Raw genomic sequence first — 57,671 nt, 5'->3', positions numbered from 1 at the left:
CAATATTCCGTATGTAGTATATAGCAAAACGTATTATGGTGGTAAAGCAAGAGTTGAAAAATTCAACGGAACCAGCTGGGAAATAGTAGGAAATCACGGATTTACCGATGCATCAGGTGCTATCTTCAGAGGCTTTTTTACGCTTGACGGCAACAATGTCCCTTATTATGCCTACACGGAAACAACAATCAGTAATAAAGCAACGGTGAAAAAATTCAACGGAACCAATTGGGTAACCGTTGGCGCTCCAGAGTTTTCAAACGGAGCAGCAGATTATCTGACCATACGAACAGATAATAATAATGTTCCTTATGTAGCCTATCGTGACAATCCTTTAAGCTATAGAATTACTGTGAAAAAATTCAACGGATCGAGTTGGGTAACTGTCGGGACACAAGGATTTTCTACAGGATTTGCAAATAACATCTCTTTGACTTTCGATACTAATAATGTACCATATGTGGGCTATACTGATGACGCTTACGGAGGGAAAATTATCGTTAAAAAATTCAACGGAACCAGTTGGCAACTCGTGGGAATACAAGGGTTTTCCAGCGGACTTTCTTCCTATATAACATTAGCTATTAACAGCACAAACACTCCCTATGTGTGTTATAAGGATAACAGTGTTGGTGATAAAGTCATAGTGCAAAAATTTAACGGAACCGCTTGGGAAATTGTTGGAAGCAACGGCATTTCGGCGGGTACGAATTATTATCCATCGTTGGCTTTTAACAGTACCAATGTACCTTATATTGCCTATAGTGATGGAACTCTCAGTTATAAAACAACTGTACAAAAATTTAATGGTACCGCTTGGGAACTCGTTGGTACGCCAGGTTTTTCTTCAGGATATAGTGAATTTATAACCCTTCTTTTAGACCATAGTGACATCCCCCATATTTCGTATGCCGATTTAAATAACGGGAACCATGTTTATGTGCAAAAATTTAACGGCGCCGCATGGGAAGTGGTTGGCTCCAGCGTTTCATCAGGACACTCGAGAGCTGTTTCAATGGCGTTTAATAGTAACAATATTCCTTATGTAGCCTACGAATCAACAGGAGCTTATGTAAAATATTACGGTCCGCAAGGATTGTTGAGTACGAATGAAGCAACTTTGACTCAAAATTCAATTTCAATTCACCCCAACCCCGTAAAAAACAGTTTCACCATTTCCGGAAATGAAACCGTCGAAGAAATTGAAATTTTTGATTTGCTTGGAAAAACTGTTTTACACACAAAAAATGCTAGCGGTCAAATTAATGTCGAAATACTGCCAAAAGGTTTGTATGTCGCAAAAATTAAAAACGAAAAAGGCATCTCTTCCGTTAAGCTAGTTAAGGAATAAATTATCATAGATTTTATAAATACAAAACCCACTATTAAGTGGGTTTTTTTATTATTGTTTTTAATGATGTATTATTGAAAATCAATCAATATTTATTATCAAAATAGGCTTTCATAAATTTATTGTAATCGACTTTTAAAAAACCGAAAGGTATTTCCACAAAACAATGCCGTTTAACCTCGCAAAAACGCTTTAAATCGATTTTGTATTAAAAAGCAGGAAGAATTAACTGCCATTTAACAGAAAACGGATTTGGAATGCTTAAATTTATAAGACTAACTAAAAAACGAAAGATCATGTCAGACAACACAGGAAAAACAGTATTGGCTCTTTTAGCCGGAGCTGCTATTGGAGCAGGATTGGGAATTTTGTTTGCACCTGATAAAGGTTCAAATACCCGAAGAAAAATTAGAGATGGTTTTGAAGAAGGTAAAGAAAATCTGAAACACCGATTTGATGAAGTTACGGAAAATCTCAAATCGAAATTTTCAAAAGCTAAATTAGACCTGGAAGGCCAATTCGATCATTTGCTTGCCGACAGTCATCATAAAAAAGAAGAGTTGATTGAAACCATGGAACGAAAACTGGCCGAATTGAAAAAACAGGCCGCAACCGCTAAAAATTAACTATGCCTTTTGAACATCTGAAAGAAAACGCAGAAGAAATTCAGGACAACCTTAAAAATGTAATGGACAGTAATATTGCCTATTACAAACTTTGGTTGTTTAAAGTCCTGACAAAATCAACCACCTTAGTGCTCAAAGTAGTATTATTGTTGTTGCTTTTTGTGTTGTTCCTGTTTTTTTCTTCAATTGCATTAGCATTCTATTTGAGTGAAATTTTGAACAGTAACGTTTTAGGTTTTCTCTCAGTGGGAGGTATTTACATCATTTTATTGCTGATTGTCTATTTCATAAAAGACAATATCGTGGAAGGCAGTATTTTGGAGAAATTCTCAAATGTATTTTTTAACGAATAAATATAGGTATGGCAACCAAAGTGTATTCTTCCTATGAAGAAATTGACAGGGATTTGGAAATTCTGAAACTCCAGAAAGAAATCGACACTCAAAAGCTGTCGCTGGCAGTGGAGAAAACCATTGATGGGGTCACACCAAGCGGATTGGTTCAAAACCTTTTGGGTAATGCCGGTTCATTTCTAACCAAATCCGGACTGCTGAAAAACGTGGTGCTTCCCTACATAATCAACAAATTCATAAAATAAAAAAGAGGTCCTTAGACCTCTTTTTCTATTCTTTTTGTTTCCTTTTTATTCAGGATCTGACGGATTATAATCCAAAGACGTGTGATCGTCTTTCTTCTTAGTGCGCTTCGGTTGGTTTTTCATGGTTTCGCCAATCTGGTTACTTGCCGTGAAAGAAGCCACCATGTTGTTTAACATGTCGCTTCCCGCTTGCGGTGAATTTGGCAATAAAATCAAATTCGAATTCGTATCGGCCCCAATGGCTTGTAAGGTATCATAATGTTGCGTCACCACAATCAATGCGGAAGCTTCCTGTGAATTGATGCCCACATTGTTCAATACTTCCACACTTTCCACCAATCCGCGGGCAATTTCTCTACGTTGATCGGCAATACCCTGACCCTGCAAACGCTTGCTTTCCGCTTCCGCTTTCGCTTTCGCTACAATTCGGATACGTTGTGCTTCGGCTTCGTATTCAGCAGCTGTTTTTTCACGATCGGCCGCATTGATACGGTTCATCGCGTTCTTCACCTGAATGTCCGGATCGATATCGGTCACCAACGTGTTGATGATTTCATACCCGTAAGTCGTCATCGCTTCGTTCAATTCGCGTTTTACGGCAATCGCGATATCGTCTTTTCTTTCGAAAACATCATCCAAAATCAATTTCGGCACTTCGGCACGCACCACGTCAAATACATACGAAGTAATCTGATCGTGCGGATATTCCAATTTATAAAAAGCATCATATACTTTCTCCTGAAGTACTTTGAACTGCACCGATACTTTCATTTTCACGAATACGTTATCTTTCGTTTTGGTTTCAATGATAACGTCCAATTGTTGGATTCGCAAATTGACACGACCCGCAATACGGTCAAATACCGGAATTTTAATCTGCAAACCCGATTGTCTAATGCTGTTGAATTTTCCGAAACGCTCGACAATTACCGCCGATTGTTGTTTTACGGTGAAAAAGGACGCTAACAGCAGGAAGAATCCAATAACCAAGATAATAATTAGTGTCATAATTAAATGTTTAGTGATTTTATAAGATTATACGGATATCTATAACAAATGTTACACTAATAGCATAAATAAGTTTACATTTGCCCAAATTTTTTAATTTTCATCCAATGAAAAAATTACTGCTTGCAGCACTTTTGATGGTTTCCTTTACGGTTTTGGGACAACAGGGTTACAGAGACGGAAACCGAATCGGTATTTATGGTGGTGTAAATCACACTTCGTTAATGACTTCCGATTTTAATACCAAACCGGAATTGGGTTGGGCTGCCGGAATGCAGGTACGCGGTAATTACTATAATAATTTCAGTATGATTTTCGGAATGCAGTTTTTTGAAAGTAATTTTTCGGTGGAAACGGTTTCGCCTTTATTACAGAAACAAGAAGTGCAAAACAAACTTATGGGGGCACAAATCCGTTTGTTGTTCAGTTATAATGTGGTAAAAGATCACGTTTCCATCGATTTTGGTCCAGTACTTCAGGTTAACGACAAACTCAAAATAAGCAAAGAGTTTGAAAATAATATGGTTTCGGGAACAGCGCTCACGGCTAAAGAGATAACAGACATCACTAAAATTAACGGAAACATGTATGCGGGACTTTCCGCCGGTAACCGAAGAGTACGTTTCATCCTCAATTACCAATTCGGCGTGAACAACATCCTAAACAATCTGAACAAAAAAGACGAACTGAAAGCTAAAAACAATAACAATGCTTTTAGCGGCCATACCGGAACCTTAAGCGGACAGGTATTATTTAATTTATAAAAAAAGCCCCGAAGATTCGAGGCTTTTTGTTTATTATAATGTTGCGATGGCTTGTTGTAATCGCTTGATCGTTTCTTCATTACCGATCATCTCCACGATGTCAAACAGGTGAGGGCCTTTCAAGGCACCAACCAGACTCAAACGGAACGGCTGCATCACTTTCCCCATCCCGATTTCGTTTTTCGTCATCCAGTCTTTTACAATCGTTTCAATATTTACCGAAGTGAAATCGCCGATGTTTTCCAATACCGAAATCAATTCCTGCATCAGATGCGGTGTTTCCTCTTTCCAGTTTTTCGCTGCTTTTTCATCGTAAGCGGTAGGTGCCACAAAGAAGAAATCACTCAATTCGTATAAATCGGATACAAAGGTTGCACGTTCTTTTACCGAAGCGACCACTTTGGTTACGAAATCCAAATCCGTAGTGATGCCTTTTTCGGCTAAAATCGGCATAAATGCTTCCGCTAAAGAAGCATCCGACTGCAATTTCAGATAATGCTGATTAAACCATTTGTTTTTCTCCGGGTCGAACTTGGCTCCGGCTTTATGTACGCGATTCAAATCAAATTTGGTTACCAATTCCTCCAAAGAGAACAATTCCTGATCGGTACCGTCGTTCCAGCCTAACAAAGCTAAGAAATTCACCACCGCTTCCGGGAAGAATCCTTTTTCCCGGTACCCGGATGATTTTTCTCCCGAAATCGGGTCGTTCCAATCCAACGGGAAAACCGGGAATCCTAATTTGTCGCCATCCCTTTTTGATAATTTTCCATTTCCTACCGGTTTTAATATCAAAGGCAAATGGGCAAACTGAGGCGCTTCCCAACCAAACGCTTTGTATAACAATTCGTGTAACGGCATCGAAGGCAACCATTCTTCCCCACGAATCACATGCGAGGTTTCCATTAAATGGTCGTCTACAATATTCGCCAGGTGATAGGTTGGCATCCCGTCACTTTTAAACAGTACTTTATCGTCTAATAAATTCGTATCAAACTTGATGTCCCCACGAATGATGTCTTTTAAATGTAAGGTTTCATTCACCGGCGTTTTGAATCGGATCACATAGTCTTCACCTGCGGCAAGACGTTCCGCCACTTTATCAGCCGAAACAGTTAAGGAATTATCCAAATGTTCGCGAACGGTATGGTTATAGATAAAGGTGTTTCCGGCTTCTTCGGCATTTTTCCGCAACTGATCCAAATCGGCAGCCGAATCAAACGCATAATAGGCCCATCCGTTGCTGATTAACTGATCTGCGTATTGTTTGTACAACGGTTTGCGCTCACTTTGACGGTAGGGTCCGAATTTTTCGTTTTTACCCACGGTTTCATCGGGTGCGATGCCCAACCATTCCAGCGCTTCCATGATGTATTGTTCCGCTCCGGGAACGAATCGGTTCTGGTCCGTATCTTCCACACGCAGGTAGAACGTTCCGCCATTTTTTTTGGCAAATAAATAATTGAATAAAGCAGTTCGAACACCGCCTATATGTAAAGGTCCCGTTGGACTTGGTGCAAAACGCACTCTAACCGGTTTTGACATTTCAGTAGAATTTTACGCAAAGATACTATTTCAATACGGCAATTGGAAAAATAGCCGATTTGAAAATGAATTTTAAAATGTAGCATTGTTGTTTTACGGTATTTTATAAGTAAATTTCATTATCCTTAACAGTAGAGTAACCTTTGGATTAGCTACTGTTACCATAACAGCTTAATAACACGATAATTACATAATACTTAGCTTTTTATCAGCTGCATAATATTTAAGTAAACCGTTGATTTATAGCGGATTTAATAACCAATTAACACCATAATTTTACTTTGTTAATTAAAAAAGCGTTATCGTTGAATAACAGGCTTTTACCGATTAACAACATTTGTTGATAACTTAGGATAGAATTTTACAACTGTTTTTTGTTTCTATCAGAATTTTTTCTAATCAAAAACAGGAATGAAAAAACCTAAGGAAGTTTTTATTTTTTACATTTTACTTATCAATAATAAAAGAGGAGTTATTAACAGAAATCCACAGTGTGAATTATTAAGATTATCGGTAAAAAAACACATTTCAACGATTGTTAATAACCATTCCATTACAATTGATTTACACTGTTTTAACACAAAAAGTCATTGTTAATAACCCGGTATAAAAAAGGATAACCCTAAAACAATACCTTTAAAAATAAAGTTATGCCAACTATTAACAAGCTATAATAACCATCAATTAATTTAAATTTTTAAAAATTTTTTGTTGTTGTTTTTAATGATTGTTGACAACTTCTGAGTTTTTAAATTCAATTTCGAAAAAGGAGTTGTTTTTTCCTTCTTTGGTTTAACGTATTATTTAAATTTCGTTTGGATTAAAATTGTAAATTTATCGGTTATAAAGAAACGTTTGAATTTGGAAAACAAGAAGCTGATATTTCAAAAACTGGAAGCCTTCATTAAGAAGTTTTATACCAATGAGTTACTCAAAGGTACCTTACTTTTTATTGGATTGGGTTTGCTGTATTTTATGTTTACGTTGTTGGTGGAACATTTCCTTTGGTTGTCGCCAACTGGAAGAACGATTCTTTTCTGGTTGTTCATCACCGTGGAAGTTTTTCTTTTGCTTCGGTTTATATTGTTTCCGGTGTTCAAATTGTTCAAACTGCAAAAAGGGATTGATTACACGGAAGCTTCCATAATCATCGGAAATCATTTTTCGGAAGTCAGCGATAAATTAACCAATTTCATTCAGCTTCATAACCAATCGAATCCATCAGAATTGTTATTGGCTTCTATCGATCAGAAAGCGAATGCCTTACAACCAATTCCTTTCGGTAATGCCATCAATTTTAAGAAGAATTTAAAATTTCTTCCGTATGCGATAGTTCCGTTGTTGGTATTATTGTTGTTTTTCATCAGTGGCAATTCGGGTATGATTACGCAAAGTCTGGATAGGGTAGTCCATTTCCAGAAACAATATACGCCGCCGGCTCCTTTTGAATTTCAGATTCTGAATAGCAATCTGCTTTCGGAACAAGGCAAAGATTTTCTGCTTCAGGTGAAAACCAATGGTAAAGTCGTTCCTGAAAATGCGATGATTCTCATTGGAGAAGAAAGTTATTATCTGGAAACGGTAAAGCCCGGAGTGTTCCAATACAAATTTGAAAAACCGGTTTCGAATGTTGAATTTCAATTGACTGCCAATGCCGTAAATTCTAAAGTTTACGAATTGGATGTGGTTGCGGTTCCAACGATAGCGAATTTTGAAATGCAGATTGATTTTCCATCGTATCTCGGAAGAAAAGCGGAAGTGATACAAGGCACCGGAAATGCCGTCGTACCCGAAGGTTCAAAAATCACATGGAAAGTAAACGCCTTAGCTACTAATGAAGTGCAATGGATCAGTAACGGTCAGCGTCTTTCTTTTAACCGGGATAAAACGCAGTTCAGTTTGGTAAAAAATATTACGCAAACTATAGAATATCAGATTTTTACATCTAATTCCAATGTAAAAAATCATGAAAAATTACAGTATCAGATTTCAACCATTAAAGACCAGTATCCGACCATCAATGTACAACAGGCGCCAGATAGCCTCAAGCTTAAAAACACTATGATTTTAGGACAGGTTTCCGATGATTACGGATTAACGAAACTTCAGGTAGTCTTTTATCCGAAGGACAAACCCAATACTATTCGTCGCGGTAATCTTTCAGTAAGTAAAAATACGTTTGATCAGTTTGTCTATCATTTTCCGGCCGGATTGAATGTAGAGCAAGGAGTGGATTACGATTATTATTTCGAAATTTTCGATAACGATGCCCTTCATAATTTTAAGAGTACAAAGTCAGCTGTCTTCAGTCATCGTGAATTGACGGAAACCGAGAAACAGGAGGAAATGTTGCAGGAGCAGAATTCGAACATTAACAGTTTAGAAAAGTCAATTAAAAATCAGGACAAGCAATTATCGGAACTGGACAAGCTGCAAAAACTCGGTAAAGAGAAAACCAATCTTGATTTCAAAGACCAGAAAAAAATGAAGGATTTCATCAACCGTCAGCAACAACAGGATGAGATGATGAAAGAATTTTCCAAGAAATTGGAAGAAAATCTGGAGCAGTTCAACCCGGAAAAGAAAGATGATTTCAAAGAAGAGTTGTTGAAACGTTTGGAGAAAAACGAAAAGGAAATCGAAAAGAACGAAAAGCTTTTAAAAGAATTGGAAGAGTTAACCAATAAATTAAAAGAAGAAGAACTTTTTGAAAAAGTGGATAAGTTAAAACAGAATACGAAAGACCAAACCAAAAGTCTGGAACAATTGGTCGAGCTTACCAAACGTTTTTATGTAGAGAAAAAAGCGGAACAGATTGCCAGTAAATTGGACGAACTTTCTAAAAAAGAAGACAAGTTAGCCGACAGTAAAGACAATGATTCAAAAGAGCAGGACGCTATCAATAAAGAGTTTGATAAGATTCAGGAAGAGCTGAACGAACTGGAGAAAGAAAACAAAGAGTTAAAAGCGCCCATGGATATTCCTAATGATAAAAAGGAACAGGAAAGTATTGAGGAAGATTTAAAGAAAGCATCGGAAGAATTACAGAAAAACAATCCGTCCAAAGCGAAACCCAAACAGAAATCGGCTTCAAAAAAAATGCAGCAAATGAGTCAGAAAATGCAGCAGTCGATGGATATGGGCGATATGGAACAAATGGAAGAAGACGTCAAAATGTTACGTCAGATTTTGGACAACCTTTTGGCTTTTTCCTTTTCTCAAGAAGCGTTAATGCGGGATTTTAAATCGACTTCCACCAGAACTATCGGTTACAATAAGTTACTGAAAAAGCAACAGGATTTAAAAAATCAGTTTAAACATGTGGATGACAGTTTGTTTGCTATGTCGTTACGCAATCCTAAAATTTCCGATATGATTACCAAGGAAGTGGGGAATGTACAATACAACGTGGACAAATCGATTGATAATTTAGCCGATAATAACATTGGTAAAGGCGTTTCGCATCAACAATATACTGTAAGTGCCGCCAATAAGTTAGCTGATTTTCTTAGTGATGCCATGAATCAGATGCAAATGGAGATGCAGATGGAAATGCAAGGACAAGGTCAGGGTAAAGGAAAACCGAAACCAGGACAGGGTCAAGGGGGAATGCAATTGAAAGACATCATTCAAAAACAGGAAGGTTTGGCTGAAAAGATCCAAAAAGGCATCAAGAAAGGGGATAAACCCGGAGAAGGACAACCGGATAAGAATGGTAAGAAAGGCGGTAAAGAAGGGGAAGGCGGACAGGATGGTGAAGGAAATGCCGGGGAAGTTTTAGAAATTTACAAAGAACAGCAACAACTTCGGGAAGCCTTGCAAAAAGCAATGCAGAAAGAAGGAATGGGTGGCATGGGGCAGAATGCGGCCAAACAAATGCAGGATATTGAAAAGCAACTACTGAACATGGGTTTCAAAAACGTGACCATGCAAAAGATGCTGAACCTGAAAAACGAGTTGCTAAAATTAGACAAAGCGATCCAACAACAGGGTGAAGAAAATAAACGACAATCGCAAACCAATGCCAAAGCGTTTAACAATCAGGCGGCTCCGCTTCCTGCTGCTTTGAAAGAATATTTAAACAGTGTTGAAATTTTAAATAGACAAAGCTTACCTTTGCGCCCTAATTTTAATCAAAAGGTGCAAACCTATTTCAAGAACTATGATTAGTTTTAATTACGAAACCGATTTTCAATTGGAGAACGAAGAACAGTTCGAAAATTGGATATCCCGCGTTATAGCGTCTGAGGACAAAGAAGAAGGAGAGATAAGTTATATCTTTTGTGATGACGAATACCTGCATAAAATCAACGTAGAGTACCTCAATCACGATGATTTAACGGATATCATCAGTTTTGATTATTCTGAGGGAAATGTCTTACATGGAGATATATTTATTTCTATTGAACGCGTACGTGATAATGCGAATGATTATAGTGTTCCTTTTGAAGAAGAATTAAAAAGAGTTATCATCCACGGTGTATTACACTACTGTGGTTACAAAGATAAATCCGAGAAAGACGAAGCGGTTATGCGCTCCAAAGAAAATGAAAAAGTTTTATTGTTCCACGTGGAACAATAAGTATATTATAAAATTAATACGAAGCAGTAAAATGTTTCACGTGGAACAATGAGTTTATTTCAAGATGTATATGATGTAATTGTTGTGGGTGCCGGTCATGCCGGATCCGAAGCGGCAGCTGCGGCTGCAAACATGGGTTCCAAAACCCTGTTGGTTACTATGAGTTTGCAGAACATTGCTCAAATGTCTTGCAATCCTGCCATGGGTGGAATTGCAAAAGGACAAATCGTTCGCGAGATTGATGCCTTGGGTGGGTATTCCGGTATTGTATCCGACAAGACCGCTATCCAATTTAAAATGTTGAACAAATCCAAAGGACCTGCCATGTGGTCACCACGTGTGCAGTCGGATCGTATGCGTTTTGCGGAAGAATGGCGTCTGATGTTGGAACAGACTCCGAATCTTGATTTTTATCAGGAAATGGTAGGAGGAATTTTAACAGAGAACGGTAAGGTAACCGGCATACGTACGTCGCTTGGAATTGAAATTAAAGCCAAATCCGTGGTGTTGACTAATGGAACGTTCCTAAACGGATTGATTCATATTGGTGACAAACAGTTCGGAGGAGGAAGAGCCGGCGAAAGTGCTGCTTACGGAATTACCGAAGATTTGGTAAAATTAGGTTTTGAAGCCGGAAGAATGAAAACCGGAACACCACCACGTGTAGATGGTCGTTCCTTGGATTATTCTAAAATGATCCCACAACCCGGAGATGTAAACCCAGATAAGTTTTCCTATTTGGAAAGAATAAAACCCTTAACCGTTCAGAAGGATTGTCACATGACATATACTTCTGAACTCGTGCATGATTTGTTACGCGAAGGTTTCGATCGTTCACCAATGTTTAACGGACGTATTAAGAGTTTAGGTCCGCGCTATTGTCCCTCGATAGAAGATAAAATCAATAGATTTGCCGATAAAGACCGTCACCAGTTATTTGTAGAACCGGAAGGTTGGAATACGGTCGAAGTGTATGTAAATGGATTCTCCACATCGCTTCCCGAAGAGGTACAGTTTAAAGCGTTGCGTTCGGTAGCCGGATTTGAGAAGGTTAAATTCTTCCGCGCCGGTTATGCCATCGAATACGATTATTTTCCACCGACCCAATTGAAACATACCTTAGAAACCAAATTAGTCGAAGGTTTGTATTTCGCGGGACAGATTAACGGAACCACCGGCTACGAAGAAGCGGCGTCCCAAGGTTTAATGGCCGGAATCAATGCCGCCTTAAAAGTTCAGGAACGGGAACCGTTTATCCTGAAACGCAATGAAGCTTATATTGGTGTATTGATTGACGACTTGATTACGAAAGGAACGGAAGAGCCGTACCGAATGTTTACTTCGCGTGCCGAATACAGAACCTTGCTCCGTCAGGATAATGCTGATGATCGTTTAACGCCGATGTCGCATGCAATAGGTTTGGCGAGTGAAGAGCGTTTGCGACGTATGGAAAAGAAACGCGAACAATCCGAAGCGTTTGTTTCGTTCTTCAAAGAGACGAGTTTGAAACCGGAAGAGGCAAATCCGATTTTGGAAGCAAAAGGTTCCGCGCCGATGAGCCAACCCGATAAGATGTTCAAGGTGTTTTCCCGTCCGCAATTGGAGTTGGAGGATTTTGTAAAATTCGACAAAGTCCAAAATTACATTCAGGAGCACAACCTGGATAGGGAAGTGGTGGAGCAGGCTGAAATTTTAGTGAAATATTCGGGATACATCGAAAAGGAAAAAAATAACGCCGACAAATTAAACCGACTGGAAGATTTAAAAATTCACGCGGATTTCGATTTCGATAAAGTAAAATCGATTTCACACGAAGCCCGTGAGAAACTGAAAAAAATCCGACCGGCAACCATTTCTCAGGCGTCACGAATTAGCGGGGTTTCTCCGGCGGATATTTCCATCCTGTTAATTCACATGGGAAGATAACATTTAGGTTGCAGACTTCAGACAGCAGATTGCAAAAATCTGAATTCTGTTATCTGTCATCTGATTTTGTTCCACGTGAAACTACGGCGGTAACCCCCATAAACAAAGAGAATCTTTAAAAAAATATTTTTTAGAAATGAATTTTTCCAACGAGAACGTTTTTATTACTGTACAAGACCATTCGGTTTCCGGCGAACATTTCGATTTGCTTTTGGACACCGACTTGCAACTTTTAAAAACCCATCCGCAACCGTCTATGGAACATCTTCCGAAGTATTATGAAAGTGACGATTATATTTCACATACCGATGGCCAACGTTCGTTGTTTGAAAAAGTGTATCATTTCATAAAAAGGAAAGCGATTCGCGATAAAGTAAGTTTGATTACAAAACTGCAACCGCATAAAGGAAGTCTTTTGGACATCGGGGCGGGAACAGGTGATTTCCTTCAGGAAGCTAAAAGTCAACATTGGAACTGTACCGGAATCGAGCCCAGTGATAAAGCAAAAAAAATTGCGATTCAAAAAGGCGTTTCTTTTTCGGAAAGTTTGGAAGCTTTAGAAAACCATTCATTTGATGTCATCACCATGTGGCATGTTTTGGAACACGTTCCTGACTTGGAAAAACAAATCCAGGAATTAAAACGCCTGCTGAAGCCAACCGGTACGATTTTAATTGCCGTTCCGAATTACAAATCGTTCGATGCACAACATTACGGAAAATTTTGGGCGGCCTATGATGTGCCGAGACACCTTTGGCATTTTTCAAAAACAGCCATTGAAAAATTATTCGCAAAAGAAAACTTGAAACTCATAAAAGTCCTTCCAATGGTTTTTGACAGTTTTTATGTGTCGCTTTTATCCGAAAAATACAAAAACGGAAAAATGAATTTTCTGAACGGTTTTTTAATCGGATTACAGTCCAATTGGAAAGCAAAACGCAATTTTGAGTATTCTTCACACATTTATGTGCTAAAAAACGATTAAAAATTAAAATAAAGCGCAATTTTCAATGTTCAGAGGCTTTAATGTCTGAATTATTTCAGTTTTTTTGAACGTCCCGCAAATCGCTTTATATGAAGTGGGTTTTAATAAAGTAGAATTATATCTTATTTTATTCCCATAAATAAAACTTATAGTATAAAATTTTACCGAAAATCACTTTTTTTGATTCCGAAATTTGTCATCTTTGGTACTTTGAAACGAATGCTTACTTTTACACAAAATTAAATCCATTATAAAATGAAAAAACTGATTTTACTGTCAATTGCCGCTATGGCAATTATTTCTTGCAATAAAGAAACCCCATCTGTAGAAAAAATGAAAACCGCTTATGTTGATACTTCAAAATTATTGGAGGAAAACACTGAAGCAAAAGATATTGAAGATAAATACAAAGTAAAATCAGAAGAAATGGGTCGCGAATTGCGTGGCGAGGCAAGCCGTTTCCAAAGTGAAGCAGCTTCTTTCCAACAAAATGCCCAGTTAAAAGGTCAGGCTTGGGCTCAGGCTAAAGGGGCCGAATTGCAAAAAAGAGAACAGGAGCTTGGTATGAAACAACAAGCTATGTTACAGACGTTGCAACAAGAAAGCGGTAAAGAAATGGACAGCTTGATCAAAAGAATCAAAACGTATATCAAAGAGTACGGTAAGAAAAACGGTTACGATTATATTTACGGAACCGGGGATGCGGCGACGGTGCTTTACGCGAAAGATGCTTATGACATCACGGCCACTATTTCTAAAGAAATCAACGAGAATTACAAAGGCGCTGCCAAGAAAGAGGAAGAGCCTAAAACCGAAGAAAAGAAATAATACTACAGCCTTCCATTTGGGAGGCTTTTTTATTTGTACCCGTTCGTCTTTTTTAGTATTTTCACATTTTAAATTATACGCCACATGGAACAATTATCTGCCGCAGCTACTTATACCCTCCGGTTTATCAATCAAACCAACCGCTCGATCTTTCTCACCGGTAAAGCGGGTACAGGGAAAACAACTTTACTTCGTGAAATTATAGCCACCACCCATAAAAACACGGTGGTTGTCGCACCTACCGGAATTGCCGCTCTTAACGCAGGCGGAGTAACAATCCACTCCATGTTTCAGCTGCCTTTTGCCGCTTTTATTCCGGATAATAAGGAACTTCCGTATTTTTCGGAGAGCGTAAAATTCGAAAATCAGGATTCGTTACGTCGTCATTTTCAAATGAATAACACCAAACGTTCCGTAATCCGGAATATGGAATTACTCGTTATTGATGAAGTGAGTATGCTTCGCGCCGATGTGCTGGATGCCATGGATTTCATGATGCGGAAAGTCCGTCGTAACGAGCGCCCATTTGGTGGTGTGCAAGTTTTATATATAGGAGATTTATTACAATTACCGCCCGTCGTAAAAAACGAAGAATGGCAGATGTTGCAGAAATACTACCGCGGGATGTTCTTTTTTCATTCGCATGTGGTGCAGCAGTATCCGCCGTTGTATATCGAATTGGATAAAATTTTCCGTCAAACGGACGATCAGTTTATTTCGGTATTGAACAATTTGCGAAACAACCGAATTACTTCGAATGACCTTCAGGTGTTGAACCAATTCGTAAAACCCGATTTTGATGTCAAAGCCAATAAAGGCTATATCATTTTAACCACTCATAATGCTAAAGCAGATGCCATTAATTTCGATTCGCTCAAGGAATTAGCCGGAAAACAGTACACGTTCAAACCCGAAATTGTGGACGATTTTCCGGAAAAGATTTATCCTGTCGATCCGAATTTGCAGCTGAAAGTCGGCGCCCAGATCATGTTTATTAAAAACGACCTGTCTTTCGAAAAACAGTTTTTCAACGGTAAGATGGGGATCATCAAATCGCTTTCCGACAACGAAATTCTGGTTCATTTTCCGGAAGAAAATAAAACCATCGAAGTGGAACGCTATGAATGGCAGAACATTAGGTACAAAATAAACGAAAATACCAAGGAAATCGAAGAGGAACTTTTGGGCACCTTTACCCATTTTCCCATAAAACTAGCTTGGGCGATAACGGTTCATAAAAGCCAGGGATTGACTTTTGACCGCGCTGTTTTGGATGTGTCGCGAGTTTTTGCACCCGGACAAGCCTATGTCGCTCTTTCGCGTTTGCGTTCGTTAAACGGGCTTATTTTGCTTTCTCCGCTGCAAATGAATGGCATTTCCTCCGACGAAGAAGTGTTGCACTATGCTTCCAACAAAGCCAGTGAGGAAATCCTGCAGGATTCGTTAACTACCGAAACCAAGAATTATCTTTTTAATTGTCTGATTACCAGTTTCGATTTCCGAACCCTGATACAGGAATGGCGCAATCATAGTTTCAGTTACCATCAGGAAGCCCCGAAATCGCCTAAAACAAAACACAGGGACTGGGCCAAAACCAATGCCGAAAGTATGGCCGAATTAGGGGATGCTTCTGCGAAATTCCAAAGTCAGTTGCGCAAATTGTTTTCGGAAAACCCTGTGAATATTGACTTTATCCGTCAGCGTTGTGATGCAGCGTATGATTATTTCTTTAAATCCCTGGATAATGGCGTGGAAGAAATCCTGCTGAAAATTGAAGAAGTGAAGCGCATCAAAAAAGTAAAAGCGTTTTACGACGAGTTACTGCTTTTGGAAGAACTGCAGATCAAAACCGTATTGCAACTGAAAAAAGTGCGTTTGTTGCTGAAAGTCATTTCGGAAGGTAAAGAAATTTCGAAACAGAATTTACTTTCCGATGAAGCCCAACATTATAAGATCAACAAGTTGGTTACCATTACCGAACGTTTCAAAACCAGGAATGCCGCTTTAGTGGAAGACGATGGAGACGTTTCCTATTACGAACCGAAAATGAAAAAGAAAAAAGAACCAAAGAAAGCCACGATTGAAGAAACGTTGGAATTGTGGAAACAGAATTTATCGATACACGAAATCGCGAAACAACGAAAACTCACGCCGGGCACCATTTTCAGTCATTTCACCAAACTGATTCAGATGGAAATCATTGAACTTTCAGATATTTTACCCGAAGACAAAATAGCCGATTTGCGTTTGGCATTTAAAAATTTTAATGGGGAAAGTCTGGGCGAACTGAAAGACCTGCACGGAGAGGCTTTTTCGTGGGATGAATTGCGTTTGTTTAAAGCTAGTCTGAAACAATAAAAAAGCCGTAAACACTAAAATTTACGGCAATTTCTATTTTGATTTTATCTGAAATTATAACCAGTACACCGCCAGGATAGCCGGAATAAAATAAATCACAATCGTTCTGGCACCGTCGTAATCTTTAGCGATACGTTGTCCGAAAAGTAAAAACAGCAAAGTGATGCATGACATTAACGCACCATAAAAACCAAAGTCATGACGAACACCTTCTGTCATGAATAGCTGCAAAACGCCAATGATATTTAATACACCTGCAAAAATTTCTAAAACAAGAATTAACCCTAAAGATGCAGGGACTTGATTTTTAATAAATGTTTGTGAAAAATGGCCCTTTAACCACTCAATATTACCCTTCCAATCGGTAATTTTATCGTAGCCGGATTGTAAAAATGTAATTGCTAAAAGAAGTAATATCAATACTTCGGCATAATTTTGACTTGTCAACATAGGTTATTTTTTATGAATTAATCGGGTTAGTTTTATGGATAAATCGGTTAAAATGATTTTGGCATTTCCGTTGCGTTCTATATGATATATCGCATCGGAAAGTTCGTTGAAAATCTCGTTAATGTTGTTGCCGTTCACAAAAGGCGCAAAATTTTCCAGTTTGAATTTGTCAACCGTAGGCTCAATGTAAACCAGTTTGGACGACTCGTAATTCAGCAACAACGCCTGACGGAACATTTCTACGCAAAAATGCAGAAACTGTTTTTGGGCTTCACGGCCAATGCCGGCAATTTCCTCACTCCAGGACGTCAGATCCAAAATGGCAGCGGCATTTCCTTTGGCACGAAACGCGGCACGCACCCATTGTACAAACCATTCTTCAAACGGAAATTCGGTTTCGTCTTTGTGTAAAAGATGTAACGCTTTATTGAAATTTCCCTGTGATTGGTGGGCAATTCTTAAGGCGAATTTCTCATCGATATTTTCACGTGAAACCAAGGCATCGGCAATCACACTTTCGGGTAAACCCTGAAATTCGAGCACCTGGCAACGCGACAAAATCGTCTGCATGATATCATCCTGATTTTCGGTAACCAAAAGAAAGACCGTTTTTTGGGGTGGCTCTTCCAATAATTTCAACAATTTGTTGGCTGTCGCGGTATTCATTTTATCGGCCATCCAGATAATCATCACCTTGTAACCGCCTTCGTAGGCTTTCAGCGAAAGGGATTTCATGATTTCCTGGGCTTCGTCCACACCAATTTGTCCCTGTTTGTTCTGTATTCCCAGGGATTTCAGCCATTCGAATAAACTGCCGTACGGATTTTCGATAACAAACTCGCGCCATTGTTTCATGAAATTGGCACTTACCGGATGACTTTTCACCTGATCGTTTGTCGCCACCGGAAACACGAAATGCAGATCGGGATGTGAAAAATGCTCGAATTTTAAATTACAGGCCTCGTTGCCGTTCGTGTTTTCACCCGAAACATTGGAACACAAAATGTATTGCGCATAGGCAATCGCCATGGGTAAAGTTCCTGATCCTTCAGGACCTACAAACAATTGTGCGTGCGGAATCCTGCCCAAATCGGCGCTTTTCGTTAAATGACTCTTAATGTGTTGTTGGCCTAAAATTTCCCTGAATAGCATGAAGCAAAGATAACAGAAAGTTTAATCGGGGCAAGAAACAATTGCCTGTTAATAGTCTACTTTTTGTAACCGATTTTTTCCCTTGGTTTTTTGTTTTCCGATTTTTCAATAAGTTCGTCGAGATACTGAAATACTAATTCAATGTTTTTCCCATGATTGTCCAGTTTCTTTTTTATCTGTTCGATTTCCAGCCGAACTTCCGTATTCTCAAGTAAGAAGCTACGCAATTTAGTGAAAACGCGAATAATTTGGATGTTGACTTTTATGGCCTGTTCGCTTTTCAAAACACTGGAAAGCATGGCGACGCCTTGTTCGGTGAAGCACATTATCACATAACGATTGCCTCCCCAACTTGAGGTCACAAATTGTGACCTCAAGTTTCGACTTTCCGTTTCGGTCATTTCAAACATGAAATCTTCCGGAAAACGCTTGATATTTCTGCGAACCTGTTGTTTTAAAACTTTGGTTTCTACCCCATAAAGTTTTGCCAAATCACGATCGAGCATGACTTTCTGGTTTCTGATTAAGTAGATTTGGTTCATTACCACTTCTTCTGTAAGGGCTGTGAATTCGTTTGATTTTGGCATATAGATGAATTTATTGTAGTAAAAATAGTATTTTTAAATCATTTAACAAATGAAATACGAAGTCAATGGAAATTGAGATATCCTTAAAAATTTATAAGAAAAAAGGCTGAAAAAAGAAAAATTGTATATTTGCTGATTAAAGAATAAACAATCAACAAAATAACACCCAAATGAGAACCCTTAACGATTTTAATTTTTCAGGTAAAAAAGCCATCATCCGTGTCGATTTTAACGTGCCGTTGGACGACCATTTCAACGTAACGGATGCCAACCGAATTGAAGCGGCCAAACCAACCATTGACAAAATTTTAAAAGACGGGGGATGTGTTATTTTGATGTCACACCTGGGAAGACCGAAAGGCGTGGAAGAAAAATATTCCTTACAACACATAGTGGCGAAAACGGCTGAAGTTTTGGGTGTTCCTGTAAAATTTGCTTCCAATTGTATTGGTGATGTGGCTGAAAAAGCGGCGGCCGATTTACAACCCGGTGAAGTTTTATTATTGGAAAACCTTCGTTTTTATGCCGAAGAAGAAAAAGGCGATGTGGCTTTTGCAGAAAAATTGGCAAAATTAGGTGACATCTATGTGAATGATGCTTTCGGAACGGCACACCGCGCGCACGCTTCGACAACCATTATCGCTCAGTTTTTCCCGGAACGCAAATGCTTCGGATTGCTTTTGGCGAAAGAAATCGAAAGCTTAAACAAAGTACTGAATAATTCTGAAAAACCGGTAACGGCGGTGCTTGGCGGATCGAAAGTGTCTTCTAAGATTACCGTTATCGAAAACATTCTGGATAAAATCGACCACATGATTATCGGTGGCGGAATGACCTTTACGTTCATCAAAGCCTTGGGTGGGAACATCGGAAATTCGATTTGTGAAGACGATAAAATGGCGTTGGCCTTGGAAATCATGGAGAAAGCCAAAGCGAAAAACGTTCAGATTCACTTACCGGTGGATGTGGTAGCAGCCGATGCGTTTTCGAATGAAGCCAATACACAAATTGTCGATGTTTACAATATTCCTGAGGGTTGGAAAGGGTTGGACGTGGGTCCGAAATCGTTGGAAGCCCTGAAAGACGTAATTAAAAACTCGAAAACCATTCTTTGGAACGGTCCGTTAGGCGTTTTCGAACTGGAAAAATTTGCGGAAGGCACCATCACTTTGGGTAACTTTATTGCAGAATCCACAAAAAACGGCGCCTTTTCATTAGTAGGCGGAGGCGATTCGGTGGCCGCTGTAAAACAGTTCGGTTTTGAATCAAAAATGAGCTACGTTTCCACTGGTGGCGGGGCCATGCTGGAAATGCTGGAAGGCAAAACACTACCCGGAATTGCGGCGATATTAAGTTAAAGTTTCATTTTTTAACAATTTTTAAGCAATTTTTATGTTATAACCTATTATGTTTGTAAATATTGATAAGAGATTGAATGATAATGAGTTAAAATAACAAGTATGAATAAAACAAAAGTATTTTCCCTAGTATTCGGGATTTTCTCTCTGGCGGCCAACGCTCAGGAGATTGCCGAAAAGGAGGTTCAACTTACTCAGCTCCCAAAGCTATCGTATCTTGATTCTATTAAAGCGACTTTCGTGTACCACGAGACCAGCAACTGCATTGATGAAATGTGGATGAAGGAACTTAATAATCAGGAACTTTTTGATGAAATGCAATCGGAAATCGCTAAAGTGGACAACAATGAAACGGTTGGCTATGATTTATCAACCGATCTTTTAAAAGAACGTCTGAAAAAACTGGACGAAAAATCGCCGTTCAACGTGGAGTATAATCCAACGGTGGAAAATGTAATCAAATCGTTTCTAAAAAACCGTCCGCGTGCTTTCGAACGTCTGATGGCAGTATCCGAATATTACTTCCCTATGTTTGAGTCCAAATTGTCCAAATACGATCTTCCGTTGGAGATCAAATACCTTGCCATCGTGGAATCGGCTTTGAATCCGTTGGCGAAATCAAGAGTAGGTGCGAGCGGCTTATGGCAGTTCATGTATGAAACCGGGAAACAATACAAACTGGAAGTGAATTCGTATGTGGACGAGCGTTACGATCCGTTGAAATCAACCGAAGCGGCTTGTCAGTATTTCACCAACATGTATCGTATTTTCGGGGATTGGGATTTGGTTTTGGCATCATACAACACCGGACCGGGAAACATTTCGAAAGCGATTCGCCGTTCGGGAGGACACACCAATTACTGGAACATCAGAAAGTACATGCATCCGGAAACCCAAGGCTATTTGCCTGCGTTTTATGCGACGATGTATGTGTATGAATATAAAAAAGAACACGGGATTGTCCCTAAAAAAGCCTCGGTTACTTATTTCGAAACCGATACGGTAATGGTGAAAAAGCAAATGTCGTTCAAACAGATTGCCGATTTGTTGGACATGCCGGAAGAACAATTGCGCTTTCTGAATCCGATTTACAAACGCAATGTGGTGCCTTTTGTTACCGATAAAGCCCACTATATCCGTTTGCCGAAAAACAAATTGGCGGTTTTCACTTCCAATGAAGACAAGGTGTACGCCTATATTGATTATGAAGACAGCAAGAGGGAAAGACAGCAATTCAAAGTTAAAAAGCCAAGAAACATTCTGTCCGATTCTACTCAAACTGCTATTGCTTCCAATACGTATTCTGCCGATTATGGGGAAGACGAAGTATCGGCCAAATCGGTTAAAAAGGTCAGAACCAAATATTACACTGTGAAGCGGGGCGACAATCTATCGGAAATCTCCGAAAAGAACCATGTTACCATGGCCCAGCTGAAGAAGTGGAACAAGCTTAAAGGCTCTAATGTAAATGCGGGTCAGAAACTGAAAATACAATATGAAACTTCGGTGGTTGTTGCAGAGAAATCGGCAGCGCGAAAGAAGAAAGTCGATACGCTTAAAGTGGCTGATCCTGTTGTGAAAACAGCAGAGCCAAAAACGGCAGTAGCAGACAACTCTAAAGTGTATGTGGTTCAGAAAGGCGAAAATCTTACGCAGATTGCAACGAAAAATAACATCACTATTGCGCAACTGAAAGAGTGGAATAATCTTGCCGACGAAAGCATCAAAGCCGGTCAGGAATTAAAAGTTCTGGCAGCAGAGGAAGCTGTAGCTTCAGTGGAAAAAGAAGAGAGAAAAGAGGTTAAGAAATCCTCCATTAAAGAACGCAGTCTTGAAAAAGAACGCATGTATGTGGTTCAGAAAGGCGATTCTTTAATCAGCATTTCCAAGAAACAAGGCACTACGGTGGCGGAGATTAAAAAACTCAACAACATTAAAGGAGACAACATTAGACCCGGCATGAAACTCAAAATCAACGGATAATTTACTAAATTCGCTTTTCAAACTAACCACAGTGAGAAAAGCGAATTTTTTTTTCTGCCTCTTTTTGGTGTCACTGCTACTCTCCTGCGAAAAGAAAGTAAAGCAGGACGATTTGGTTTTACCCGCCTCTACAGGGAAAATCAACACTATTTCCATTATTATCGACGATGTTTTATGGAATGGTGATGTGGGCGACAGCCTGCGTAAAAAACTCGCCGCTCCGGTAGACGGCCTTCAGGAAGAGGAGCCTTTATTTACCATCAACCAGTTTTCGCCAAAGATTTTCGACAGCAATGTGCGGTTGGGAAGAAATATTCTGGTGGTCAGTAAAGCATCCAATGCCGAATTCAAACACGTAATGGACAAATATGCGGCACCACAAAACGTGTTTTACATCACCGGCCACAATCTGAAAGAAATCATTGAAACCCTCGATTTGCATGCCGCGACACTTGTTAGCAGCATCAAGTTTTATGAGATTATCGAGAACCAGAAAATTTCCGCCAAAGCCCTTTTTAACGATAGACTGATCAGGCAGAAGTTCCACGTCTCGCTCCAGATTCCAAACAGTTTTTCCTATGCGTTGGTGAGAGACAGGTTCATCTGGCTTAAGAAAGACATACCTTCCGGAAATGCCAGCCTGCTGATTTATCAGGTGCCCATCTCGGCGTTTAAGAACGGTGAAATTGCTGAAAATTCGATACGTCTTCGGGATTCCATCGGAAAAAAATACATTCATGGGATGTTGGACAAATCAGCCATGATAACCGAAGAAAGTTATTATCCGTATGTTACGGAAACTCAGATTGACGAGCGGCAGGCCTTTGAAATTCGTGGCACCTGGGAATTGCATAACAATTTCATGAACGGACCGTTCATCAATTACGCGATTAAGGACCTTAAAAACAAACGGTACATTATTGTGGAAGGTTTTGCCTATAATCCGTCGAGTACCAAACGCGATATGATTTTCGAACTGGAATCCATTATCAAATCGATACAATTTTTAAAAACGCAGCAGAATGAAGCCAAAATTCGAAATAAAGCCTTTTAAGGCACTTTCTCTCTCAGAATTATATCAATTGTTGCAACTGCGATCTGAAGTGTTTGTGGTGGAGCAAAATTACGTCTATCAGGACATCGACGGCAAAGACGAGAAGGCATTGCATCTTTTGGGAATGTTTGACGGTGTTTTAGTGGCCTATGCCCGCTTGTTTCCGCCCGGAGCGTATTTCGATAACGCTTCTATAGGACGGGTTATCGTAAAGCCGACGTACCGCGATAAAAAGTGGGGACATGATTTGATTTCCGAAGCCGTTAAAGGGATCTCGGATTATTATAACACCACGGCAATCACGATTTCCGCGCAATTGTACCTGCAGGAATTTTATGAAAGTCACGGTTTTGTGCCAACCAGCGAAATGTATCTGGAAGACGACATTCCGCACATCGAAATGAAAAAGGCTTAATCAATACTGGTAATGCTGATTTCTACGCGTTTGTTGTTGCGTTCTTTTTCGCCTTCCAAAGGATAATCCCGACCGAAACCTTTATACGTCATCCGTTCTTCGGGGATACCGTTGGCTTTCAGATAAGCGAAAATGGCTTTGGCCCTGGATTCGGAAAGGTTACTGATTCCGGTGTCTTCATCTACCGCATCACGGAAATATTCCGTATCGATACAGCAAACGTGACCCTGAATCTGGAATTTGAAATTCGGATTGTTTCGCAGTTCGGTTAGCAGCTTTTCCAGCTGTTTTTCCGATTTCCGCAGCAAAACGGCGCGACCGCCTTCGAAATACAAGTCTTTAAGTTTGATGATATCGCCCACTTTAAGTGGTTTGTCTTCAAATGTTTTCAAACGCAGCTGGCGGTTTTCCAATTGCAATTTGGTAGGCAGCGAATCTTTCGGCTTACTTAAATCGATGAAATCATTGTGAAAATATTCCAGATAGATGTCCACTCTTCGGTTCAACTGACGGGTAGCATCCAGTTCGTCATCGTTTAATTGAAGTTCCGTAATCCGCAAATCGATTTTTCCTTTTCCTTCCACGTTTTTCTGTTTGGAAGCAATTTCCTGAAGAATATCCGACACGGTTTTCGCACGGCGTTGGGAAAGACCACGATTGTACTCGATACTGCCCCTGTCGTCACAAAATCCTTCCAAGCCGATGGAAAGGATAACGATGTCGCCCAGACTTTTTACATAATCGTTAAGTCGTTTGTCTTCCTCGTCGGTTAATTTATGTTTGTCGAATTCGAAATAAACAGAATATTTATCGGTCTTCACCTGCGTCAGCTCCTGAGAATAACAAAATGTCAGGCCGAATAAAAAAAGTAGCGTAAAAAGTTTCTTCATAAGCCGTTAAATTTTTGTGATAACCAATTCCACGCGTCGGTCCTGATCGGGCCCATTTCCTAAAGGGCGGGTGTTTCCGTAGCCTTTATAGGTCATTCTTTTTTTGTCGATTCGTTTGAAAATCAAATACTTGTAAACCGATTCGGCACGATTGATGGAAAGCATTCGTTTTCGGGTGTCTTTGTCGATCGCCTCACGCTGAAACGTGGGTGTACAACAGATATGTCCCTGAATTTCGAATTCAATGTTTTTGTATTTGTGTAGGATGCGTGCCACGCGTTCCAGTTCCAATTTCGATTTTGCGGTAAGTTTGCTGCTGCCGTTGTCGAACAAAATCTTTTCCAGGTAAATGCGGTCGCCCACAATCAGGTCCTTTTTGATATCCTTATAAACACCCGGAATTGGTTTTGGCGGTACCGGTTTGAAGTTCATCACCACATCGACACGTCGGTTTTTCTGGCGTACTTCGGGGAGATTGTCCACGATATCGTCATCAATCAAGATACGGCCTTTTCCTTCAATGGTTACGATGATGATATTTTTAATTCCTTTTTCAATCAACTTGGCCTTAATCGTATTGGCTCTGTTCATGGAAAGTTTGTAATTGTAGGCATCTTTTCCGCGGTCGTCGCAATAGCCGTAAATCTGAACACTTTCAATTCTGGAAGTATCAATCGCTTTTACGAAGGCTACCACATCATCGGCTTGTTTTTCATCAAGGCTGAACTTGTCAAACTCGAAATAAACGGAATGTACTACCTCTTCCTGTGCAGTAACAAGATTGGCGAACAATAGCAAAAGGAAAAGCGTTTTTTTCATTTTAATGGTGACTACGGTCTTTTATTCGGTGCAAATTGATTTCTCCCGGCGGATGGATTAAAATCGGATACTGTTCCACTTTAACGGAACTGCTGTCCAAACCAAAGGCCTGTTCTTCCGACAAACTGATTTTTTTCAGCAAGAAGTAAATATCTAAAATAATTCGTTCATACCAAGGGAAATCGTTATCATATGAAATAAATTTTTCTATCAGTACAAATTTGAAATCACCAATTACGTTATTTCGCTGCAAGGATTCGTAGCGACTGGTGATGTCCACTTCGCCGTTTTTCACCAAATCCTGCACTACTTTTTTGAACAGCAGGTTGATGCGCGGGGCCACACGGAACCCTAAATAGAAATCCACACGGATGATATCGTCCTTTTCCATTTCCCTAACACGGTATTCCATTTCATACGGTTCATCGGTTACATTCACGTGGACGAACCAATAGATATCGGCCCGTTTCGGTCGTTTCTGTAAAATCGAATATACAATTTTTGATTCGATTTCATCACTCATTCCCGCATTGGTTAAATAGACCAGATGGGTTGCATATTTCGGAATGGAAAGATCATTACTTAAATCGGAAATCACTTTCTTGAAGTTGTCAATCTTAACAAACTCGGTATATTCTTTTCGGATTTTCTTCGCCGTAAACCAAACCACCATTACAAAGGCTAACAAACCGGCAATGAAGACCGAAACGTAACCACCGTGGGAGAATTTCTGGATGTTGGCCATGAAGAAGGAAATTTCGATGGACAAATATGTTGCCAGCACCAGTACGATAAAGAAGGGGTTGTACCGTTTTAAGACCATAAAGAAGCCAAGCAAAATGGTGGTCATGATCATACAAAGTACGATGGCCAAACCATAGGCGGCTTCCATGTTTCCGGATTCTTCAAAGTGTACCACAATGAATACACAGCCGATGAACAACAACCAGTTGATGGATGGAATGTACAACTGTCCTTTCAGTTCGGTTGGGTATTTTACGCGTACTTTTGGCCAAAGGTTCAAACGCATGGCTTCTGAAATCAGGGTAAACGAACCGCTAATCAATGCTTGGGAAGCAATTACCGCTGCCGAAGTTGCAATCGCGATTCCGAAAGGCAAAAACCAATCCGGCATCACAAGATAGAATGGGTTTCCGGGATTGCTTGGGTTACCGCTTAATTCGGTTAATGTTTTTCCGCTGTGCGCAATTAAATAGGCTCCTTGTCCGAAATAATTGATGACCAGCATGGTTTTTACAAAAATCCAGCTGATACGAATGTTTTTAATGCCGCAGTGTCCCAAATCACTATACAAAGCCTCGGCTCCCGTGGTACAAAGGAAAACATATCCCAACACATAGAATCCTTCGTTGTGAACCTGCAGCAAATGAATGGCATAGTACGGATTCAGTGCTTTCAGAACGGCAATATTCCCAAACAAATGGATGCCTCCTAAGATTCCCAACATTCCAAACCAAAGCAGCATCATCGGACCGAAAAACTTGCCGACAAATTTGGTTCCGAAACGCTGAATGAAAAAGAGTATGAACAGGATGGCGATAACAATCGGTATCGTATTTAAATCGTGGTTGTAGGTTTTTAACCCTTCAATTGCCGAAGAAACCGAGATGGGCGGCGTGATAATCCCATCAGCCAAAAGCGCACTACCTCCAATGATAGCAGGCACAATCAGCCATTTCTTCTTGAGTTTTTTAACTAACGTGTAAAGGGAAAAAATCCCGCCTTCTCCTTTGTTGTCGGCCCTAAGGGTAAGAATGACATATTTGAAAGTAGTCTGTAATGTCAATGTCCAGAAAATACAGGAAATGGCACCCAAAACCACATCGGTATCAATGGCCTGTTTGCCAACAATGGCTTTCATTACGTATAGGGGTGACGTACCAATGTCTCCGTAAATAATACCTAAGGTTACAATTAGACCACCTAAAGTTAATTTGTTCAGATGGTTACTGCTGTGTGAACTCACTTTTTGGAAATTTAAATAAGCACAAAATTATCATAAAAAAGATAGCGGAAACTAAAAACCGCATTAAATTTAATTTTTCAGAATTTTATTATATTCAGCCGTGTTGTTTAACACGTTGACCGCTTTGGCAATTTCGGGATTACTTTTGGTGTAATACTGGTATAGTCCTTCACGGTACTGGTATCTTTTTATGATTTCGTCCAACAGTAAATCTTTGATTTCGGCTTTGTTTTTGTCGAGTTCTTTTTCTTCGCTGCGTTGCAGGGCTGTCAGTAATTGCTGATATTCCACCATAATTGATTCGTCGATTTTTTCTTTTTTGGCGATGGCCATGGTGTTTTTCAAGGCCACTTCGGTTTCGGTATCCAATTGGAAGTTATCTTTTTTCAGAAACGCTTTGAAAGCCGCAAAATCGGCATCATTCAAAGTTGGAATCGTCGTTCCCAGATTCGGATTTTTGTAATAATAGTCGGTTGCAAAATTGAAAATACCATCGCTTTTTAACAAGGCGGAGGCAATGGTACTCTGTTTGGCTTCAGCCAATTCCACATCGGGCTGAATACCACCACCATCATAAACGGTTCTTCCTTTGCGGGTTTTAAAGGCGTTGTAATTTTTGGATTCCGTACGAACGGCTTTACCGTCCTTGTCTTTGTGGGTATAATCTAAGGCCTGAATACAGCGTCCGGAAGGTGTGTAGTATCTTGAAATGGTCACTTTTACCTGCGTACCATACGTCAGATCCAACGGGCGTTGCACCAAACCTTTTCCAAAACTTCTTGTCCCAACAATCACAGCCCGGTCCAAATCCTGTAACGCACCGGCCACAATTTCCGAAGCGGAAGCACTTTTACCGTCTACCAAAACCACCAAAGGAATTTCCAGGTCGATGGGGTTTTTTTGGGTTTTGTAGGTGTTGTTGTGTTTGTCGGTTTTGGATTTTGTGGTTACAATAACCTCGTTTTGCGGCACGAAAAGATTGCAGATGTTCACCGCTTCGTGCAATAAACCGCCCGGATTACCGCGTAAATCAAGAATGATTTTGGAGGCACCTTCGCCTTTTAATTTCGTTAAGGCCTCTTTCACTTCAAAGGAAGCTTTGGCATTAAACTGTGACAACACGATGTATCCGGTAGTTTTATCCGAAAGCAGGGAAAAGAACGGAACCGCTTTCACATCCACTTCATCCAGAATGATTTGCGTGGTCAGCAGTTTGCCCTGACGTTTGTATTTGATGTCGACTTTGGTGTTTTTTGCTCCGCGCAAAAGGGTTCCGGCATCTTCTTTGAAATCCACCAGATTCACATCACCAATTTGAATGATCTCGTCTCCGGCTTTCAGTCCGGCTTTATCGGCAGGGAAGTTTTTATACGGCTCTACGATAATCAGTCGGCCGTCTTTACGGTTGATCATCGCCCCGATGCCGGTATATTCTCCGGTCGAATTGATTTTAAAACGCGCCACATCCTGTTCGTTGAAGTAGTTCGTGTACGGATCCAGATCGGCCAACATGCTTTTGATTGCTTTATCCATCAGTTCGCCCGGATTGACTTCGTCAACGTAGTTCTGATTTACGGTTTTAAAAAGCGTGGTGAAGATTTCAATCTGTTTGGCAATTTCAAAAAAGTCCTGTTTAAAACTTACGCCCACAAACAAAAACCCGCTCGCCAGTGCCGGAATAACATATTTTTTTTTCAGTAATGATATCATTTTCAAGTTGTTTTTCGTCGGAATCGTCTTCGGAGGAAGAAGAACCCTACCACGAAAATAAGTATAAATGGCCAAACGTGTAACATTCCGAGAAAGAAAGTTGCAATGTTATTGAACCCGCCTTTCAGGGCATTACCCATTTTTCCGAAATAGGAGGCAGTGGCGCCGCTTTCGGAAGGATTGGTGGTGTACATTTCCAGATGGACCGTACTCATGGCAACCTGACTCTGAAGAAATCGCAACCGCCCTTCTTTGGCTTCGATTTCTTCCCGAACCGCCGAAAGCGAACTTTCAATTTCCAGCATTTCCGAAACTTTAGTGGCTTTGCCCAACAATTCGAAATAGCGTTTTTCCAATACTTTTTTGGCATTGAGTCGGGCTTCCACGTCGATGTATTCTTCGGTAACATCCTGTGCCGACATTTCTTTGCGGTCGAAATGTTTCACACCCTGACTGACTTCAGCAATAAAAGCATCAAAAGAAACACTGGGAACGCGAATGGCAATATTCCGGTAAACGGATTCATAATTTTTTCCGGATTCGTCATTCTGAACGGTTGCTTTGTATTTCAGAATGGCTTTCTGTACGTGGACAAACGACTCGTCAAGGTTGGGGGTTTCAAAACGCAGGTTTCCGGTTTTGATGATTTTGGGTTGGGTTGTTTCTTCCGAAGACGCATTTTCCGAAGCATCCCTATCCGCATCCATCATGGCCTCTTCTTTCGGGTGAGGCGGAAGGGCGGCTTCTACCGCTTCTTCAGTGGCGGAAACGGACATTATTCGGTCTTCCGAAACGGCCTCTTTGCAGGCCATCGGAATCAATAACAAGGCTAAGTAAAGGAATAGCGTTCTCATAAGCTTTTGGTTTTAAGATAGTAACGCAAAAGCGGTTAAGAAAAGTACGTTTTGTTCAGAAATTATTTACTCCCGGTTTGGGTGGCCTCCACAAACTTCTGAAACAACTGTATGGTTTTCTCGTTGATTTCCGAAAAGGAAAGTCGGTCTTTGGTCTGATAGAAAAACATGAAAGCGTAAGGCTGTTCCAGATTTTCCAACAGCAATTGTTTGTTCAGGCGATAGGTTTCACGCAACACGCGTTTGAAATAATTGCGATCCACCGCTTTTTTGAAGTATTTTTTAGAAACGGAAACACCCATTTTAAGTGGCGCATCTTCTTCCAGTGTAACCGGAACGTATACCAGACGCAACGGATATTTCGACACCGATTTCCCTTCGGAAAACAGTAGGTCGATGGTGGTTTTGCTTTTGAGCTTTTCGTGCTTCGGGTAGTTATTTTTCATTTCAGGGGCAAATATACGAAGTTCGGGTCCGAAATGGAAATCGGAACCGGTATTGCTGTTTTTCCTTTTATCGGAATGTTGTGCCCTATTACCGAAATTAACGTTCAAAACCCGGAGCGCCGTTTTCTTTTTTCGTAAATTTAAAAGCAAATGAAGATGCAAACTATTGATTTACAAATATTTCAGAATGCATATACTTATAGCGCTAACGATGGATTTGGCAGTGAAGACTTGGGTATCATTGTAGTTTGGACCAGTAAAGAAATCGATTTCACACAATAAAACGACACATTATGAAAACAGTAAGACAAACTGGTATCTGGATTGACTCTTCGCGAGCGATTTTGGTTACCCTTCAGGACGGGAAAGAAAAGGTTACCGAAGTGGATTCCTCCATTGAGAACCGAATTTATCATGATCACGGCGGCAATAAAGGCACCTTCATGGGAAGACAACACGTAAACGACGAACGAAAATTTGAAGAACGCCGCAAACATCAAATGCATGATTTTTTGGAAGATGTGGTCAATCATACCAAATATGCCGATGAATTGTATGTTTTTGGCCCTGCCGAAACCAAAACGGAACTCAGCAAAATGATTAACGGGGACAAATCAAATATTTCGACCAAACTGAAAGCCGTGGAACCTGCCGATAAAATGAGTCTTAACGAGATTGTCGCCAAGGTTAAGAAATTTTACCTGCATTAGTCCGCTCATTTGAACAACAGAAGCGCAACTGTTTGGTTGTGCTTTTTTTATTGTAGCATCAGAATAAGTAAGTGTTTTATGATTCAACAACGGGTGTATATTTTTGTTTCAATACTGTTTTTTGGATTTGTTTACGGGCAACAGCAAAAACAGCGCTTTCAAGTGGGTATTGCCTATGGTGTGGGCAATGAGCTTAAGAACAAAAACTACACTTACACCAACAGTTTTTATAAAATCCATCTTGGGTATGTTTTTAAAACAGCTACTCACTTTCGTTATGAAATGGTGGTGCAGCCGGAGGTCAATTTCGGGAAACACCAGCTTTTGAATAGGTATTTCGTGCAACCCCACGAACCCGATTATGAAGCGCTCAGGGAACGGTTCACCAAACGGAAAACGGTGCAGGATTATATCCTGAATATAGGGATAGTGGTCCGGACACCCATTGCGAAATCGTTTGACATTTATCTTTTGGGCAGTATTGGTCCCATGATTACCGATACGGAAACGGAACGCTTGTCTAAAGGGTTTGCCTTTTCGGATGTCATTGCGCTTGGGATTTCTCTAAAAGCAGCTACCCTAACTTTCGATTTTCGTCCGAGCCTTCGCCATGTCTCCAATGCCGGATTTCAGGGGTCGAATGCGGGATTTAATACTATGAATGTTGAGTTTCAGATGACGGTCGTATTGTAATGAGGTATCAGATCTTAATTTTCCGTTGCGCAGCTTCTTTAAAAAAATAAAGCTGCCTTTTCAGACAGCTTTACCTCTTATTTCTTGTAAACGTTATTGGCTTTGTTGATATCGGCCATTAATTCTTTTGGGTCTATGACGATGGATTTGATGTTTCCTTTTTCTTTGTTGATGGTAAATTCAAAAGTAGGATAGGCCCAATCCCAACCTTCGGTAACCGTTCTTTTTACCTTCGGGAACGGATTGTCTTTTGTCCAGCGCATTAAGGTTTGCGGTACATAAAAACTTTCCTGGGTTCCGTCTTCGTAGGTTACCATAATGTCCAACGGCATGGGGGTTCTTCCGATTCTTTCCAGCGTTACTTTTGTGGCTTTTCCGTTTTCGTCCACCGATTTTATTCCGTAATCAATGGTATTGGTGGTTTTGGTCCATTCGGTCAGGTACCAGTCTAGATTTGCTCCCGAAACTTTCTCCGCAGTATATCGTATGTCGTTGGGAGTAGGGTGCGTCATTTTGTAATCGGCATAGTAGCGTTTTATGGTTTTCATCAGGTTGTCTTTCCCGATGAGGTACTCCAATTGCGACAGGAAGATATTCCCTTTGCTGTAGGCCTGAATGCTGTACGGACGGTTTTCGTCGTAACGATCCGAATGTGTGGTTTGTGGCTGTTCTTTCCCGGATTTTACCAGAAAATAATACCCGGCATACGAATCGGCATGTGGGTTTTCCACTTTTTTATCGGCGATCTCATTTAAGCCGTAATTTTCCAGCCATGTGGTGAAACCCTCATCCATCCATCCGTTTTTGGCTTCGTTGGTTGCCAATACGTGCTGGAACCAGGAGTGGGCCATTTCGTGCGCTGTAACGCCTAATAAACCATCAAAACTGCCTTCTCCTAAAATCAGGGTACACATGGCATATTCCATGCCGCCGTCGCCACCCTGAATAACGGAATATTGTTCGTAGGGATATTTACCCACGACTGTGTTGAAAATTTCCATCAAACGAACGGTAGCCGGTTGCAGCTTTTTCCAGTTTTCGAGTATTTTCGGATTGTTTTTGTATAAAAAGTGTATGGTAGCCCCACCCGGAACCTGTGCGATATCGTGTAGGTATTCTTTATCGGCCGCCCAGGTAAAATCATGTACGTTGGGTGCTTTAAAATGCCAGGTCAGAGTTTTTTGTTTCTTCGGAAGTTTTACGATCACTCCGGCATCCTGATATCCGTGACCGATTTCGTTTTTATTTTGCAGGTATCCGGTTCCGCCCAGAACATAGTTCTTGTCGATGGTGATTTTTACGTCGAAATTACCCCATACACCGTGAAATTCACGACCAATGTAGGGATCGGCCTGCCAGCCTTCGAAATCGTATTCGGCCATTTTCGGATACCATTGCGACATGGAAAGCGCTACACCTTCTTTGTTGTTGCGTCCGGAACGTCGGATTTGAACCGGTACCTGTCCGTCGAAATTCAAGGAGAAGGTAGTGGAGGTATTTGGTAATAACGGTTTTGCCAAATCCACTTCCAGAATGGTTCCCACGACTTTATTCACCGCAGCCACTCCGTCCTGTTTCAGGTTGCTGATTTTCAAATACCCTATTTCGTTGGGTTTTAAAGCGGCAATGCGGCTTTCTTTCACTTCTTTGTCGCTTACTTTCACTTTGGTTACCATGCGTCCGTCGGGATCTTTGATGGATTTCAGACGGGCATCCATGGCGCTGTTTGGCTGGAAGGCATTATTAAACAGATGGTAATACACGCGGCGTAAGGTGTCCGGTGAATTGTTTGTGTAGACCAAGGTTTGTTTTCCTTTATACTGATAGGTTTTCACATCCATGGAAACTTCCATTTTGTAGTCGGCATGTTGTTGCCAGTAGCCCGGATTGGGGTTTTTCTGTGCCGACATTCCCCAGTATACGAACAGTGAAAATAAAAGGTATTTTTTCATTTTTGATTAAATAAAAAGGAAGGGAAAAAATTCCCTTCCGATTGTACAATGTTCAAATATAATTATTTTTTTGCCATCTTGGCAGCCATTAACAAAGCGTTATAAGCATTTACGATTTTTCCTGATTTGGAAACTTCGTTAAATCCTTTTACTTCTTTGGCTTCCCCAACGGTAATCTTGTTTGTTAAAGTCGTTCCCGATTCCATAATGATTTGTTTCACTTGAGCGGCAGTCAGACTCGGGTAGTAGGAACGGATTAGAGCGGCTACCCCGGCTACATTTGGCGACGCCATGGAAGTACCCTGTAAGTAGGAGTAGGTGTTGCTTGGTGTAGTGGCATAGATTTTCTCGCCCGGTGCGAAAATATCGACACTGGTTTTACCGTAGTTAGAGAAGCCGGCCACCATTTCCGAGCCATATAAAGGTGTGATCGCTCCGATAATCAGTACATTAGATGAAATTTCCGGTTGGTTATCGTAAGAGTCGGTTGGGTATTTGTTCATCGTATCCAAATCATACGAATCGTTTCCGGCAGCAAAAATCACCAAGACGTCTTTGGAAGCGGCGTATTTGATCGCATCGTGTACCCAGTCCCTGTGGGTGGAGTAGTATTTACCAAAACTGCCGTTAATCACTTTAGCACCGTTATCAACAGCATAGCGAATACCCAACGCGATGTCCTTGTCGTATTCATCCCCATCCGGTACCGCACGAACGGCCATAATCTGTACGTTATTGCTTGCTACACCGTCACCGCCTTTTTTGTTGCTTCTGGTTTGGGCGATGATTCCGGCCACATGTGTTCCGTGTTTGGCTCCTTTTTTCTCAGGCCCGATAACGTTATTGTTGCCGTATTTTTTATCGTTCAGATCGTCAGGGTTGTCGCCTACCACTTTTCTGCCGTCGAATTGCAGGTTCAAATGGTAGTTGATTTGTCCGTAAACGTAGTCTTTGAATTCTTCGATTTCTTTGTCGAATTCTGCTTTGGGAGTTTGCGCCAAAATCTGCTGCATCATCCCTTTGTATTGCAATAACGTCGGATCGGTGGTTTCAATTTTATTTACGTCTTCCAACGTATAGTTTTTCTTTTTCAGATGCTCGGCAATCGCTTTGTCTCCGGCCATAATGAAGTCTACCTGCATTTTTCCCTGCATGGCTTCCTGCATGTCCTTTTCGTGCTCGGCTTTGGCTCTTCGGTAGGTTTCCGAACCGTCGTCGCCTTTTTTCAGGATACGCACATATTCCATATTTTCATGTTCGGCATTCCCTAAGAAGTTCCATCCTTGCATGTCGTCAATGTAACCGTTATTGTCGTCGTCTTTACCGTTTCCAGCAATTTCTCTCGGATTGGTCCAAATCGAAGGTTTTAAATCTTCATGGTCGATATCGATACCCGAATCCACTACCCCTACAATCACTTTGGTGCCTTTTTTGCCTTTCAATACTTCGGCATAGGCCTTATCCACACTCATTCCCGGGATAGTGTCTTTGCCTAAGTCCAGGTGACTCCAGCGTTTTAGGTCGTTTTCGGAAATTTTACCGACCTTCATCGGCAATTTGTCAATGTTTTCAACTGGAGTGGAAACCATGGTTTGTGTAGATCCGCAGCTTGCCAATGCTAAAGCAAGTCCTGCGCACAAATAATAGGATTTGAATAAGTTCATATCTGTTTACAATTTTTTGATAAGTCGAAAGTATTCCAAATTGTTACAAACACAACAAACATTAACACATCGTTTGCAACAAGAGCAAGATAGGACTTTTTTGTGATTGTGCCGATTCAGCGTTGAAAAAATGAGCTATTTCAGATGAAAAAATAGCTCACTGCGGTAATCGCTACGGTAATTAAAAATAAAACTAATTTAATCATAACGGTTCGTTTTTTGTTCCGACGGGTATCGGAAGATGATTGTCTGACTGATTATTGTTGTTTGCAATTGGCAATTATTTTTCTCAGGACCGCATCGGCCATTTCCAGTTCGTTGTCGTCAATTCCTTTAAGCGCTTTGCTTCGGTTTTGCAATACAATTTCCTGAACATTTCTTATCACCTCTTCGCCTTCTTTGGTAACGTGAAGCATAAATTTTCTTCGGTCATCCGGATTGATTTCTTTTTCCAGATAATTGGCTTTTATCAGCAAATCAATAATTCGGGTAACCGATGCATTGTCTTTGAAAACCAATTCACTCAAATCGTGTTGGGTGATGGTTGGGTTTTCCAGAATACATTTGATAACCAACCACTGATCGATGGTGATTTTGAAACCGTGTTCCCGCAATTTTTTTTGAGCAAACATGCGGTACAAACGGATACTGTGATCAATGTTGTAAAAAATGATATTGTTTAATTTTTCCACGAACGAATTCTTTATCCAAAATTACTAATGATTTTGAAATAATTGACATGTCAACTAAAGTTTAATATAAAATTAACAGCTTTCTAAAGCACTGAAAAGAAAGAGTTTAATCTAGCGTAAGTTGATCTTTAAGTTTCCAAAAAGCAACTTAGGAAGGGAAAAATGCCGCAGATCGGCCGATTTTAAATAGTTTGTATGCTTTTTTAATCTGCGAATCTGCGGCTAAAATTTAAGTTTTTTGGCGAGATGGAACTTTTAAATGACGAAAGTCACTTTTGATTGGGATGATTATCCCAAAATATCCTCACAAGTATAGACATCTTTCAGACGCACGCCTTTTTCGGTTTTTTCCACGGTGATGATCTGATTGTGGGCATCGTGTTCCAGAAACAGATAATAATTATTGTCAGCCGCAGCATTCATGAATTTTGTCCTTTCATCCAACGTTAACAACGGACGCGTGTCATACCCCATCACATACGGAATCGGAATGTGTCCGGCAGTAGCCAACAAATCGGCACAGAAAACAATCGTTTTCCCGTTGTAATTGATGTGCGGTAACATTTGCTTTTCGGTATGACCGTCGGCAAATAAAATCCCGAAACCCAATTCTGACTGTTCTAAAAAATCACCTTCCGGTCGGTTAATGAATTTCAGTTGGCCACTTTCCTGCATCGGAATGATGTTTTCATGTAAAAAAGAGGCTTTTTCACGAGCGTTGGGTTTGGTAGCCCATTCCCAATGGTTGTCGTTGCTCCAGAACGTGGCGTTTTTGAAAGCGACTTCATAACCGGTGCGGTCTTTGTTCCAGTTCACGCTTCCGCCACAATGGTCGAAATGCAGGTGGGTCATGAACACATCGGTAACATCATCACGGTGAAAGCCTTTTGCTGCTAAGGATTTGTCCAGCGAATGGTCACCCCAAAGCGAATAATACCCAAAGAATTTCTCCGATTGTTTGTTGCCCATGCCGGTATCAATCAGAATCAGGCGGTTCCCGTCTTCGATTAAAAGGCAACGTGCCGCAATGTCAATTAAATTATTGTCGTCGGCCGGATTGGTTCTGTTCCAGATGGTTTTGGGTACCACGCCAAACATGGCACCACCGTCAAGTTTGAAATTTCCGGCTTCTATTGGGTGAAGTTTCATGATTTTCGAAATTAAAATGTGCCTGCAAATTAGCAATTATTACGCGAATAGGCAATCTAAAAAGCGCCATAAGAAATGACTATCTTATAATAAGTTATAAAAATGTTAGCTAGTATGGTAAAAACCTTTAATTGTAATATCTTTGCCCTAAATTAGAATTAATCTGTATAAACATTATGATTAAAGTATCTGAAACAGCAAAAAAAAGAATCGCATTTTTAATGGAAGATGACGGCTTTGATACTGCTACGGATTACGTTCGTGTGGGCGTGAAAAGTGGCGGATGTTCCGGCTTGTCGTATGATTTGAAGTTTGACAAAGCTTTGGGTGAAGATGATAAAGTGTTTGAAGACAACGATATAAAAATTGCGGTAGACAAAAAAAGTTTCCTCTATTTGGTGGGGACAACCTTGGAGTATTCAGGCGGACTGAACGGTAAAGGATTCGTTTTTAACAATCCGAATGCGAACAGAACCTGTGGGTGCGGAGAGAGTTTTTCTCTTTAGTCCGATATGAAGCCGGATGTGAATCTGGTTTTTAAAATTTAAGACAAAATAATGAGTAAGTATACTGAAGACGACTTAAAAGTCGAATTAGAAAATAAAGAATACGAATACGGGTTTTACACCGAACTGGAATCGGAAACGTTTCCTGTGGGGTTAAACGAAGACATCGTGCGTGCCATTTCTTTGAAAAAGGAAGAACCCGAATGGATGACCGAATGGCGTTTGGAAGCTTTCCGAGCCTGGCAGGAAATGATCGAGCCGGAATGGGCCAACGTTCATTATGAGAAACCCGATTTTCAAGCCATTTCGTATTATTCCGCCCCTAAAAAAGCAGATCCGAACAAAACATTGGACGATGTGGATCCGGAACTTTTGGCGATGTACAAAAAGTTAGGGATTTCGGTAGACGAACAGAAAAAAATGAACAACGTTGCGATTGATATCGTAGTGGATTCGGTTTCTGTGGCGACTACATTCAAGAAAACATTAAACGAAAAAGGGATTATTTTCTGTTCCATTTCAGAAGCGATTAAGGAACATCCGGAATTGGTGCGTAAACATTTGGGCACCGTGGTTCCGCAGAAAGATAATTTCTATGCCGCATTGAATTCGGCGGTTTTCTCCGACGGAAGTTTCTGTTACATTCCCAAAGGCGTTCGTTGCCCGATGGAATTGTCAACCTATTTCCGAATCAATCAGGGGGGAACCGGTCAGTTCGAAAGAACGTTGTTAATTGCCGATGAAGGCAGTTATGTGTCCTACTTAGAAGGCTGTACCGCACCAAGCCGTGACGAAAACCAATTGCATGCGGCCGTAGTGGAATTAATCGCGATGGACAATGCCGAAATCAAATATTCTACCGTTCAAAACTGGTACCCTGGAAATAAAGAAGGGAAAGGCGGGGTTTTCAATTTCGTAACCAAAAGAGGTTTGTGTGAAAAAGGCGCAAAAATCTCCTGGACACAAGTGGAAACCGGTTCTGCCATCACCTGGAAATATCCGTCATGTATCCTGAAAGGCGATAACTCCATCGGAGAGTTTTACTCGATTGCCGTAACCAATAATTTCCAACAGGCCGACACCGGAACCAAAATGGTACACTTGGGTAAAAACACCAAGTCGACTATTATTTCCAAAGGGATTTCTGCCGGAAAATCGCAAAACAGCTACCGTGGATTGGTGCAAATCGGTTCCAGAGCGGATAACGCCCGTAACTTTTCCCAATGTGACTCGTTGCTGATGGGGAATAACTGTGGCGCACATACCTTCCCGTACATCGAATCGAAAAATACTTCGGCCAAAATCGAACACGAAGCGACGACGTCAAAAATCGGGGAAGACCAGGTATTCTATTGCAACCAACGCGGGATTCCGACTGAAAAAGCGATTGCATTAATCGTGAACGGTTTCAGTAGAGAAGTTTTGAATAAATTACCAATGGAATTCGCAGTAGAAGCGCAAAAATTATTGGAAATTTCGTTAGAAGGTTCAGTAGGATAGTCATAATACAAATTAAAAAAGCAACATATAAAATGTTAACCATAAAGAATTTACATGCTTCAGTAGAAGACAAAGAAATATTAAAAGGGATTAACCTTGAAATCAAAGCCGGCGAAGTACATGCCATCATGGGACCCAACGGTGCCGGAAAAAGCACCCTTTCTTCCATTATTGCCGGAAACGAAACCTACGAAGTGTCAGAAGGAGAAATCCTTTTGGACGGGGAAGATTTATCGGAATTAGCGCCGGAAGAAAGAGCCCACAAAGGCGTATTCTTATCGTTCCAATATCCGGTGGAAATTCCGGGGGTTTCAGTAACGAATTTCATCAAAACGGCCATCAACGAAAAACGCAAAGCCAACGGTCAGACAGAAATGCCGGCCAATGAAATGCTGAAAATGATTCGCGAAAAATCGGAATTACTGGAAATGGACCGTAAATTCTTATCCCGTTCGTTAAACGAAGGTTTTTCGGGTGGGGAAAAGAAACGTAACGAAATCTTCCAAATGGCCATGCTGGAGCCAAAAATCGCCATTCTGGACGAAACGGATTCCGGTTTGGATATCGATGCGTTGCGTATTGTAGCCAACGGGGTGAACAAACTGAAAAACGAAAACAACGCGGTATTGGTAATCACACACTACCAACGTTTGCTGGATTATATCATTCCTGATTTCGTTCACGTTTTGATGGACGGTAAAATCGTGAAAACCGGGGGTGCCGATTTGGCATTGGAACTGGAAGAAAAAGGATACGACTGGATTAAACAAGAACAAGAAGCATAGTATGGAATTGAAAGATAAAATGATTGCTTCTTTCATGGCTTTTGAAGAAAAGATTGATTCTCATTCTGAACTTCATGAGGTGCGAAGTCAGGCGATTAAGAACTTCGAAAACAAAGGATTCCCAACCAAAAAAGAGGAAGCCTGGAAATACACTTCCCTAAATGCGGTGCTGAAAAACGATTTCAGCGTATTTCCGAAAAAAGAGAATTCCATCGAATTCAAAGACGTAAAAAAATACTTTTTACACGAAATCGACACCTATAAAGTGGTCTTTATTGACGGGGTTTTCAGTTCGTTTCTGTCTTCCACGACACACGACGGACTGGATGTTTGTCTGATGGCTTCAGCCCTGACCAAACCCAAATACAAAATGGTGATTGACATGTATTTCAATCAGATTGCCAGTAAAGAAGAAAGCTTAACGACGTTGAATACCGCCTTTGCTTTGGAAGGCGCCTACATCAATATCCCGAAAAGTACGGTGGTGGAAAAACCGATAGAAATCATCTATTTCTCCACAGGAAACGAAGCGGCATTAATGGTGCAACCGCGAAATCTGATTATCGTGGGTGAAAACGCACACGTGCAAATCGTGGAGCGTCATCAGAGTCTGAACGAAAATCCGGTACTGACCAATTCGGTGACCGAAATTTTTGCCCAAAAACGAGCGATTGTGGATTACTACAAAGTACAAAACGACGTGCAAACCGCGAACCTGATTGACAATACCTATATTGCCCAAAAACAGGAAAGTCGTGTTTCGGTGCATACGTTTTCTTTTGGCGGAAACATCACGAGAAACAACCTGAATTTCTATCATCAGGGCGAACGTATTGATTCGACGTTAAAAGGAATTACGATTATCGGCGACAAACAGCACGTAGACCATTACACCTTGGTGCAGCACGCTACGCCGAACTGTGAGAGCCACCAAAACTATAAAACGATTCTGGACGGACAATCGACCGGGGTTTTCAACGGAAAAATTTTCGTGGAAAAAGAAGCCCAGAAAACCGATGCGTTCCAACAGAACAACAATATTTTATTGAGCGATAAAGCCACCATCAACGCAAAACCGCAACTGGAGATTTTTGCCGATGACGTAAAGTGCTCCCACGGATGTACTATCGGGCAGTTGGACGACAACGCCATGTTCTACATGCAACAGCGCGGTATTCCGAAAAAAGAAGCCAAAGCATTGCTGATGTATGCGTTTACCAGTGAAGTAACGTCAAGTGTCAAAATACCGGAACTGAAAGCTAAAATCGCCCGTATTATCGCCGACAAATTAGGTGTGAACATGGGGTTTGATTTGTAATCAGCAACAATAATAAATAAAAGACCGTCTTTATGACGGTTTTTTTATGCCGTAAAACTTGTAAGACTTTATCGTATATTTGATACGGATCAAATTTAAAACGATGGAAAAACAGTCAGAACAGGCTATCGAAAAACTTGTGCAACAGGGTTTTGTTACAGAAGAACAGCACACGGAAATAAAAAATTATACTCAGTTGGGGATTTTTTCGCTGCATACTGAACTGCTTTTCCTGTTGTATTTGTCGGTCTTATTGTTTACCGGCGGCGTTGGCACATTAATCTACAAAAATATCGACAGCATCGGGCACATGGCTATTCTGGCGGTGAATTTTGTACTGATAGCGGTTTGTTTTTACTTCAGTTTTAAAAAGGCGAAAGGATTTTCCAAAGAGGAAGTGCTTTTCGAAAATCCGATTTACGATTATGTGGTTTTGACCGGAAGCATCCTGAGCTGTATTTTCATAGGTTATCTTCAGTTTCAGTACGGCATTTTCGGAAGTGATTTCAGTTTGGTTTCGCTTTTCTCCGCAGTAATTTGTTTCGGGATTGCCTATTATTTCGACAGCCGGATGGTGCTTTCCATGGCCATTACGGCTTTGGCTGCTTTCGTCGGCATCACCCTTACACCGAAAACCGTTTTTGAAAACGACATCTATTCCAATCCAACGCTAAGTTATTACGGTTTGGCATTGGGTATTTTGTTGATTCTTTGGACGGTTTATTCCCTACATAATAATCTGAAAAAACATTTTCATTTCGTCTATTACACTTTTGCGCAGCATTTACTCGGAATCAGTATTATTGCAGGTTTGTTGGAGGAGCATTGGCTGTTTTTTGTACCGCTTCTACTAGGCGCCGTTTATTACTTTTACCGGATCAGTTATCAGTTCAGCGCGACTTCTTTCTTTGTGTTTTCGTTCATTTACGGGTACATTGGCGTGAATATCCTGTTGTTTAAATTCATCAGTTTTGTCGATACGTCTTCGATAATCGAATTGATTATCATGGTGTCCCCAATTTATGTTATCGGTTCTATCGTGTTGTTCATCAGATTAGTACGCAATTTTAATAAAGAAAAAAATGCTCGCTTACAATAAAGAGAAATTAGAAAACGGTTTATTGGTTTCAGAAGCCAAAGAACTGTACAAAATGAAGTTCATTTCCAAAGCGCAGTTGGCCGAAATCGCCACGCAACTTCCCTTATTGCAATCGAACGGAAACCTCTTGGTACGCATCGGGTTTTTTCTGCTGGGGTGTTTTCTGTTTTCTTCCGTAATGGGTTCAATCATGCTGTTATTTGCACCATTGATGGACAACAACTACAAAGCGATGGTATATTTTTATGCCCTTATCGGATTAATAGGAACAGAATTATTAGCGGCCAAAAACTACCACAAACACGGACTGGACGATGCGTTTATTTTGTCGATGCAAGGCGCTTTTTATGGTGCTGTCGGCCTTAGCCTGGAAGATTCGCTGCCGGTTTTTATAATGATGATGGTAGTCGGCTTAGTGTGTTGTATCCGTTACGTCCATACGCTTTCGGCGCTGATAAGCTGTATCGGATTGGTGGGATTACTGTTCGATTTGATTACGGAACAACATCTGATGGATACGATGTTTCTGCCTTTCGTAGGTTTCCTTTTGGCGATTGGTATTTATGTTGTTTACAGGAAACTGCATTCGAATCCGAAATACAATCTGTATGGTAATGCGCTCCGCGTGACGAAAGTCTTCAGTTTGGTGTTGGGTTATTTTTCCCTGAATTATATGGTCGTACGCGAATTGTCACAAAGTCTGATGGGCATTACCGTGGCAGAAGGAGGCGATATTCCACTGGCTTTTTTATTTTACGGATTCACGTTCCTCATTCCGCTGTTTTTCATTTGGTATTCCGTGTATACCAAAGACCGCATGATGCTGATTGTGGGCATCTTAACCTTAGGGTATTCTTTTTTCACCATTCGGTATTACCACCAATTGCTGCCGCTGGAAATCGCCTTGCTTTTGGGTGGATTGGTATTGTTCTCGGTTGTTTTTGCGGCTATAAGAGTACTGAAGCATAAGGAAACCGGTGTGACTTTCCAACCGGACCGCAGTTCCGACAGTAATCTGTTAGTAAACGCACAGGCACTTATTTTAAGCACACAAGCCGATGTGAAACCGATGGCCCCCGAAAATAAGATGCCTTTTGGCGGTGGTGGTTTCAGTGGTGGTGGTGCCGGCGAGACTTTCTGATATTTTATCATTTATTTATATCAATTTTAAATAAACAAGCCGTAAATTTGCGACAAATTACAAGGTGTTATGTTTGATGTTCAGAAAGTAAGAGCACAATTTCCAATATTGTCCCAAACCGTAAACGGCAAACCGTTAGTGTATTTCGACAACGGTGCTACTGCCCAAAAACCACAGGTGGTTATCGATGCGATTTCCAAATATTACAGCGAAATCAATGCGAATATTCACCGTGGTGTCCACACGCTGAGTCAGTTGGCTACAGACGCGTATGAAGTGTCCAGAAATACCATCCAGACGCATTTGAATGCGAAATACCCTCATGAAATTATTTTCACTTCAGGCACCACCCAAGGGATTAATCTGGTGGCGAATGGTTTTGCGGCAATTGTAAAATCAGGAGATGAGGTCATGGTTTCGGCATTGGAACACCATAGCAATATTGTACCGTGGCAGTTTTTGTGTGAGAAAACCGGAGCGAAATTGGTGGTTATCCCAATGAACGACAAAGGAGAACTGATCCTTTCCGAATACGAGAGATTATTGTCCGATAAAACAAAAATAGTGGCGGTAAACCATATTTCCAATGCGTTGGGAACGGTAAACCCGGTTAAGTATATTATTGCAAAAGCACACAAAGTGGGTGCAGCGGTTTTAATCGACGGCGCGCAGGCAACCCCGCATTTACGTCCGGATGTGCAGGACCTGGATTGCGATTTTTATGTGTTTTCAGGCCACAAAGTCTGCGGACCCACCGGCGTTGGGATTTTGTACGGGAAAGAAAGCTGGCTGAACCAACTGCCACCCTATATGGGCGGTGGTGAAATGATTAAGGAAGTTACGTTTGAGAAAACCACCTATGCCGATTTGCCGCATAAGTTCGAAGCGGGAACGCCTAACATCGCCGGCGGAATTGTTTTAGGGACCGCAATTGATTACCTAAACGAAATTGGTTTCGACAACATCGCTAAATACGAACAGGAGTTGCTGGATTACGGTACAAAGCGTTTGTTGGAAATCGAAGGGATTACAATCTACGGGACTGGTGAAAACAAGGCTTCGGTGATTTCGTTCAACATCGAAGGGATTCATCCGTACGACATTGGCACAATTATCGATAAGTTAGGAGTAGCGGTGCGCACCGGTCATCATTGTGCCCAGCCGATTATGAATTATTTCAATATTCCGGGTACGATACGTGCCTCTTTCGCGTTCTACAATACCAAAGAAGAAATTGATATCTTTGTGGAAGCGGTAAAAAAAGCACAGCTGATGTTATCCTAAAAAACAAACACTATGAAAGCAATTACTCTTTTAGCGGCAATGACAATCACTTTTGCGAGTTGCAATTGTCAAAAGACAGCAGCCGAAAAAAACAGTTTAACGTCTGAAAACACTATGAATCAGGAATTGACACCCGTTTTGGAATACGAAGCTAATACACGTGGGTTTTATAATAAAATTACGGCCGCCAACCAAACGATTGCGGTTGTTAAAGAGCGTGACGGAAAACCAACGGAAACCAAAATTTCTGATGCCGACTGGAACGAACTGCTTTCCTTATATAAAGCGGTAAACAAAGAAGGTCTGGCCACTTTGAAAGCACCTTCCGAAAAGCGTTTTTACGATGGGGCACCGATTGGAAGTTTCAGAGTGATAACCAAGGAAATCACCTTTGAATCGAGTTCCTTCGATGCGGGGAATCCTCCGGCCGAAATTGAAAAAATTGTAAATAAACTTATCGCGATTGCCGATAAACAGGAATAAAAAATGAGCATTAAAGAGATACAGGATGAGATTGTAGATGAGTTTTCGATGTTTGACGATTGGATGCAACGCTACGAATACATCATCGAATTGGGCAAAAGCCTCCCGTTGATTGACGAAAAGTACAAAACCGACGACAACATTATTAAAGGTTGTCAGTCAAAAGTATGGGTACACGCCGAACAGCATGACGGAAACGTGGTTTTTACGGCCGACAGTGATGCGATTTTAACCAAAGGGATTATTGCGATTCTGGTGCGCGCGTTTTCCAACCAGTCCCCGAAAGCGATTCTGGAGGCCAATACAGATTTCATCGACGCCATCGGATTAAAAGAACATTTATCGCCCACCCGAGCCAACGGACTGGTGTCGATGATTAAAGGAATTAAAATGTACGCTTTGGCTTTTCAGGCTAAGGGATAATTAAAAACAGAGATTGCTTCGCAAACTCGCAATGACATAAAAAATGGAAGAATTTAACGATACGATCAATTTAGGAGAAGACGTTGTAAAAGTGTTGAAAGGTATTTACGATCCGGAAATTCCTGTTGATATTTACGAATTGGGTTTGATTTATGATGTGATGATTAATGAGGACAATGAGGTGAAAATCCTGATGACCTTAACTTCACCCAATTGTCCGGTGGCTGAAACCCTGCCGATGGAAGTCGAGGAAAAAATCAAATCCATCGATCTGGTAAAATCCTGCGAAGTGGAAATCACTTTCGATCCGCCCTGGAGCAAGGATTTGATGAGTGAAGAAGCCAAATTGGAATTAGGAATGCTTTAATAAGTAGGCGGTGTTCGGTATTCAGTCAGCAGTTTTCATTACGGAGCTGATCACTGAATACTGACCACTAACTACTAATCACTGATGAATGGACGAAATTGTAAACAGAGTAGCGAACAGCGTCTTGCAGGTTTTTGATCTGGAAGATTATTTTCCGAAAGAGAAAATTGTGGAATTGGATATTTCGCAATGGCTTTTCGGCGGATTTATCCTGAAGGAAACTGAATTTCGCGACCATCTGAAACAACACGATTGGTCACACTACAAAGATGTTTATGTGGCCTTGTTTTGTTCGGAAGAGGCTATTTTACCTGCTTGGGCATATGCTTTGGTTTCGGTGTATTTGGAACCTTTTGCCCTAAAAGTGGTGAACGGAACGAAGAAAGACGTCTTGTTGTCAGTCTATCAGCAAACTCTGGAAACATTGGATTACAGCTCATTTCAGGATAAACCGATTATCTTAAAAGGGTGTTCCAACAAACCCGTTCCTCAGGAAGTGTATGTATTGGCGACCCAAAAACTGGTGCCGTTTGCCAAAAGCATTATGTTTGGCGAAGCGTGTTCCGCAGTGCCACTTTATAAGAAAAAATAAACCTTTTAACGACTTTTGAGTGGTTTTCTGTACGGATTTTGTTACTTTGTTAGTACACAAAATTCTGGTCATGAAAAAAAGCACACTGATTATACTCTGCGTTTTCGGAATGATAAGCGCATTGGCTCAGGAAAAACCCACTGAAACGATTCCGGATTCTACCAAAACCTGGACCACCAAGGGAAACATTTCCTTGCTCTTTAACCAATCGAATTTTAACAACTGGCTTTCCGGAGGGGAGAACAATCTTTCAGGAAATCTCGGCGTGAATTATGACTTCAATTACAAGAAAGAGGAATGGACGTGGGACAACAAAGTTATTGCTTCCTATGGTGTGGTGAAAACCAAAAATTCCCCTTTTGAAAAGAAAACCGATGATCGTTTTGAACTGAATTCCCTTTTGGGTAAAAAAGCTACGGGATATTGGTTTTATTCCGGATTTTTAAACTTCAAAACCCAAATTACGCAAGGTTATGTTTATGGGAAAGATGCAAACGGAACCGAAATACGAACCGAATACACCGACGTGCTTTCTCCGGGTTATCTTATGTTCGGACCCGGAATGCTCTGGAAAAAAAACGATAACCTGAAATTTAACCTAGCGCCGGCAACGTCCAAAATTACCATTGTCGACAAGGAATTTACTTTGCCCAACGAAGCGTATTTTGGGGTCAAAGAAGGAGAAACTACCCGTTATGAATTGGGATTCCATGCGTCGGGATATTATAAGCTGGTAATAATGGCGAATGTTTCCATCGAAAACATACTTGGTTTGTATTCCAATTATCTGGAAGATCCGCAAAACGTGGATCTGGACTACCAAATGAATGTGGTTATGAAAATCAACCGCTATTTGACCACGAACATCGCATTTCAAACCATTTATGACGACAATGCCTTCCGCGGTTTTCAGACCCGACAGGTTTTTGGCGTAGCCGTAAATTATGGTTTCTAAAGAAATGTCATAAAAAAATCCCAACCGTAGTAAGGTTGGGATTTTTTTAGGCTTCGTCTTTTTCAACGGCATCTTTATAATCGGGGTAAAGGAATTTGTTATACGGGAAGCGGGTAATGTGAATCTCCCGTACCGCCTCATATACCTTTTCGCGGAATTCTTCGAAATTTTCCTTGCTGGTTGCCGATATAAACAACGCATTATTTTCACCCACTTTAGACATCCAGGTGTTTTTCCATTCTTCCAACGTGTAGTGTTTGGTGGTTCTTTCCGTCATCAAATCGTCTTCGGCAATGGTGAGGTGTTTGTAGGCGTCGATTTTATTGAAAACCATGATCGTGGGTTTATCGGCACTTTTTATATCCTGTAAAATCTGGTTTACCGAAGCAATATGGTCTTCAAATTCGGCATGGGAAATGTCCACCACATGTAATAATAAATCGGCTTCACGCACTTCGTCCAACGTACTTTTAAACGATTCCACCAATTGTGTGGGTAGTTTTCGGATGAATCCTACCGTATCGGATAACAGAAACGGTAGGTTCTTGATTACCACTTTGCGAACCGTAGTGTCTAACGTGGCAAACAGTTTGTTTTCCACAAAGACGTCACTTTTCCCTACAGCGTTCATCAAGGTTGATTTGCCTACATTGGTATAGCCCACCAAGGCCACACGGACCATGGCACCACGATTGCTGCGTTGTACCGACATTTGTTTGTCGATGGTTTTGATTTTTTCTTTCAGTAATGCAATGCGGTCACGAACAATACGACGGTCGGTTTCAATCTCCGTTTCCCCGGGTCCACGCATTCCGATACCCCCTCGCTGGCGTTCCAAGTGTGTCCACATTCCCGAAAGACGGGGTAATAAATATTGACATTGCGCCAATTCCACCTGTGTACGGGCATAGGATGTTTCGGCACGCTGGGCGAATATGTCTAAAATCAGGTTGGTTCGGTCTAAAACTTTACAATCTAATATTTTGGTAATATTCTTTTGTTGCGCGGGCGTTAATTCATCATCAAAAATCACGGTGGAAACCTCATTCTCCTTTATATACAGGTTGATGTCCTCCATTTTTCCCGTTCCCACAAAGGTTTTCGGGTTGGGTTTGTCCATTTTCTGAGAGAAACGTTTGATTACCTCACCTCCGGCCGTGAATGTCAGAAACTCCAACTCGTCCAGGTATTCATTTAGCTTTTCTTCACTTTGTTGCTGGGTAATGATGCCGACGATTACGGTTTTCTCAAAATTATGTACTTCTTTTTCTAACATGGTATCAAATTGAACAGCAAAAATACGCAAATTAATATTAGTGATAAAAAGCTATGATTTAGTGTTTGGTTGAAGAAAAACCAAACAAATGGTCGATTTTTTGTGAATTTTAACAGTCAATGTTAACTTGTAGCTAAATTTGTTTTAAATTTGAAAATTAAACTACAACAAACCTAAATATTAATTATGAAAAAAATTACATTATTAATCTTAATGTCGTTTCTTCCATTCTTGGGATTTGCCCAATTTCCTGAAGGATTTGAAGGAGGGGTGCCTCCCGCAGGATGGACTGTTAGTAATAATGGCATTGGCACTGGTCAGGAGTGGGTGGCTAACACCGCATTTCCAAGAACAGGGACAACCGCTGCTTTTATTAACACGGGTAATATCGGTGCCGGAAACACTTCTGAAGATTGGTTAACCACGTCATTGGTAACGGTTCCTACCAACGGACAGTTTCGCTTTTGGTTGCGACAGCTGTTTATTGGTAATCAGGGAACAGTGATCAAAGTAAAAGTGTCAACTACATCACAAACAGATCACTCCACTTTTACAACAACGATAGGACAGTGGGACGAGGTGCAATTAAATGACACGAACAACACATCTTATTTCGAACATAAGGCAGATTTTCCTCCAGGCCTTTTTGGTCAACAGGTTTATATCGCCATAATTCGTGAAGTAACACAGCCTTCCACTACTGTTGTGGGAGACAGGATACTTATCGATGATGTCAACCTGATCCAAAAGTGTTTGGATCCTGTAGGGCCTAACGCCACAAGTATTACAACTACAACTGCGAGTCTTTCTTGGCTTAATCCAAGTGGTGCTACGCAATGGGAGATAGAATTGGTGAATGTTACGGCTGGAGGTACTCAAACCGGTGTCGGAACGTTAATCAACCAGAATCCGTATCCGCAAACAGGGTTAACGCCGGGAACCAACTATAATTATTATGTTAGGGCATTGTGCGCCAACGGAATTTACAGCGAATGGGTAGGGCCTTTGTCTTTTGCAACGAAAGCATTGGGAACCACTTGTGCGGAACCGATTCCTGTTTCCGTATTGCCGTATTCCCATACCAGTAATACCCTTATCTATGCTGATGCTATAGAAGGATCGCCTGGAGCATCTTGTGGAATCACAGGGAATTATTTAAATGGGAATGAGGTTATCTATGCTTATACTGCCGGCTTTACCGGTTTTGTCGATATTACCATGAATCCCGGAGGTGCTAATTCCGGAATTTTCGTTTACAGCAGTTGTGCCAATATCAACGTGCAATGTATGGCTGGGGTTGCCAATACGGGTACCGCTCCAAGAGTCATTACAAATTTTGCGGTTACAACAGGAACAACCTATTACATTGTTATTTCTTCAACAGGTACTCCACAAACAATGGATTACACGTTAATTTTACAACAAGTTAACTGTTTACCGCCAAATGCACTTGGTGTTACCAACATTACCCAAACGGGGGCGACACTTCAATGGGGTGTAACCGGAACAGCTACAAGTTGGGAATATGTGGTGCAAGCACCCGGAGCAGGTTTACCAGCAGGAGCCGGAACGACAACAGGATCAAATACTGCAACAACCGTCGGAGGTTTAACTCCTGCAACGAACTATGAATATTACGTAAGAGCTGATTGTGGCGACGGAACTTTTAGTGCCTGGGCGGGACCATTCCCGTTTTTCACGCTTTGCGCCCCTTATACCGTACCTTTCTTTGAAGGGTTCAATGCGGTTACACCTTCCGCTTCAACCTCAGAGGTTTGTTGGACGGTTTTAAATCTAAATGGAGATGCCAACGCTTGGAACATGAACTATGCTACCTCTCCTTTTGAAGGGGATCAGGCAGCAAGTATTGTTTCGAGTACTTCCACAAACGACGACTGGTTGATTTCTCCGCAAATAACATTGAACGGAAACCAACGTTTACGATACAGATACAGAGTATTGTCCGCATCGTCAGTATGTAATTTTGAAGTGAAATTCTCAACTACAGGCCCTAATGCGGCAGGCTTTGCCGGAGCGGCAAATACGATTGTGGCTCAGGCTACCTACAGTAATATTACCTACATTGAAAACATCGTCAACATACCGGCTACAGCCATTGGGGATGTTAATATTGGTTTCCATGTGGCTCCGGGTACAAACGGTTCCAGAATATTTATAGACAGGGTTATTGTTGAAAATATTCCACCATGTCCGGAACCGACCATAACATCGGTACTTCCGGTTACTCACAATTCAGCAACCATCAACTGGACTCCGGGCGGAACCGAAACAACTTGGCAAATCTATGTTGTGCCAACAGGTTCTCCGGCTCCAACGTTGCCAACACAAGGAGTTACAGTAACAGCACCATCACCGTATGTTGCCACCGGATTAAACGGATCGACAATTTATGATGTGTACATGTTGGCTGACTGTGGCGCAAACGGACCAAGTGTTTGGGTTGGACCATTTAGTTTTACAACTCAAGTGGCTCCTCCGGTTTGTGGTGGAACCTTTATGGATTCCGGAGGAACTTTAGCTAACTATTCCAATAATGAAGATTTATCATGGACTATTACCCCTGCAGTTCCGGGGGAAGTGGTTACGGTTACTTTCACTGCATTTAATACGCAGGCGAATAACGATGCGTTATACGTTTTCAACGGAAATTCAATTGCCGCGCCTCAATTTGTAAGTCCAAATGGTGCAGGAGCAGTTCCTGGCGGATTGCCTGGTGGATATTGGGGTACTACACTCCCTCCTCCTTTCCGATCTTCTGCAGCGGACGGTTCCTTAACCTTCCGTTTCCGATCAACAGCTTCTGTAAATGCTGCCGGTTGGGTTGCCAATGTAACGTGTGCACCACCGCCAACTTGTATTGAGCCGGTGAGCATTACGCAATCGGGAGCAACACATAACTCGGTTAATTTGGCTTGGACGGGTGGTAACGCGACGGCTTGGGAAGTGATTGCCGTGCCTTGCGGTTCACCGCGACCAACAGAAGCGACACCGGGATGGGTTGCTGCTGCAACGAATCCGTTTACGTTAACGGGATTAAACGCAATAACGTGTTACGATTTTTATGTTAGAGGTATTTGTTCTCCTACAGACGCCAGTTCGGTAACGGGACCTGCTACGGTAACAACTTTGGTGGCTCCTCCGGTTTGTGGCGGTGTTTTCTATGATACAGGAGGCCCTTCTGGAGCTTATACTAACAATCAAAATACAACTTGGACTATCTTTCCTGCAAACCCAGGGGATGTGGTTACAGTAACTTTTACATCATTTAATACTCAGGCAAACAGCGATGCGTTGTATGTTTTTAACGGAAATACTACCGGAGCACCACAATTCACCAGTGTGAATGGGGCCGGAACAGTACCGGGTGGATTGGCAGGCGGATATTGGGGAACCACTATTCCAGGGCCATTTACCTCTACTGCTGCCGACGGTTCTTTGACTTTCAATTTCATTTCCAACGGAAGCACAACAGCGGCTGGTTGGGTAGCTAACGTAACGTGTGCACCACGACCAACGTGTGAAGCACCTATTTCGCTTTCGCAATCGGCGGTTACCTATAACTCCGTAAATTTAGCTTGGACGGGCGGTAGTGCTACAGCATGGGAAGTAATTGCCGTTCCTTGTGGTTCACCACGACCAACCGGTGCTACGGCAGGTTGGGTTGCAGCTCCGACCAATCCGTTTACGTTAACCGGATTAACCGGATCAACGTGTTATGATTTCTATGTAAGAGGCGTTTGTTCTCCTACTGACGCCAGTTTGGCGGTAGGTCCGGTAACGGCAACAACTCCGGTAACACCGCCGCTTTGTGGTGGTACGTTTACCGATAATGGCGGGGCAACAGGACAGTATACAAATAGCCATGATCAAACTTGGACAATCTGTCCAACGAATCCTGGTGATACGGTAACGGTTACTTTTACTTCTTTCAATACGGAAGCCAACTGGGATGCCCTATATGTTTTTGACGGTAACTCTATTGCAGCTCCTCAACTTGCCAGTGCTAATGGCGCCGGTAACGTACCGGGTGGATTAGCAGGAGGCTACTGGGGAACAGTAAATCCTGGTACTTTTACATCAAGCAGTCCTGATGGCTGTTTGACATTCCGATTCCGATCAGACGGCTCAGGAGTCAGAGACGGGTGGATTGCCAACATCACTTGTGCTCCGGCACCGAACTGTACCAAACCTACAACGCTTACGGCGACTAACATTACTTCTACATCAGCGTTATTAAGTTGGTTGGAAACAGGAACCTCTACACAATGGGAAATTTATGTGGTGCCTTTCGGATCACCAATTCCTACCGATACGACAACAGGTATTATTGTTGGCGTTAATCCGGCATTGATTACCAGTTTAAACCCAAGTACACAATATACTTACTATGTAAGAGCAATATGTCCTACTTCCGGAACCAGTTTCTGGTCGAACGGTTTCAACTTTACCACTGCACCTTCAAATGATGAATGTGCTACGGCAACGTTTGTCCCGGTAAATGCGAATGCGTTCTGTAATCAAACGGTTTCAGGTACACTTTCATTGGCAACGGGCTCTACAGCTCCGGCTATCGTCGCGCCGTGTGTAGGTACACCAAATGATGACGTTTGGTTCCAGTTTATTGCTACCAATTCTTATTTGAATGTTTCCTTGCAAAATGTACTTGGCTCAACCACTAATGTGAATTTTGCGGTGTATTCCGGTTCTTGTGCCGGTTTAACCCAGGTTTTCTGTAGTGCGGCCAATGCCCTTCAAGGAACACTAAATGCCTTAACGGTTGGTCAGACCTATTATATTAGAGTATATTCTAATTCTGCATCACCTCAAACAACTACTTTTGATCTGTGTATTTCAACACCATCCACATGTGCGACAGCTTCAACGGTTTGTAGCATTACGTATGGTAACACCACTGGGGTAACCAGTTTGGGAACTATCGGATGTTTATTCAGTTCTCCGAACCCAACGTATTTCACCATTCAGGTGGGGACTTCCGGACCGATTAATTTCGAATTGACCCAGTCGTCACCAGGCAGTGCAACTCCGGATTTGGATGTTGACTACGCGGCTTGGGGACCATATACGAGTCAAGCGGCTGCGTGTGCGGCAGGTATTCCTTTTATACCGCCTACAAACACGAATCCTTCAGGAATTGCTCAGGATCACGGGTGTAGTTATAGTGCTGCGCCAATAGAGCAGTTTAACATTCCAAATGCGCAGGCAGGGGAGTTCTATATTATTTTGATTACCAACTTCTCTAACGATTCCGGAACAATCAGTTTGAACCAAACGAATGCCGGAGCACCAGGTGCCGGGGTTACCGTTTGTTGTCCGGATGCTAATTTTAGTTATGTTCCCGGAACATATTGTAAAGGAAGTAGTGCCAACCCAGTAGCGGTTATTGCAACCGGTTCTCTGTCAGGAACATTCTCGTCACCTAACCCGGCTGTTGTTTTTGTTAACACGGCAACAGGTGAGATTGATTTGGCGGCTACACCTGCTGGAAATTATATTATTTATAACACACTTGCGGCTACTGCTACATGTGGAGTGAAAACCTATTCTTATGTTATTACCATCGTAGAACCGGCTAGTGCGACGATTTCGTATTCGGCTCCTTCGTATTGTAATAACCTGGCGGGTACACAAGCGGTTACTGTGACTGGAACACCAGGCGGAACTTTCTCTGTTACTCCGATTGGGTTGAATATCAATCCAATGACAGGTGCCATTACTCCAGTGGGTAGTGCACCGAATACCTATACCGTTTCTTATAATTTCCCTGTAACTTCAGGATGTGGTGTTACTTCGTTTACCACAACGGTAACCATTTTACCTACACCAGTTCCGGTACCGGTTACACAACAACCAACATGTACAGTTCCAACGGGAACCATAACAGTTGGGGTAACACCGGCTACGGGGTCCTATGAATACAGTATAGACGGCGGATTAACGTATTTTGCAAGTAATGTGTTTAGTGGTTTAGCGCCAAACTCGACTCATAACGTAATGGTTCGCGATACGGTTACCGGATGTACATCGGTAGTGGTAGTACAGCCGATTAATGCCATACCGGCTGCACCAAATGCGCCAACGTGGACGGCGACCCAACCGACGTGTACCACAGACGGACAAATCGTGCTAAATGCTACAGTTTCTAACCTGTTTATTTCTGAAGTTACGGATTCTAATGCCGGATCGTTAACCTATGTTGAAATTTATAACGGTACAGGAGCAACTGTGAATTTATCCGGATATAAATTGAAATTCTATAATAACGGAAGTACCAGTACATCCTGTGATATTGCCCTGACAGGAACAGTGGCAAATAATAATGTTCGAATTATTGCTGTGGGAAGTACTACAAATCAAGGTGGTGTTGTTCCTCATCAAGTAGCCGCCGGATGTGGTGGTGTTAATATCGATGATAACATCCGATTAACTACCAGTACCGATGTGGAAATTGATAATTGGGGAAGAAGAGATGGTGTTGCGTTTACACCAAACAATCAGCCTGGTTATGTTTACAGAAGATTGGCGACTGCCATTGTTCCAAATAATACATGGAACCCAGCAGATTGGACGGTAATTGACCCCGAAGTTTATACTAATGTGGGAACCCATGCATCACTTTCTTCTAACTATCAGTACAGTATAGGTGGGGCGTATCAAACAAGTAATACCTTTGATAACGTGCCGGTAGGTACGTATACAGCCACTGTAATGGATATGGTTACAGGTTGTGTTTCAGCACCATCCACACCTATTGTCTTAACAGTTCCAGCAGCTCCAACAGCAACAATTAGCTATGCCGCTACTTCGTTCTGTTCTACTGATGCTACTCCGAAACCTGTAACACTAACAGGTACAGGTGATTATACAAGTGGAACCTACAGTTCTACAGCCGGTTTAACCATCGATTCTATATCCGGTGCGATTACTCCGAGTACCAGTACACCAGGAGTTTACACGGTTACTTATACGATACCGGTTTCGTTGAACTGTCCGTTGGTTACGGCTACAACAACTGTAACTATTGACGAGGCACCAACAGCTGTTATCAGTTATGCTGCAGCATCCTACTGTTCTACTGATGTTACGCCTTATACTGTTACTTTAACAGGAACAGGAGCCTACACGGGTGGAACATTTACGGCTACTCCGGCAGGTTTGATAATTGACGCCACTACCGGTGCAATTACGCCTAGTGGAAGTGTTCCGCAGTTGTATACTGTGACTTATGCTATCCCTGCTAGCGGTTCGTGTTTGTCGACATCTGTTTCAACAACAATAACTATTGACGAGGCGCCAACAGCTGCCATCAGTTATGCTGCGGTATCCTACTGTTCTACTGACGCAACGTCTTATACTGTTACTTTAACCGGAACAGGAGCCTACACGGGTGGAACATTTACAGCTTCACCGGCAGGTTTGATAATCGACGCTACAACCGGAACCATTACACCTAACGGAAGTATCCCTCAGGTATATACGGTTACGTACGCAATGCTTGCCAACGGATCATGTTTGTCTACTTCTGTTTCTACAACAGTCACTATAGATGAAGCACCAACAGCAGCCATCAGTTATGTGCCTGCATCGTTCTGTTCTTCTGACGCAACACCTTATAGTGTTACTGTAACAGGAACAGGAAGTTTCAATGGAGGTACCTATTCCGCTACTCCGTCAGGTTTAACAATCGATCCGGTAACTGGGGTTATTACACCAAATACTAGTACACCTGGAACTTATACGGTTAGTTATGCTATTCCTGCAAACGGTTCATGTGGATCAAACACAGTTTCGACTACTGTTATTGTTGACGAATTGCCAACAGCAAGTATCAGTTATACATCCGCTTCGTATTGTACCACAACTACGGCTGATCAGACTGTACTTTTAACGGGAACAGGAAGTTTTAACGGAGGAACATTTACGGCTACACCAGCAGGGTTAGTAATTAACGCTACAACCGGAGCCATTACACCTAGCACAAGTATACCTCAGACATATACGGTTACTTATGCTATACCTGCGAACGGTTCATGTGCGTCTACCAATGTTACCACTACGGTTACTATTGATGAAGCACCGACTGCTAGTATCAGCTATGATGCCTTATCGTTCTGTTCGACAGAAACCACTCCTCAAGCGGTTACTTTAACCGGAAGCGGAGCTTATACGGGAGGAACATTTACTGTTACACCAGCTGGTTTATTGATTGATGCCACAACCGGTGCCATCACGGCTAACGGAAGTGCACCTCAAACCTATACGGTGACTTATACCATTCCGGCTAACGGAACCTGTTCTTCAACAACTGCTATTACAACAGTTACTATTAATCAACCGATTTCCGTAACTATCGAGCAAGGTTGTGTGGATGGGGTGTATACTTTGACTGCAATTCCAAATGATGCTAGTTTGGATTACGAGTGGCATTTGGTTTCCTCTACGACTGTACTTGGAACTGACGGCACTTTAGCCGTGACAGCATCTGGAACTTATGTTGTTGATGTTACCTCTTTCGGAAGTTGTGTTTTCTCGGCACAAGTTGTTGTGACCAATACCATTTGTGAAATTCCAAAAGGGATATCTCCAAACGGTGACGGTAAGAATGACTCATTTGATTTGTCAGGACTGAATGTAACCAAGTTATCGATCTTTAACCGTTACGGAGTTTCTACTTACGATTACGGCTCCGGATACAAAGATCAGTGGTACGGTCAGTCGAATTCGGGTCAGGAGCTGCCAGACGGTACGTATTATTACGTAATCGAGA

The 57,671-nt window shown here is 41.5% G+C and carries 47 protein-coding genes (1 of these 47 running past the window's edge); 31 read left to right on the top strand and 16 right to left on the bottom strand.

The genetic code is table 11. The features are described 5' to 3' along the window. From BLQ05_RS11080 to BLQ05_RS11065, 4 genes are all read left to right on the top strand, one after another. Nucleotides 1–1,351, top strand: the 3' portion of a protein-coding gene (locus tag BLQ05_RS11080) for a T9SS type A sorting domain-containing protein (protein ID WP_023576246.1). 1,028 nt of this gene lie to the left of the window's left edge; only the last 1,351 of its 2,379 coding nucleotides appear in the window; its start codon lies beyond the left edge, outside the window; the stop codon is at nucleotides 1,349–1,351. Nucleotides 1,352–1,647: 296 nt separating this feature from the next. Beyond that, nucleotides 1,648–1,977, top strand: a complete 330-nt coding sequence (locus BLQ05_RS11075; protein WP_023576247.1) for a YtxH domain-containing protein — start codon at nucleotides 1,648–1,650, stop codon at nucleotides 1,975–1,977. Nucleotides 1,978–1,979: 2 nt separating this feature from the next. Then, nucleotides 1,980–2,330 (top strand): hypothetical protein, encoded by a 351-nt coding sequence (locus BLQ05_RS11070; protein WP_023576248.1) that lies wholly within the window; start codon nucleotides 1,980–1,982, stop codon nucleotides 2,328–2,330. A gap of 8 nt (nucleotides 2,331–2,338) precedes the next feature. Beyond that, entirely contained in the window at nucleotides 2,339–2,575 is a 237-nt protein-coding gene (locus BLQ05_RS11065) for a DUF6327 family protein (RefSeq protein ID WP_023576249.1), read from the top strand. 45 nt (nucleotides 2,576–2,620) lie between these two features. Here the strand turns inward: BLQ05_RS11065 and BLQ05_RS11060 are convergent, their stop codons facing one another. Beyond that, complete coding sequence (locus BLQ05_RS11060) at nucleotides 2,621–3,583, bottom strand: SPFH domain-containing protein (protein WP_023576250.1); 963 nt, start codon at nucleotides 3,581–3,583, stop codon at nucleotides 2,621–2,623. Between the two features lie 107 nt (nucleotides 3,584–3,690). Between BLQ05_RS11060 and BLQ05_RS11055 the strand changes: the two genes are divergently transcribed. Continuing rightward, on the top strand, nucleotides 3,691–4,347 hold the full coding sequence (locus BLQ05_RS11055; protein ID WP_023576251.1) for a hypothetical protein: 657 nt from the start codon (nucleotides 3,691–3,693) through the stop codon (nucleotides 4,345–4,347). A gap of 33 nt (nucleotides 4,348–4,380) precedes the next feature. Here BLQ05_RS11055 and gltX read toward each other — a convergent pair whose 3' ends face one another. After that, nucleotides 4,381–5,892, bottom strand: a complete 1,512-nt coding sequence (gene gltX, locus BLQ05_RS11050; RefSeq protein WP_023576252.1) for a glutamate--tRNA ligase — start codon at nucleotides 5,890–5,892, stop codon at nucleotides 4,381–4,383. An 861-nt stretch (nucleotides 5,893–6,753) separates the two neighbouring features. On the opposite strand from gltX, the gene BLQ05_RS11040 reads away from it, so the two are divergent. The 6 genes from BLQ05_RS11040 to BLQ05_RS11015 all read left to right on the top strand — a co-directional run bounded on the left by BLQ05_RS11040 (nucleotide 6,754) and on the right by BLQ05_RS11015 (nucleotide 16,571). Then, a complete protein-coding gene (locus BLQ05_RS11040) occupies nucleotides 6,754–10,062 on the top strand; it encodes a DUF4175 family protein (RefSeq protein ID WP_035654442.1) in 3,309 nt (1,102 codons plus the stop codon). Then, on the top strand, nucleotides 10,055–10,474 hold the full coding sequence (gene ybeY / locus BLQ05_RS11035) for an rRNA maturation RNase YbeY (RefSeq protein WP_035654428.1): 420 nt from the start codon (nucleotides 10,055–10,057) through the stop codon (nucleotides 10,472–10,474). Before BLQ05_RS11040 ends, ybeY begins: the two co-directional genes overlap by 8 nt. A 48-nt stretch (nucleotides 10,475–10,522) precedes the next feature. Next, nucleotides 10,523–12,400 (top strand): tRNA uridine-5-carboxymethylaminomethyl(34) synthesis enzyme MnmG, encoded by a 1,878-nt coding sequence (mnmG, locus tag BLQ05_RS11030; protein ID WP_023576255.1) that lies wholly within the window; start codon nucleotides 10,523–10,525, stop codon nucleotides 12,398–12,400. Nucleotides 12,401–12,536: 136 nt separating this feature from the next. Then, nucleotides 12,537–13,385 carry a class I SAM-dependent methyltransferase gene (locus BLQ05_RS11025; protein ID WP_023576256.1) on the top strand — a complete coding sequence of 283 codons (849 nt, stop codon included), beginning with the start codon at nucleotides 12,537–12,539 and terminating at the stop codon, nucleotides 13,383–13,385. Between the two features lie 255 nt (nucleotides 13,386–13,640). Beyond that, the gene (locus tag BLQ05_RS11020) at nucleotides 13,641–14,213 is read left to right on the top strand and encodes an OmpH/Skp family outer membrane protein (RefSeq protein WP_023576257.1); all 573 of its coding nucleotides are present in this window, start codon (nucleotides 13,641–13,643) and stop codon (nucleotides 14,211–14,213) included. 84 nt (nucleotides 14,214–14,297) lie between these two features. After that, nucleotides 14,298–16,571, top strand: a complete 2,274-nt coding sequence (locus BLQ05_RS11015; RefSeq protein WP_023576258.1) for a helix-turn-helix domain-containing protein — start codon at nucleotides 14,298–14,300, stop codon at nucleotides 16,569–16,571. 54 nt (nucleotides 16,572–16,625) lie between these two features. On the opposite strand, the gene BLQ05_RS11010 is transcribed toward BLQ05_RS11015, so the two are convergent. The 3 genes from BLQ05_RS11010 to BLQ05_RS11000 are packed head-to-tail and all read right to left on the bottom strand — an operon-like array spanning nucleotide 16,626 to nucleotide 18,760. Beyond that, entirely contained in the window at nucleotides 16,626–17,021 is a 396-nt protein-coding gene (locus BLQ05_RS11010) for a hypothetical protein (RefSeq protein WP_023576259.1), read from the bottom strand. Between the two features lie 3 nt (nucleotides 17,022–17,024). Continuing rightward, a complete protein-coding gene (locus BLQ05_RS11005) occupies nucleotides 17,025–18,173 on the bottom strand; it encodes a DNA polymerase III subunit (protein ID WP_023576260.1) in 1,149 nt (382 codons plus the stop codon). Between the two features lie 56 nt (nucleotides 18,174–18,229). After that, nucleotides 18,230–18,760, bottom strand: coding sequence for an ORF6N domain-containing protein (locus BLQ05_RS11000; RefSeq protein WP_023576261.1), 531 nt, complete (start codon nucleotides 18,758–18,760; stop codon nucleotides 18,230–18,232). A gap of 170 nt (nucleotides 18,761–18,930) precedes the next feature. Between BLQ05_RS11000 and BLQ05_RS10995 the strand changes: the two genes are divergently transcribed. The 4 genes from BLQ05_RS10995 to BLQ05_RS10980 all read left to right on the top strand — a co-directional run bounded on the left by BLQ05_RS10995 (nucleotide 18,931) and on the right by BLQ05_RS10980 (nucleotide 23,570). Continuing rightward, the gene (locus BLQ05_RS10995) at nucleotides 18,931–20,118 is read left to right on the top strand and encodes a phosphoglycerate kinase (protein ID WP_023576262.1); all 1,188 of its coding nucleotides are present in this window, start codon (nucleotides 18,931–18,933) and stop codon (nucleotides 20,116–20,118) included. Nucleotides 20,119–20,220: 102 nt separating this feature from the next. Then, the gene (locus BLQ05_RS10990; protein WP_023576263.1) at nucleotides 20,221–22,101 is read left to right on the top strand and encodes a LysM peptidoglycan-binding domain-containing protein; all 1,881 of its coding nucleotides are present in this window, start codon (nucleotides 20,221–20,223) and stop codon (nucleotides 22,099–22,101) included. Nucleotides 22,102–22,132: 31 nt separating this feature from the next. Then, entirely contained in the window at nucleotides 22,133–23,155 is a 1,023-nt protein-coding gene (locus tag BLQ05_RS10985) for a DUF4837 family protein (RefSeq protein WP_023576264.1), read from the top strand. Then, complete coding sequence (locus BLQ05_RS10980; RefSeq protein ID WP_074460135.1) at nucleotides 23,124–23,570, top strand: GNAT family N-acetyltransferase; 447 nt, start codon at nucleotides 23,124–23,126, stop codon at nucleotides 23,568–23,570. Before BLQ05_RS10985 ends, BLQ05_RS10980 begins: the two co-directional genes overlap by 32 nt. Here BLQ05_RS10980 and BLQ05_RS10975 read toward each other — a convergent pair. The 6 genes from BLQ05_RS10975 to rnpA form a co-directional block, all read right to left on the bottom strand. Continuing rightward, nucleotides 23,567–24,460 (bottom strand): OmpA family protein, encoded by an 894-nt coding sequence (locus BLQ05_RS10975; protein ID WP_023576266.1) that lies wholly within the window; start codon nucleotides 24,458–24,460, stop codon nucleotides 23,567–23,569. The two genes, BLQ05_RS10980 and BLQ05_RS10975, sit on opposite strands and share 4 nt — an antisense overlap. A gap of 6 nt (nucleotides 24,461–24,466) precedes the next feature. Beyond that, complete coding sequence (locus BLQ05_RS10970) at nucleotides 24,467–25,279, bottom strand: OmpA family protein (RefSeq protein ID WP_023576267.1); 813 nt, start codon at nucleotides 25,277–25,279, stop codon at nucleotides 24,467–24,469. Nucleotide 25,280: 1 nt separating this feature from the next. After that, entirely contained in the window at nucleotides 25,281–27,266 is a 1,986-nt protein-coding gene (locus BLQ05_RS10965) for a KUP/HAK/KT family potassium transporter (RefSeq protein WP_035654432.1), read from the bottom strand. Nucleotides 27,267–27,335: 69 nt separating this feature from the next. After that, entirely contained in the window at nucleotides 27,336–28,976 is a 1,641-nt protein-coding gene (locus BLQ05_RS10960; RefSeq protein WP_023576269.1) for a S41 family peptidase, read from the bottom strand. A gap of 2 nt (nucleotides 28,977–28,978) precedes the next feature. Next, nucleotides 28,979–29,830 carry a DUF4349 domain-containing protein gene (locus BLQ05_RS10955; protein ID WP_023576270.1) on the bottom strand — a complete coding sequence of 284 codons (852 nt, stop codon included), beginning with the start codon at nucleotides 29,828–29,830 and terminating at the stop codon, nucleotides 28,979–28,981. A gap of 62 nt (nucleotides 29,831–29,892) precedes the next feature. Beyond that, nucleotides 29,893–30,276 carry a ribonuclease P protein component gene (gene rnpA, locus BLQ05_RS10950; RefSeq protein WP_035654447.1) on the bottom strand — a complete coding sequence of 128 codons (384 nt, stop codon included), beginning with the start codon at nucleotides 30,274–30,276 and terminating at the stop codon, nucleotides 29,893–29,895. 156 nt (nucleotides 30,277–30,432) lie between these two features. Here rnpA and BLQ05_RS13915 point away from each other — a divergent pair, with 156 nt between their 5' ends. The 3 genes from BLQ05_RS13915 to BLQ05_RS10940 all read left to right on the top strand — a co-directional run bounded on the left by BLQ05_RS13915 (nucleotide 30,433) and on the right by BLQ05_RS10940 (nucleotide 31,679). Beyond that, complete coding sequence (locus tag BLQ05_RS13915; RefSeq protein WP_023576271.1) at nucleotides 30,433–30,558, top strand: hypothetical protein; 126 nt, start codon at nucleotides 30,433–30,435, stop codon at nucleotides 30,556–30,558. Nucleotides 30,559–30,569: 11 nt separating this feature from the next. Continuing rightward, nucleotides 30,570–30,986, top strand: a complete 417-nt coding sequence (locus tag BLQ05_RS10945; RefSeq protein ID WP_023576273.1) for a hypothetical protein — start codon at nucleotides 30,570–30,572, stop codon at nucleotides 30,984–30,986. A gap of 78 nt (nucleotides 30,987–31,064) precedes the next feature. Beyond that, entirely contained in the window at nucleotides 31,065–31,679 is a 615-nt protein-coding gene (locus BLQ05_RS10940; RefSeq protein ID WP_023576274.1) for an acyloxyacyl hydrolase, read from the top strand. A 77-nt stretch (nucleotides 31,680–31,756) separates the two neighbouring features. On the opposite strand, the gene BLQ05_RS10935 is transcribed toward BLQ05_RS10940, so the two are convergent. The 4 genes from BLQ05_RS10935 to BLQ05_RS10920 all read right to left on the bottom strand — a co-directional run bounded on the left by BLQ05_RS10935 (nucleotide 31,757) and on the right by BLQ05_RS10920 (nucleotide 37,136). Next, nucleotides 31,757–33,631, bottom strand: coding sequence for a M1 family metallopeptidase (locus BLQ05_RS10935; RefSeq protein ID WP_023576275.1), 1,875 nt, complete (start codon nucleotides 33,629–33,631; stop codon nucleotides 31,757–31,759). Between the two features lie 62 nt (nucleotides 33,632–33,693). Then, entirely contained in the window at nucleotides 33,694–35,295 is a 1,602-nt protein-coding gene (locus BLQ05_RS10930; RefSeq protein WP_023576276.1) for a S8 family peptidase, read from the bottom strand. A gap of 257 nt (nucleotides 35,296–35,552) precedes the next feature. Then, nucleotides 35,553–35,987, bottom strand: coding sequence for a MarR family winged helix-turn-helix transcriptional regulator (locus BLQ05_RS10925; RefSeq protein WP_023576277.1), 435 nt, complete (start codon nucleotides 35,985–35,987; stop codon nucleotides 35,553–35,555). 288 nt (nucleotides 35,988–36,275) lie between these two features. Further along, nucleotides 36,276–37,136 (bottom strand): MBL fold metallo-hydrolase, encoded by an 861-nt coding sequence (locus tag BLQ05_RS10920; protein ID WP_023576278.1) that lies wholly within the window; start codon nucleotides 37,134–37,136, stop codon nucleotides 36,276–36,278. Between the two features lie 176 nt (nucleotides 37,137–37,312). Here BLQ05_RS10920 and BLQ05_RS10915 point away from each other — a divergent pair, with 176 nt between their 5' ends. The 12 genes from BLQ05_RS10915 to BLQ05_RS10860 all read left to right on the top strand — a co-directional run bounded on the left by BLQ05_RS10915 (nucleotide 37,313) and on the right by BLQ05_RS10860 (nucleotide 47,589). Continuing rightward, on the top strand, nucleotides 37,313–37,642 hold the full coding sequence (locus BLQ05_RS10915) for a HesB/IscA family protein (RefSeq protein ID WP_023576279.1): 330 nt from the start codon (nucleotides 37,313–37,315) through the stop codon (nucleotides 37,640–37,642). A 51-nt stretch (nucleotides 37,643–37,693) separates the two neighbouring features. After that, nucleotides 37,694–39,142, top strand: a complete 1,449-nt coding sequence (sufB, locus tag BLQ05_RS10910) for a Fe-S cluster assembly protein SufB (RefSeq protein WP_023576280.1) — start codon at nucleotides 37,694–37,696, stop codon at nucleotides 39,140–39,142. 32 nt (nucleotides 39,143–39,174) lie between these two features. Then, entirely contained in the window at nucleotides 39,175–39,927 is a 753-nt protein-coding gene (gene sufC, locus BLQ05_RS10905) for a Fe-S cluster assembly ATPase SufC (protein ID WP_023576281.1), read from the top strand. Between the two features lies 1 nt (nucleotide 39,928). Beyond that, nucleotides 39,929–41,245, top strand: a complete 1,317-nt coding sequence (gene sufD / locus BLQ05_RS10900; RefSeq protein ID WP_023576282.1) for a Fe-S cluster assembly protein SufD — start codon at nucleotides 39,929–39,931, stop codon at nucleotides 41,243–41,245. Nucleotides 41,246–41,348: 103 nt separating this feature from the next. After that, nucleotides 41,349–42,344, top strand: a complete 996-nt coding sequence (locus tag BLQ05_RS10895) for a DUF2157 domain-containing protein (protein ID WP_035654434.1) — start codon at nucleotides 41,349–41,351, stop codon at nucleotides 42,342–42,344. Beyond that, nucleotides 42,328–43,485, top strand: coding sequence for a hypothetical protein (locus BLQ05_RS10890; protein WP_023576283.1), 1,158 nt, complete (start codon nucleotides 42,328–42,330; stop codon nucleotides 43,483–43,485). Before BLQ05_RS10895 ends, BLQ05_RS10890 begins: the two co-directional genes overlap by 17 nt. Before the next feature lie 69 nt (nucleotides 43,486–43,554). Next, the gene (locus BLQ05_RS10885) at nucleotides 43,555–44,769 is read left to right on the top strand and encodes an aminotransferase class V-fold PLP-dependent enzyme (protein WP_023576284.1); all 1,215 of its coding nucleotides are present in this window, start codon (nucleotides 43,555–43,557) and stop codon (nucleotides 44,767–44,769) included. Nucleotides 44,770–44,781: 12 nt separating this feature from the next. Continuing rightward, a complete protein-coding gene (locus BLQ05_RS10880) occupies nucleotides 44,782–45,252 on the top strand; it encodes a hypothetical protein (RefSeq protein ID WP_023576285.1) in 471 nt (156 codons plus the stop codon). Nucleotides 45,253–45,255: 3 nt separating this feature from the next. Further along, nucleotides 45,256–45,675: a SufE family protein gene (locus BLQ05_RS10875; protein ID WP_023576286.1), complete on the top strand. Its 420-nt coding sequence runs from the start codon at nucleotides 45,256–45,258 to the stop codon at nucleotides 45,673–45,675. A 43-nt stretch (nucleotides 45,676–45,718) separates the two neighbouring features. Further along, nucleotides 45,719–46,042, top strand: coding sequence for an SUF system Fe-S cluster assembly protein (locus BLQ05_RS10870; RefSeq protein ID WP_023576287.1), 324 nt, complete (start codon nucleotides 45,719–45,721; stop codon nucleotides 46,040–46,042). Nucleotides 46,043–46,130: 88 nt separating this feature from the next. After that, on the top strand, nucleotides 46,131–46,634 hold the full coding sequence (locus BLQ05_RS10865) for a DUF2480 family protein (protein ID WP_023576288.1): 504 nt from the start codon (nucleotides 46,131–46,133) through the stop codon (nucleotides 46,632–46,634). 70 nt (nucleotides 46,635–46,704) lie between these two features. Beyond that, on the top strand, nucleotides 46,705–47,589 hold the full coding sequence (locus BLQ05_RS10860) for a DUF3078 domain-containing protein (RefSeq protein ID WP_023576289.1): 885 nt from the start codon (nucleotides 46,705–46,707) through the stop codon (nucleotides 47,587–47,589). Nucleotides 47,590–47,635: 46 nt separating this feature from the next. Here the strand turns inward: BLQ05_RS10860 and hflX are convergent, their stop codons facing one another. Continuing rightward, a complete protein-coding gene (gene hflX, locus BLQ05_RS10855) occupies nucleotides 47,636–48,865 on the bottom strand; it encodes a GTPase HflX (protein WP_023576290.1) in 1,230 nt (409 codons plus the stop codon). A 186-nt stretch (nucleotides 48,866–49,051) separates the two neighbouring features. On the opposite strand from hflX, the gene BLQ05_RS10850 reads away from it, so the two are divergent. Then, a partial coding sequence (locus BLQ05_RS10850) for a choice-of-anchor J domain-containing protein (RefSeq protein ID WP_074460134.1) occupies nucleotides 49,052–57,671 on the top strand: 8,620 nt, incomplete at its 3' end.

Origin of the sequence: Flavobacterium saliperosum, assembly GCF_900100625.1 — a bacterium.
GTDB classification, from domain to species: domain Bacteria; phylum Bacteroidota; class Bacteroidia; order Flavobacteriales; family Flavobacteriaceae; genus Flavobacterium; species Flavobacterium saliperosum.
Note: the sequence above shows the minus strand (reverse complement) of the source record. Positions and strands in the feature narration are given on the sequence as shown.

What these genes read in the sequence shown, in the direction of transcription:
- BLQ05_RS11075 (WP_023576247.1), top strand. Translation starts at nt 1,648, where the DNA reads ATGTCAGACAACACAGGAAAAACAGTATTGGCTCTTTTAGCCGGAGCT.
- BLQ05_RS11070 (WP_023576248.1), top strand. Translation starts at nt 1,980, where the DNA reads ATGCCTTTTGAACATCTGAAAGAAAACGCAGAAGAAATTCAGGACAAC.
- BLQ05_RS11065 (WP_023576249.1), top strand. Translation starts at nt 2,339, where the DNA reads ATGGCAACCAAAGTGTATTCTTCCTATGAAGAAATTGACAGGGATTTG.
- BLQ05_RS11060 (WP_023576250.1), bottom strand. Translation starts at nt 3,583, where the DNA reads ATGACACTAATTATTATCTTGGTTATTGGATTCTTCCTGCTGTTAGCG.
- BLQ05_RS11055 (WP_023576251.1), top strand. Translation starts at nt 3,691, where the DNA reads ATGAAAAAATTACTGCTTGCAGCACTTTTGATGGTTTCCTTTACGGTT.
- gltX (WP_023576252.1), bottom strand. Translation starts at nt 5,892, where the DNA reads ATGTCAAAACCGGTTAGAGTGCGTTTTGCACCAAGTCCAACGGGACCT.
- ybeY (WP_035654428.1), top strand. Translation starts at nt 10,055, where the DNA reads ATGATTAGTTTTAATTACGAAACCGATTTTCAATTGGAGAACGAAGAA.
- mnmG (WP_023576255.1), top strand. Translation starts at nt 10,523, where the DNA reads ATGAGTTTATTTCAAGATGTATATGATGTAATTGTTGTGGGTGCCGGT.
- BLQ05_RS11025 (WP_023576256.1), top strand. Translation starts at nt 12,537, where the DNA reads ATGAATTTTTCCAACGAGAACGTTTTTATTACTGTACAAGACCATTCG.
- BLQ05_RS11020 (WP_023576257.1), top strand. Translation starts at nt 13,641, where the DNA reads ATGAAAAAACTGATTTTACTGTCAATTGCCGCTATGGCAATTATTTCT.
- BLQ05_RS11015 (WP_023576258.1), top strand. Translation starts at nt 14,298, where the DNA reads ATGGAACAATTATCTGCCGCAGCTACTTATACCCTCCGGTTTATCAAT.
- BLQ05_RS11010 (WP_023576259.1), bottom strand. Translation starts at nt 17,021, where the DNA reads ATGTTGACAAGTCAAAATTATGCCGAAGTATTGATATTACTTCTTTTA.
- BLQ05_RS11005 (WP_023576260.1), bottom strand. Translation starts at nt 18,173, where the DNA reads ATGCTATTCAGGGAAATTTTAGGCCAACAACACATTAAGAGTCATTTA.
- BLQ05_RS11000 (WP_023576261.1), bottom strand. Translation starts at nt 18,760, where the DNA reads ATGCCAAAATCAAACGAATTCACAGCCCTTACAGAAGAAGTGGTAATG.
- BLQ05_RS10995 (WP_023576262.1), top strand. Translation starts at nt 18,931, where the DNA reads ATGAGAACCCTTAACGATTTTAATTTTTCAGGTAAAAAAGCCATCATC.
- BLQ05_RS10990 (WP_023576263.1), top strand. Translation starts at nt 20,221, where the DNA reads ATGAATAAAACAAAAGTATTTTCCCTAGTATTCGGGATTTTCTCTCTG.
- BLQ05_RS10980 (WP_074460135.1), top strand. Translation starts at nt 23,124, where the DNA reads ATGAAGCCAAAATTCGAAATAAAGCCTTTTAAGGCACTTTCTCTCTCA.
- BLQ05_RS10975 (WP_023576266.1), bottom strand. Translation starts at nt 24,460, where the DNA reads ATGAAGAAACTTTTTACGCTACTTTTTTTATTCGGCCTGACATTTTGT.
- BLQ05_RS10970 (WP_023576267.1), bottom strand. Translation starts at nt 25,279, where the DNA reads ATGAAAAAAACGCTTTTCCTTTTGCTATTGTTCGCCAATCTTGTTACT.
- BLQ05_RS10960 (WP_023576269.1), bottom strand. Translation starts at nt 28,976, where the DNA reads ATGATATCATTACTGAAAAAAAAATATGTTATTCCGGCACTGGCGAGC.
- BLQ05_RS10955 (WP_023576270.1), bottom strand. Translation starts at nt 29,830, where the DNA reads ATGAGAACGCTATTCCTTTACTTAGCCTTGTTATTGATTCCGATGGCC.
- rnpA (WP_035654447.1), bottom strand. Translation starts at nt 30,276, where the DNA reads ATGAAAAATAACTACCCGAAGCACGAAAAGCTCAAAAGCAAAACCACC.
- BLQ05_RS13915 (WP_023576271.1), top strand. Translation starts at nt 30,433, where the DNA reads ATGCAAACTATTGATTTACAAATATTTCAGAATGCATATACTTATAGC.
- BLQ05_RS10945 (WP_023576273.1), top strand. Translation starts at nt 30,570, where the DNA reads ATGAAAACAGTAAGACAAACTGGTATCTGGATTGACTCTTCGCGAGCG.
- BLQ05_RS10940 (WP_023576274.1), top strand. Translation starts at nt 31,065, where the DNA reads ATGATTCAACAACGGGTGTATATTTTTGTTTCAATACTGTTTTTTGGA.
- BLQ05_RS10935 (WP_023576275.1), bottom strand. Translation starts at nt 33,631, where the DNA reads ATGAAAAAATACCTTTTATTTTCACTGTTCGTATACTGGGGAATGTCG.
- BLQ05_RS10930 (WP_023576276.1), bottom strand. Translation starts at nt 35,295, where the DNA reads ATGAACTTATTCAAATCCTATTATTTGTGCGCAGGACTTGCTTTAGCA.
- BLQ05_RS10920 (WP_023576278.1), bottom strand. Translation starts at nt 37,136, where the DNA reads ATGAAACTTCACCCAATAGAAGCCGGAAATTTCAAACTTGACGGTGGT.
- BLQ05_RS10915 (WP_023576279.1), top strand. Translation starts at nt 37,313, where the DNA reads ATGATTAAAGTATCTGAAACAGCAAAAAAAAGAATCGCATTTTTAATG.
- sufB (WP_023576280.1), top strand. Translation starts at nt 37,694, where the DNA reads ATGAGTAAGTATACTGAAGACGACTTAAAAGTCGAATTAGAAAATAAA.
- sufC (WP_023576281.1), top strand. Translation starts at nt 39,175, where the DNA reads ATGTTAACCATAAAGAATTTACATGCTTCAGTAGAAGACAAAGAAATA.
- sufD (WP_023576282.1), top strand. Translation starts at nt 39,929, where the DNA reads ATGGAATTGAAAGATAAAATGATTGCTTCTTTCATGGCTTTTGAAGAA.
- BLQ05_RS10895 (WP_035654434.1), top strand. Translation starts at nt 41,349, where the DNA reads ATGGAAAAACAGTCAGAACAGGCTATCGAAAAACTTGTGCAACAGGGT.
- BLQ05_RS10890 (WP_023576283.1), top strand. Translation starts at nt 42,328, where the DNA reads ATGCTCGCTTACAATAAAGAGAAATTAGAAAACGGTTTATTGGTTTCA.
- BLQ05_RS10885 (WP_023576284.1), top strand. Translation starts at nt 43,555, where the DNA reads ATGTTTGATGTTCAGAAAGTAAGAGCACAATTTCCAATATTGTCCCAA.
- BLQ05_RS10880 (WP_023576285.1), top strand. Translation starts at nt 44,782, where the DNA reads ATGAAAGCAATTACTCTTTTAGCGGCAATGACAATCACTTTTGCGAGT.
- BLQ05_RS10875 (WP_023576286.1), top strand. Translation starts at nt 45,256, where the DNA reads ATGAGCATTAAAGAGATACAGGATGAGATTGTAGATGAGTTTTCGATG.
- BLQ05_RS10870 (WP_023576287.1), top strand. Translation starts at nt 45,719, where the DNA reads ATGGAAGAATTTAACGATACGATCAATTTAGGAGAAGACGTTGTAAAA.
- BLQ05_RS10865 (WP_023576288.1), top strand. Translation starts at nt 46,131, where the DNA reads ATGGACGAAATTGTAAACAGAGTAGCGAACAGCGTCTTGCAGGTTTTT.
- BLQ05_RS10860 (WP_023576289.1), top strand. Translation starts at nt 46,705, where the DNA reads ATGAAAAAAAGCACACTGATTATACTCTGCGTTTTCGGAATGATAAGC.
- hflX (WP_023576290.1), bottom strand. Translation starts at nt 48,865, where the DNA reads ATGTTAGAAAAAGAAGTACATAATTTTGAGAAAACCGTAATCGTCGGC.